The organism is Deltaproteobacteria bacterium (assembly GCA_029210625.1).
GTDB lineage: Bacteria > Myxococcota > Myxococcia > SLRQ01 > SLRQ01 > JARGFU01.
Genome location: JARGFU010000016.1, coordinates 1 through 57671 on the forward strand (window position 1 = coordinate 1; position 57671 = coordinate 57671).

A 57671-nucleotide genomic window follows, 5' to 3' on the forward strand; every position below is an offset into this window, starting at 1 on the left:
AGACCGGCGCGCTCCAGTTGCCCGCCCGATCCGAGAAGGTGACCCAGATCTCCTTGGCGCCGTCCAGGAGGGGGTCGAGGAGCGGGTGATCGAGGGTGCGGTTGTAGGGCAGCGCGGTGGCGGCGTCCCAGTCGGTCTGCGCCGGAGGGCAGGGGGGCGTGCCGCAGGCCGCCGGATCGAGGTCGACGAACTTCACCGAGGCCAGGCCGCTGGTGATGTCCACGCCCGGGGCCGGCGCCTCGCTGGCGGTGAGGGTGACCAGCACCGACCCGTCGAGGTCGTTGGAGAAACCCGAGCCGTCCTCGACGACGATCGTGGGCTGCAGGGGCGCCGTCTGGTCGAGGACCACCGTGCCCTGGATCAGTCCGGAGAAGGCCCCGTTGCCGTAGACCTGCGCGGTCACGTTGCGCGTCCCCTCGCTCGCCGCGAGGGTGAAGGTGCCGGTGACGGAGTAGGCGACCCAGCCGCCGTTGGTCGCCGGATCGGGGTTCGCCGGATCTCCCTGGGTGGAGAAGACGGAGGGGTCCTCCGACATCCGCATGTGGGTGGTGCCGGCCGGGGCGTCGAGCTGGTAGCCCACGTCCAGGGTGTTCACGTAGGGGAAGCCGCTGTTGAGGGTCAGGCCGCCCTGCTGCCGCTCGAGGACCGGATCGTTGCCCGCGGCGTCGGTGACCCGGGTGTCCTGCCCGGCGGTGACGGCGAGGCCGCTGATCGAGGTGGTGACGTAGCCGTCGCGGCTCGCGACGATCTCGTAGCCGGTGCCGGCGCAGACGCCCGGGATGCGGAAGGAGCCGTCGGCGGCGGTGAGGGTCACGAAGTTGGTGCCGTTGACCTGCACCAGGATGCCGCTGTGGTCGGTGGAGCCCGAGAGCAGGATCCGGCCGACGATGGCGCCGCGCGAGGCGGCGAGCTGCACCGTGCCCAGGTCGGTGATCTGGCCGGCGGCCACCTGGTTGCCGGCGAGGCGGACCGGCTCCCAGCCGGCGAGGGAGAGATCGACCCGGTAGATGCCGGCGGTCATGCCCGAGAGGACGAAGGCGCCGGTGGGATCGGCCGCCGCGCTGTAGAGGGGGGTGGCGCCGATGCCGGCGGAGACGTTGACGCCGTCACCCGGCTCGTAGGTGACCGGCGGGGTGGCCGCGCAGACCTCGCGCTCGACGACGCCGGTGATGGCGCCGGGGTTGGAGAGGAGGACGATGGGATCCGCCTCGGGGGTGGCCGGATCGCCGTCCAGGGTGATGGTCTCGCTGATGCCGATGACCACCCCGGCGATGGTCTGGGTCTCGTAGTTCGGGAAGGAGATCTCGAAGTCGAAGGTGCCGTCGGAGATCGGGAGGTTGAAGGTTCCGTCCGGCGCCGTGAGCACGTCGAAGGGCCAGCCGATGGTCCGCACCGAGATGCCGCCGTGGAGGGTGCCGGCCGGGTCGAGGCCCTCGAGGAGCACGGTGCCCATCACCGCCGAGGGAGAGGTCTCGACGGTGGGCATCAGGTCGATGGTCCCCAGGTCCACGTTCGCCGCCAGGGGCACGGCGATGCTCCGCAGCCGGACCGGGAGGAAGCCGGGCTCGGAGAGCTCGAGGCGGTAGGTCCCGGGCACCACGTCGGGGAAGAGGAAGATGCCCTCGGCGTCGGTCCGCGCCGTGCGCTCGCTGGCCGGCGCCTCGCCGCCGTCGGTGCCGGTCGCGGGCGCGTCCTCCTCCAGGAAGATGCGCACCAGGATGTCCTCGTTCGAGGCGCGGCCGGGCAGGGTCGGGCGGCCGATCGCGTTCACGCCGCCGCGGACGGTGGCCGGCGCGGGGGTCGAGCCCTCGGGGTCGAAGGGGTTGTCCCGCACGTTGACCTCGGAGTCACACCCTCCGACGACCAGCAGCAGCAACAGCGAACCAAAGAACCATCCCGCGCGAAGCGTCTTCATCCCGTTCCTCTCCCGAACCAGGGGCACAAGTCCGCACCCGTCCCTCCCCGCCGGGGAGGACGGCGTGCGCAAGGCCCCTATCCTAGCTCACTCGCGGGCTGCCAACCGGTGAGCCAAGTCACTTCGGGGGCGCCGGCGGGAGGAATCCCCCCGCTGGCCCCTATCGGGGAGAGGCGCCAGTTAAATCAGCGGTTTAGGTAATCGCTGATCCGGCCCTCGAGGATGGAGAGGGGCTGGGTGTTGGTGGCGGTGTCGAACCAGGGCATCGGCCGGATCATCCGGCCGTTGTTGTTGATGCCCGTCCAGCTCCCGACCGAGTCCCAGACCGTCGCGCCCGCGTTGGTGGTGAGGAAGTGCACCGGGGGCCGGGTGAAGCCTCCCAGCCACTCGTCGGCCTCGTAGCAGCGGCTCTTGCAGCGCCCCATGCCCCAGGACTCTCCGCCGAAGGTCACCGCGGCCAGGTCGGTGCCGAGGCTGGTGGCCGACATCCGAAGCGGGGTCTGGAGGTTGTAGTAGGGGCTGGCCAGGAAGATGCCCCGCGACCACTCGTCGGTCGCGCCGCAGGAGACCTGCTCGTTGCACCAGGCCAGCTGGTTGCCCCGGGTGACGACGATGCGGTAGCGCAGACCCGAGGTCGTCGGCACCGGGTCGATCCGCATCGCCTTGGGGAAGGCGATGGTGCGGTTGCGGAAGATCGTCCCGAGGGAAGACCACTCCCCGGCGAGGTCGCAGCCGGTGGTCAGGGTGCAGCGGTAGAGGAAGGTGTCCAGGTTGGTCGGGTTCTCCCACTCGGGGGTCCAGTAGAGGTAGGTGCCCGCCATGATGGCGAGGGCGCCACCCTCGAAGCTCCGATCCCAGCGGACCGTGGTGAAGTCGGCGAGGGCATCGCAGCCGGTGGACTGCTGACAGGAGGAGAGGTTCATCTGGCCGGTGAGCGGGGCCGCGCCCGCGTCGGTCAGGTCCCAGCTCAGGTAGACCCCGGTTCCGTCGGTCACCATCGAGATCGAGCGGGGCGCGACGTTCGGGGTCGGGACGGCGTCGGTCCCGGTGTCGTTGACGAGCCGGACCTCCTGGAAGTCGGTGGAGATCGTGCAGGCGGCGTCGATGGTCTTCCACTCGTACTCGAGGTTCTGGGGCTCGGTCGCGTAGGCGTAGGCGACGCTGACCCGGGTGTTGTCCATCGCGATGGCCAGGTCGCCGATCATGTCCGGGCCGGGCGCCGAGCCCAGATCCCGTGCGTTCTCGAAGACCGCGGTCTTCCAGTTCGACTGCTGGCCGCAGTTGGAGCTCAGGGGGCAGGTGGCCACCACGACCTCGCCGGTGACCGGGACGTAGACCACGCCGTGGCAGTTCGAGTTGTTGGCGTACTTGGAGAAGGCGTCGCCGATGTCGGGGATCAGGTCGAAGACCTGCGCGGGCCAGGCGGTGAAGACCGGCTCGGCCGGTCCCTGGTCCAGTCCGCTGAAGCTCGAGACCACCCCGTGGTGGGCGGTGGCGTTGAGCGGCGGCACCGGGGTCCCCTCGCTCGCCAGGGTGGCGACGACCACGCTGGAGTCGAAGGGATCGGTGGCGACGGTGCCGTTGTAGTCGATGCGGTAGCCCTGGATGGAGCTCGTGTTCTGGGCCAGCCAGGAGGCCCGCATGCCGCCCGACTGGAAGTCGGGCAGCAGGGCCCGTCGCATGGGCGCCCGGGTGGGCGGCTCCATCAGGTAGGTCCGCACCTCGTCGGCGCCAGCGATGATCAGCGGGTTGCCGTCGATGTGGGTGACCAGCGCCTGCGGCCGCTGGAGGAGCCCCTCGAGGAGGGTGGAGGCGTTCCAGTTCGCGGCGACGCCGCAGTCGCTGGCGTGCGTGTTGCAGCGGGCGCCCAGCAGGTTGCGGGTGCCCAGGTCGATGGCGGCGGTGCTCAGGATCCCGGCGTGCCAGGTGAGCTGGGCGTCCTGGCCCTCCAGGCGGAACCAGGGTGAGGTGGTCAGGAAGCGGACGTCCGCGGCCAGGTTCAGCTCGTAGAGCACGTCTCCGGCGGTGAAGTTCGCCGCGGAGGAGCAGGAGTAGGCGTTCCAGGTGAGCATCGGTGAGCCGATGTCGCAGGTCCAGAGCATGCCCTCGGCGGTGGTGGCGCCCTCGGCCAGGGAGTGGACGTAGAGCCGCTCGTCACCCTCCTTCACCGTGGTCGAGTAGTGAGCCCCGCTCCGGGTCCCCAGGTGGACCGCCCGCCAGGGCGTGGTGGTGCCGCAGTTCAGGGTGATCGGGCAGCCGCGCAGGACGGTGCTGTAGGTGCCCGCGCCGCTGTCGTAGGCGGTCTGGCTGATCCACATGTGGTTCTCCCCGATGTCGAGCTCCAGCGAGGTGTAGTCGTAGGGCCAGCCGATGCCGTTGACGCCGGCGGGGAGATCGATCGTCGTCGTCCCGGTCGCGATGGCGGCGGGGCCGGACCAGTCGCTGGCGTTCGTGCAGAAGGTGTCCAGGTAGCAGTAGTGGATGTTGGTCACCGGCGTCGCGCCGTTGACGTCGAGGTAGGCCACCGCGATGGCCTTGCCGCCGGCCGCCGCGTCGAAGGAGAGCCCGGAGGGCTCGGTCGAGGTCGCGCCGAGGCTCACGTAGTCCCAGTTGGCGACGTCTCCGATCAGATCCGGATCCTGATCGAAGTAGAGCGCCTCGAGGGTGTAGGCGCCGGGGGTGGTGCCCCGGATGGCGAAGATCCAGACGTGGCTGGCCCAGGAGGTGATCGAGATGGCGCGCAGGTCGGCGCCGCCCGGATCCCAGACCGAGAGGTTGAAGCCGGCCTCGCTGCAGGGCTGGTTGCGGCCGTCGCAGACGCCCAGCGCGATGCCGCTGCCCGAGGGGCTGATCCGGGGGATGAGGACCTGGCCGCGCCAGCTCAAGACCTGGTCGTGCCAGTCGGGCACCGAGGGCATGCCGGTGGTGACCGAGGGGGCGAGGCCCACGAAGGCCTCGATCAGCGCGCTCTCCGCGCTCTCGTTGCCCGCCTGGTCGAAGGCCGAGGCCCGGAACTCGTAGGGGCTGAAGGCCGGCAGCCCGGTCACCCAGTCGGAGGAGGAGGCGAGGTCCGCCGTCGCGATCTTGGGGCCGCCCTTCTGGTAGACGTGGATCCGGTAGTGATCGAAGCCCGAGCGGACGTCCGCGCCGCCGCTGACGTTGACCAGCGCCGAGGTCGTCCGCGGCGAGATGGCGTCGATCCGGGGGACGTCGGGCGGGGTCTGATCCAGCAAGATGTTGTCGGTGGCGTAGTTCGACTCGTTGCCGGCGGCGTCCCGGAGGATGACGCCGACCCACTGGTTGCCGTCCCCGACGGGGAGGGTGAAGGCGTGGTCTTCACCGGGGGAGGCCGCCACGCAGGCGGCGGCGAGGCAGTTGGTCCAGGTGGCGCCGCCGTCGGTGCTGTACTGGGTCGCGTCCGCCGCCCAGAGGCTCAGGGTCACGCCGGTCACGTTGGTGAACTCGGCGCCGCCGTTGATGATCAGGCCCGGCGAGGTGGGCGCCGTCTCGTCGAGGGTGATCGTGTCGGAGAGGCTGGCGGAGACGTTGCCGGCCTGGTCACGGAAGCGGACGTAGACCGTCTTCAGGCCGTCGCCGGCCCGCAGGGTGTAGTCGAGGTTGACCGTCCCGCCGGCCGCGTAGGGCTGCCAGGCCACGCCGGAGAAGGTCGGGTCCTCGGCGATCTGCACCTCGAGGAAGGCCTGGCCGGTCATGTTGTCGAAGGCGCCGGAGATCCGCACGGTGAGGTCGCGGACCATGGTCAGGTTCTGGTTGTTCGACCCCTGGGCCTTGCCCCAGAGGTTGATCGTCGCGGCGCTGACATCGGGATCCACGTCGTCGAAGCGGATGGTGTCGGCGACGACCGTCGTGCGGCCGGCGACGTCCTTCAGGCAGACGTAGACCTTCTTCGTGCCGTTGACCGGGTCGAGGCTCCAGATCTTGGTCGAGGCGAAGGCCTCGAAGGGCGCCTGGGTGCAGGGGGCCGAGGTGTTCGACACCAGCATCTGGGTGACGTCCGCCGCGGCCGTCAGCGCGAGGTTGACGCTCTGGTTGGTGGTGTAGACGTCGTTGTCGTTGATGACCACCGAGCCCGTCGGGTTCAGCGTGTCCAGGACGATCGAGTCGGAGTAGGCGCTGCGGTTGCCAGCCCGATCCAGGAGGCAGACCGTGACCGTCTTCGAGCCGTCCGGCGGGACGAGGCCGATGCTCACCGCCCCCGCGGGGGAGGTGGCCGGCGGGACGACCACGGTGTGGGAGGCCACCGGGATGAGGTTGCAGTCGAGGCTGCCGTTGGCGAGGTAGTAGCCGATGGTGTCGTTGGAGAAGGTGAGATCCACGCTCACCGTCGAGGTCTGGCTGTAGTCCGCGCCGCCGGCCAGCGCGATCGTCCCGGTCGAGGGGACGGTGTCCAGCTCGATGCTGTCGGTGGACGAGGTCGTGTTCCCCGCGGCGTCCCGGAAGCAGGCCGTCACGTTCTTGGTGCCCTCTCCCGAGGGCAGGGTCCAGGTCTGGCTCGCCACGTAGGGCTGGTAGGCGGCCGTGGCGCAGACCAGGGAGGTGCCGTCCACGACGGAGATCTCCACGCTGCCGTCCCGGGGGCCGAACTGCAGGGAGACGTCCCGGCGGGTGGTGTAGCCGGGGAGGCCCGCGGTCGAGACGATGGTCAGAGCCGAGGTGGGGCTCACGCGATCCAGGATGATGGTGGCCGAGGTGCTCGAGGTCCGGCCCGCGGCGTCCTTCACGCAGACCGAGACGGTCTTCGCGCCGTCGTTCCCGGGGATCAGGTCGGCCGGATCGAGATCGAAGCTGGCCACCGAGGGGGCGTAGGAGACGTAGGAGGCCGCGCCGCAGTCGATGGCGCCGTTCACGACCGCCATCTCGTCGACGTCGGAGGCGGCCGTGAGGGAGAGGTCCACCGTGTCCGAGGTCGTGAAGGCGGCCCCGCCCGCGATCGTCAGGCTGACCGTCGGGTCCACGCGATCGAGGATGATGTCGTCGCTCTTGGCGACGGTCCAGCCAGCGGCGTCCTTGAAGCAGGCCACCACCGTCCGCAGGCCATCCTGATTCTGGAGGGGGTGGTTGTTCACCGGGTTGACGAAGGGGCCGTAGGTGGCGCTCGAGCAGTCGAGGCTCTCGTTGCCGATGGCGACGGTGACGGTCTCGGGGGTCGTCAGGGTGAGGGTCACCTGACCGCTGGCGTTCGTCGTGTAGGCGGCGCCGGCGTTGATGGTCAGGGTCGCGGTCGAGGGCGGGTTGGTGTCCAGGGTGATGGCGTCGCTGACCGAGGCGGTGTTGCCCGCGGCGTCCTTCAGGCAGACGCTGACGGTCTTGCTGCCCTCACCGGCCGGGAGGCTCCAGGCCCGAGCGGCCGAGAAGGGCTCGTAGGTCACGCTGCCGCAGAGGATCGTCCCGCCGTCGGCCACCGAGATCGCCACGACGTCGGCGGCGGCGGTGATGTCGAGGGTGACCGACTGGGTCCGGGTATGGGAGGCGCCGCCGTTGATGGCGACGGAGCCCGAGGGCGCCACCGAGTCGACGAGGATGCTGTCCGAGGCGCTGGCGCGCAGGCCGGCGGCGTCCTCGAAGCAGACGCTCACGGAGCGCGTGCCCTGGCCGCCCAGGGTCAGCCCCTTGGTGGTGGCGAAGGCCTCCCAGACCAGGGTGCCGTCGCTGCAGACGATGCTGGCGGCCTCGCGGACCGCCATCAGGACGGTGTCCGCCGGGGCGGAGAGGTTGAGGGTCACGCCGGTCGAGGTGGCGTAGACCGCGCCGGCGTCGATGGCGACGGAGCCCGCGGGCGGCGAGGTGTCGAGGGTGACCGTGTCCACCGCGGAGCCGCGGTTGCCGGCCACGTCCCGGAAGCAGGCGACGACGGTCTTCACGCCATCACCGCTCGAGGGCGGGAAGGTGGTGCTGGCGGCGGTGGCGCCGGGGGTGACGCTGGTGTAGGTGGCGGCCGCGCAGTCGAGGGAGCCCTCGGCGATGGCGTAGCCATCGGTGTCGTCGGGGAAGGTCAGCGCCACCGCGAAGGGGGTCGAGGTCGCGTGGGCCTGTCCGCCGGCGAGGGTGATGGTCCCCGCGGGGGCCGAGGTGTCGAGGGTGATGGTGTCCGAGGCGGAGCCGGTGCGGCCGGCGGCGTCCCGGAAGCAGGCGGTGACGGTCTTGCCGCCGTCGCCGGCCGTGAGCACCCAGGTGCGCGGCGTGGTGAAGGGCCCGTAGCTGGCGGTGTCGCAGTCCAGGCTCGCGGCGTTGGCGATCGCGACCTCGGCGACGTCCGCCGGGGCCGTGAGGTCGAGGCTGACCACCGTGCTGGTGGTGTAGGCGGCGCCCGCCGCGATGCTCAGGGTGCCCGTGGTCGGGCTGGAGGTGTCGAGGATGATCGTGTCCGAGGCGGAGGCGGTGTTGCCGGCGCCGTCGCGGTAGCAGACGCTCACGGTCTTCGTGCCGTCGGCGCCCGGCAGGGGCCAGGTGAGGGAGGAGACGAAGGCCTGATAGGTCGCGCTGCCGCAGTTGATGGTGGCGCCGTCGGCGACCGCGAGCTGGGTGGTGTCCGACGGGGCGCTGAAGGTGAGGGTGACGCTGCTGTCGGTGTCGTAGAGGGCGCCGTTGTCGATGCTGACGCTCCCCACCGGGGCGCTGCGATCGAGGAGGATGGTGTCCTGCGCGGTCACGGCCCGGCCGCCGGCCTCCCGGATGCATGCCACGACGGTCTTCACCCCGTCGCCGCTCGAGATCGTGAAGGAGGTCGACGCGGAGGTGTTGCCCACGGTGACCGCGGTGTAGGTCGCGCTGCCGCAGTCGAGGGCGTTCTCGGCCAGGGCGTAGCCGTTGGTGTCGGCGAGGAAGGAGAGGCCGACCGCGACCGAGAGGTCGGCGCTGTAGGCGCTGCCCGCGTCGAGGCTGAGGGCGCCCGTCGGCGGGGCGGTGTCGAGGGTGATGGCGTCGGTGGTGCTGCTGGTGCGGCCGGCGGCGTCCTTGAAGCAGACGCTGACGCTCTTGCTGCCGTCGGCGCCCGGGAGGGTGTGGGCGACGAGGCTGGCGAAGGGCTGGTAGCTGGCCGTGCCGCAGTTGATGGTCGCGCCGTTGGCGATGGCCAGGCTCGTGGTGTCCGGCGGAGCGGAGAGCGCCAGGCTCACGCTGGCGGAGAAGGTGTAGCCGGCCGGGGAGGCCACGAGGGTGTAGCCGCTGGTGTCACCCTGGATGGAGAGGGTCCCGGCCGGATCGGTGGTGTCGAGGGTGATGGTGTCCTGGGCGCTGGCGGTGAGGCCGGCCGCGTCCTTGAAGCAGACGCTGACGGTCTTGGTGCCGTCGGGGCCCGGCAGGGGCCAGGCCAGGGGGGAGGCGAAGCCCTGGTAGGTCGCCGTGCCGCAGTTGATGCTCGCGCCGTCGGCCACCGCCAGCTCGGCGGTGTCGGCGGGGGCGCTGAAGGCGAGGGAGGCGGCGCCCGTCGTGTTGTAGGTGGCGCCGAGATCGATGGTGATCGTCCCGGAGGGCGGCGTGGTGTCGAGGATGATGGTGTCGGCGCTCCAGGCGGTGTTGGTGGCCGCGTCGATGAAGCAGGCCGAGACGGTCTTGGTGCCGTCCCCGGCGGCGAGGGTGTGGGTCGTGCTCGCGGCCGTGTCTCCCACGGTGACCGGGGTGTAGGTGGCGGAGGCGCAGTCGATGACCCCGTCGCCCAGGGCGTAGCCGGTGGTGTCGTCGGGGAAGGCCAGGGCCACGGCCACGGTGGTCCCGGTGGTGTAGGCGACGCCGGCGGCGAGGGTGATCGTGCCCGTGGGGCTGGAGGCGTCGAGGATGATGATCGCCGAGGTGGTGCCGGTGCGTCCGGCGGCGTCCCGGAAGCAGGCCACCAGGTTCTTCGAGCCGAGGGCCGCGGAGAGCGTGAAGGCCATCGAGGGGGTGTAGGGCTGGTAGGCGGCCGTGGCGCAGTCGAGGGTGGCGGCCTCTCGCACCGCCAGGCCCGTCACGTCGGTGGAGGCGGTGAAGTCGAGGACCACGGACGCGGTCTGGGTGTGGGTCGCGCCGGCGTCGATGGTCATCGAGCCGGTGGGGTTCGCCGTGTCGAGGGTGATCGTGTCGCTGGCGCTGTCCCGGTTGCCGGCGGCGTCCTCGAGGCAGGCGGTGACGGTCTTGAGGCCGTCGCCCGCGGAGAGGGACCAGGTGAAGGGAGAGGAGAAGCCCACGTAGGTGGCCGTGGCGCAGTCGAGGGTCGCGGCGTTGGCGATCGACATCCGGGCGGTGTCGGCCGGGACGGCGAAGCGCAGGGAGACGGTGGTGCCGGTGGCATAGGTGGCGCCGCCGTCGATGGTGACGGTGCCCGAGGGCAGGCCGGTGTCGAGGATGATGGCCGCGGAGGTGGAGATCACCCGGCCGGCGGCCTCCCGCACGCAGGCGACGACCGTCTTGGTGCCGTCTCCGGCGGAGAGGGTGAAGCTGGTCGAGGCCGAGGTGTTGCCGATGGTGACGGCGGTGTAGGTCGCGTTCGCGCAGTCGAGGGACGACTCGGCCAGGGCATAGCCGCTGGTGTCGTCGAGGAAGGAGAGCCCCACGGCGACGCCGAGATCACGGGTGTAGGCGGCGCCGGAGTCGAGGGTCAGCCCCAGGGTGGGCGGCGCGGTGTCGAGGGTGATCGAGGCGCTGGTCGAGGCCGTGTTCCCGGCGGCGTCCTTGAAGCAGACGCTGACGTCCTTGGAGCCGTCGCCCGCCGGCAGGGTGTGGGGGATCACGCCGGCGAAGGCCCGGTAGGTGGCGGTGTTGCAGTCGAGGGTCGGGCCGTCCGCCAGGGCGACCTGGGTGGTGTCGGCGGGCGCGGAGAGCAGAGCCTGCACCGCCGGCGAGAAGGTGTAGCCCGTGCCGCTCCCGGCGAGGGTGTAGCCCGAGGTGTCACCCTGGAGGGCGATCGTCCCGGCGGGGAGGGTGGTGTCCAGGACGATCTCGTCCTGCAGGGGCGCGGTGTTCCCGGCGGTGTCCTCCAGGCAGCCGTACACCGTCCGGGTGCCGTCGCCGGCGGCGAGGGTCCAGGCCCGGCTCGGGGCGAAGGCCTGCCAGCCGGTGGCGGCGTCGCAGTCGGCGATGGCCGTGTTCGAGAAGGTCATCCGGGCGGTGTCGCCCGGCGCCACGATCTCGAGCTGCACGCCCACGGCGTCGGTGTAGAGCGCGCCCCCGTCGATCGCGAGGGTGCCCACCGGGGCGGTCTGGTCGAGGGTGATGGTGGTGGCGTAGGAGGCGGTGTTGCCCGCGCCGTCCTCGAAGCAGACGACCAGGGTCTTCACGCCGTCCCCGGCCGGCAGGCTCCAGGTGGTGGAGGTGCTGGTGCCGGTGGTGCCGGTGTAGGTGGCGACGCCGCAGTCGAGGGCGCCGTTGGCCAGGGCGTAGCCGGCCGTGTCGCTCGAGTGGGTGAGGTCCACCGAGACGGAGACGGTGTCCGTGACGGCCGCGCCGGCGTCGAGGACGATCGAGCCGGCGGGGACGGTCGTGTCCAGGACGATCGTGTCCGCCGCGCTGCCGGTGCGGCCGGCGGCGTCCCGGAAGCAGACCGTGACGGTCTTGGTGGCGTCGCCGCCGGTCAGGACCCAGGAGCGCACGCTGGCGAAGGGCTCGTAGGTGGCGGTGCCGCAGTCGAGGGCGCCGTTGCCCACGGCCATGTGGGTCACGTCGGCGTCGGCGGTGAGGGTGAGGGTCACCGGGGTGTTCGTGGCGTAGGCGGCGCCGCCGTCGATGGCCACGCTGCCGCCGGTGGGGTCGGTGGTGTCGAGGACGATCTCGTCCTGGACGGCGTAGGTGTTGCCGGCGGCGTCGCGCAGGCAGGCGTGGACGGTCTTGGTGGCGTCGCCGGTGGCCAGGGTCCAGGCCCGGGAGGGGCTGTAGCCCGAGTAGCCGGTGGCGGTGTCACAGTCGGCGATGGGGCTGTTGGAGATGAGCGCGTCGGCGGTGTCGGCCGGGGCGGTGAAGCTCAGCACGACCGCGGTGCCGGTGGCGTAGGTCCGGTCGCCGTCGATCCGCAGGGTGCCGACCGGGGCCTCCCGGTCGACGATGATCGTGCCGGCGGCGTTGATCACGTTGCCCACCGCGTCGGTGAAGCGGACGTAGAGGGTCGCCAGGCCGTCCACCGGCTCCAGGGTCCAGCCGGGGATGGCGTGGGAGGCGTCGGGCACGCCGCCGGTCGCCGGCCAGGGATCGGTCTGGCTGGTGGTGAAGCCCGGATCGTTGGAGAGCTGCACCGAGGCCATCCCCGAGCTGGCGTCGGTCGCCGCCAGGACGAGATCGACCGTGAGGTCGCGGGTGTAGCTGCTGCCGCCGTCGAGGGTGACCGCGACGCCGGTCGGGGCCTGCCGATCGAGGGTGACGCTGACCTGGCCGCTGCCGATGTTGCCGGCGATGTCCCGCACCTCGACGTGGACGGTGTGGAGCTGATCGACCGGGGGCAGGGTCCAGTCGAGGGCGGCGGCGAAGGGCTGCCAGATGGCGCCGGCGAAGTCGGCGCGGTTGGCGATCCGCATCTGGGCGGCGTCGGCCGGGTCGGAGACCGTGATGGCCAGGCTCACCTGGGGGATGCCGGTGTGGGTGACGAGGCCCGAGCCACCGTCGATGCGGGCCGCCTGCGAGGTGAGGACGACGCCCGTCAGGGTCGGGGAGGTTCCGTCGAGGACGACGTCCACGCTCGCCGGAGGCGAGAGGTTGCCGGCGGCGTCACGCAGGGTGACGATCACCCGCTGGCGGCCCTCGGTGGTGTCGAGCGTGAGGACCTGCGAGGGGGAGTAGGTGCCCCAGGTCATGGCGGTGCGGCGGATCGTCTCGTTGCCCGAGGCGTCCAGCATGGCCACCTCGATCATCATCTCGTGGCCGTCGAGGGGCCCGGGGATCGCGGTGGTCAGGAGGGTGACGTTGGTGGCCGTCACGTGGGTGAAGCCGGTGACCGGATCGGTCACGCCGTCGGCGAGGCGCGCGCCGGCGACGGTCGGGTTGCTCTGATCGACGATCACGCTGGCCGAGAGGGTGGCCGAGCGGTTGTCGGCGTCGTCCCGGAACTGGGCGTAGATGGTGTGCGAGCCCTCCGCCAGCGGGGGCGGGGTGGGGGCCGGCAGGCTGACGGGCCAGTAGTAGTTGGTGACGTAGCCCACCCAGGGCTCGGGGTTGCCGGCGGCGTCGAGGAAGCTCGGGTTCTTGGAGAAGACCATCTGGGTCGAGTCGGCCGCCGAGACGCGCAGCCGCAGGTTCCCCGAGCTCGAGTACTGGATGGGGACCCCGCCGGTGTCGACGATGTCGAAGGCCAGCGCGATCGGCAGCGCCCGGTCGAGGACGATGTCGTCGAAGAGGGCCTGGGTGATGTTCCCGGCGGCGTCCATGAACTGCACCCAGACCTCCTTGGTGCCGTCGGTCTGGGCGTCGAGGAACCAGGTGATCTGCGGCGAGAAGGGCTGCCACTGGGCGCCGAGGAAGGCCGAGTCGTTGGCCAGGCGCATCTGGATGCCGGGGTAGTCGTCGGTGGCGGTGAGCGAGACCGAGACCCGATCCGAGCGGGCGAAGGCGTCACCGTTGTTGATGCTCACCGAGATGCCGGCGGGGGGCTGCCGGTCGAGGATGAAGCCCGCCGAGACCGGCGCGCTCCAGTTGCCCGCCCGATCCGAGAAGGTGACCCAGATCTCCTTCGCGCCGTCGGCGAGGGGATCGAGGGTCGCGTGGTCGATCGTCCGGTTGTAGGGCTGGGCGATCGCGGCATCCCAGTCGGCCTGGAGCGGCGGGCAGGGCGGGGCGCCGCAGAGGGTGGGATCGAGGTCGACGAACTTCACCGAGGCGAGACCGCTGGTCACGTCCACGCCGGGCGCCGGCGCCTCGCTGGCGGTGAGGGTGGTGAGCACCGACCCGTCGAGGTCGTTGGAGAAGCCCGAGCCGTCCTCGACGACGATCGTGGGCTGCAGGGGCGCCGTCTGGTCGAGGACGACCGTGCCCTGGATGAGGCCGGAGAAGGCCCCGTTGCCGTAGACCTGGGCGGTGACCTCGTGGGTGCCCTCGCTGGAGGTGAGGGTGAAGGTGCCGGTGACGGAGTAGGCCACCCAGCCGCCGTTGGTGCCCGGATCGGGGTTGGAGGGGTCGCCCTGGGTGGAGAAGACCGAGGGGTCCTCCGAGATCCGCATGTGGGTGGTGCCGGCCGGGGCGTCGAGCTGGTAGCCCACGCCGAGGGTGTTCACGTAGGGGAAGCCGCCGTTGAGGGTCAGGCCGCCCTGCTGGCGCTCGAGGACCGGGTCGTTGCCCGCGGCGTCGGTGACCCGGGTGTCCTGCCCGGCGGTGACGGCGAGGCCGCTGATCGAGGTGGTGACGTAGCCGTCGCGGCTCGCGACGATCTCGTAGCCGGTGCCGGCGCAGACGCCCGGGATGCGGAAGGAGCCGTCGGCGGCGGTGAGGGTCACGAAGTTGGTGCCGTTGACCTGCACCAGGATGCCGCTGTGGTCGGCGGCGCCCGAGAGCTCCATCCGGCCCATGATGGCGCCGCGGGAGGCGGCGAGGCGGATCATCCCGAGGTCGGTGAGCTGCCCGGCCGACACCTGGTTGTTGCGGATGGTGACCGTCTCCCAGCCGTCGAGGGCGAGGTCGACGCGATAGGAGCCGGCGGCGAGCCCGCCGAGGGTGAAGGCGCCGGTGGGATCCGCCACGGCGTTGTGGGTGGTCGCCGTCCCCACGCCTCCGGTGATCAGCACGCCGTCGCCGGCCTCGTAGCTCACCGGCGGGGTGGCGGTGCAGAGCTCGCGCTCGACCGTGCCGATGATGGCGCCCGGGTTGGAGAGGAGGATCAGGGGGTCGGCCTGGGGGGTCGAGGTGTCGCCGTCGAGGGCGACGGTCTCGCCGACGCCGACGGTGATCCCGGAGAGGACGAGGGTCTCGTAGTTCGGGAAGGAGATCTCGAAGTCGAAGGTGCCGTCGGAGATCGGGAGGTTGAAGGTGCCGTCCGGCGCCGTGAGCACGTCGAAGGGCCACCCGACGGTCCGCACCGAGATGCCGCCGTGCTCGGGAGCGAGGGGGTCGCGGCCCTCGAGGAGCACGAGGCCGGTCACCGCCGAGGGGGCGGTCTCGACGGTGGACACCAGCTCGATGATCCCGAGGTCGACGTTCGCCGCCAGGGGCACCGCGACGCTGCGCAGGGTCACCGCGGCGAAGCCCGGCTCGGCGACCTCCAGGCGGTAGATGCCCGGCGCCACGTCGGGGAAGAGGAAGATGCCCTCGGCGTCGGTCCGGGCCGTGCGCTCGCTGGCCGGCGCCTCGCCGCCGTCGGTGCCGGTCGCGGGCGCCTCCTCCTCCAGGAAGATGCGCACCAGGATGTCCTCGTTCGAGGCGCGGGCGGGCAGGGCCGGGCGCCCCGGCGCGTTCACGCCGCCACGGACGGTGGCCGGCGCGGGGGTCGAGCCCTCGGGGTCGAAGGGGTTGTCCCGTACGCTGATGTCGGAGTCGCAGCCCCCGACCATCAGCAGCAGCGCCATCGAACCAAAGAACCATCCCGAACGAAGCAGCTTCATCGCGTTCCTCTCCCGAAAGGACGGCGCGGGTGGGCGCTCCACCAGGAGGAGCCCACCCGCGTCACTCGACCAGCCCACTATCCTAAACCAGAAATCACGATCTCTGGTTTAGTTCAGCCGGGGGCCGTCCACAGGTGAGGAAGATCACCTCCGCCCAGAGATTTCGGGCGCTTGGGGTGCGGACCGGGGCCTCGTGCTCAGCGTGCCTGGCGGTCGTGGCGGACCCCCCCGGGCTCGAAGACCAGGGGGATCTCCAGGGTGACCACCGAGGTGGCGGGGGGGAAGCGGACATCGAGGAGGTTGTTCGCCAGGCAGGCCGTGACCTCGGGGGTCTGCAGCTCGTCGACCAGGAAGGTCCCGTCGAAGATCACTCCGTCGGTGCCGTAGCTGACCTCGGCGACCATCCGCCCCTGCAGGGCGGGGTGGTTCTTCAGGCCCCGCTCGTAGCAGCTCTGGAAGATGGGCAGGTGGCGGCCGACGATGGTGGCGAGGAGGGCCGGATCGGGGCCGGGATCCTCGGCAACGGGCTCGGGCAGGGGCTCGGGCTCCGGCGCGGGCTCCTCGGCGGCCCGGCGCGGCCGCCGGAAGTGCTGGCGCGGCGGCGCGGGCTCCTCGGCGGCGGCCACCGCCACCGGCTCGGAGGGGAAGGTCTCGCGCAGGCGGGCGAAGCGCGGGCTGGTGGCCTCCACGGCCTCGACCCGCTCCGCGGTGGAGCGGGCCTGCTCGCCGGCGCCCACCAGGATCGAGTGCCCGGCCCGGTCGACGACCTCGACGGTCCCCTTCTGCACCCCCACCTCGGTGCGGTCCGCCTGGACGTCCACGAAGAAGATCGTCCCCCGGATGATCGCGTCACCGTGGGGGGTGCGCACCCGCAGGGGCCGCTGGCCGGGCCGGCGCTGGTAGCGGGCGAGGACGGCCTGGGCGCCCAGGTGGATCACCGGCCCCTCGTCGCTCTCCTCGAAGCGCACCTGCGCCGCCTCGGTGGCGAAGGCCTCGATCCCCCGCTGGGTCTCGAGCCACCCCTCCTGCACCGGCAGGGGCTCGGGCAGGGAGAGGACGAGGAGGAGGGCGGCGGCCGCGGCGGCGAAGCCCGTGGCGGGCGCCCAGACCACCGGCCGCCGCCAGAAGGGAGCGCGCTGCTGCTCGTGCTCGAGCCGCTCGTGGATCTGGCCCAGAATCTGCCGCTTCCGGGTGTCGGTGAGGGGCTCGGGGCCGGCGCGGGCCGTGCGCTCGAGCTCGCTCTCGAAGGCGAGCTCCGCCTTGCAGGAGGCGCAGCCGGCGAGGTGGACCTCGACCCGCTGGCGCTGGAGGGGCGTCACCTCGCCGGCGCGGTAGGCGATGAGCAGCTCGCGGACTTCCAGGCAGTGAGAACGATCGTTCATGCGCTTGCTCTCCCACGGGCCTGCAGGCGCCGCTCGAGCGCGCGCCGCACTTCCTTGCGGGCGGCGCGTAGCCGCGACGCCACCGTGTTCACCGAGGCCTCGGTCAGCTCGGCGATCTCCTCGAGGGTGTGCCCTTCCACGTGGTAGAGCACGAAGACGATCCTCTTCTTGGGCTTCACCTCGCCGACGATCCCGTGGAGGAGCTCCAGCTTCTCCCGCCGCCCGGCGGCGTCGTCGGGGGCGGCCGGGCCGGCCGGCTCGAGCGCCGGCCGCAGGCTCTCGGGCTCCTGCCCGAAGCGCAGCCAGCGCTGCCGCTTGCGCAGGTGCATCAGGGCGACATTCAGGGCGACCCGGTGCAGCCAGGTGGCGAAGGCGCACTCGCCGCGGAACTCTCCGATCTTCCCGTGGATCTGCAGGAAGGTCTGCTGGATCAGGTCGTCGAGCTCGGGGTCGGGCCCCACCACGGCGTGGAGCTTGCGGTGCACCCGGTCGACGTACGCGTAGTAGAGCTCGTCGAAGGCTCCGGGGCGCCCCTCCTGGACGCGGGTGATGAGGTCCATGTCTCGCATTTTCGGTGGGTTGCGGCCCGCGGACGGGGATCCAGGGGCCTTCTAGAGAGTTTAGATGCTGTGGCCCTCGAAAGTTGTGGAAGAAAAATGTGCTGCGGGGCGCTAACCTCATGACTGACGTGAACCGCCGGCTGGTCATGCGCCCGGGATGGGTCCTCCTGGTGCTCGCCCTCGTGGTGCTGGGGAGCTGGCCCGGGCTGCGCGCCTGGGTCGATGGCGTCGAGCAGGGCCGCCCCGAGGTCCGGGCGGGAGACCTGCTGGTGGCCCGCCCCGGTGGGACCGGGCGGCTCTTCGCCGGCACGGTGGTGCTGATGCTGGCCTTCGGCCCCGAGCGCATCCTCGGGGTGGTCGTGAACCGGCCCCCGGCCGAGGAGGCGGGGGGGGCCGACGCTCCCCGCTGGGGAGGGCCGGTCGACTCCGAGCACCCGATCCTCGTCGCCCAGGCCCGCGAGGCGCCGCCCGGCACCGAGCCCATCGGGGCCGGCCTCTATTGGCGCGAGGGGAGCGGTGACTGGCCGCAGGGGGCCCTGCGCGCCCGCACCTTCCAGGGCTACTCGGGCTGGGCGCCGGGCCAGCTCGAGGACGAGATCCTGCGCGGCTCCTGGATCGTGAGGCGCGCCGAGGCCGGGCTGGTCTTCGGGCAGAACGATCGCGACACCTGGCTCATCGCCCTCGGCGAGTCCATCCGCTAGGTCGCCTCCATCGCGGCCGTCGTGGGCCGGAGGGGGAGTACCGGGCCGGGGGACGCTCCCCTCCCGGAAGCCCGCGAGGCGCCGCGAGGGAAGCACTAGGGCGCGATGGGCTCGCCGACGGGGGTGAGGTGGTAGCGGCCGTCGGGGTGGACGCGGACCCGGGGCGGGCGGTGGGTCCGCTCGAAGTGGAGGTAGCCGGGCTGCAGCTCCTTCCAGAAGGCCTGCAGCTGCGGATCGTCGTGCTCGGCGCGCAGGTCGGCGAGGCCCGCGTCGGTGAGGCGGGCGGGGAAGACGTGGACGGGGATGCGCTCCTGGCCGGCGAGGTGGGTGTCGAGGGTGGCGAGGAAGAGCAGCTCGATGGGGCCGTCCTCGATGGGGACGCAGCCGATGGTGACGCAGGAGCCGTGGACGAAGATGTCGCCGCCCAGGTCCTCCACGCCCAGCGCGCGCCCCCGGATGCGGTCGGAGCGGTTGGGGTAGTCGAGGCCCAGGGAGAGGTGGAAGTTCGACCAGGCGTTGTAGCGGTCGATGCCGTAGAAGCCCTCGGGCACCTGCAGGTCGCCGCGCCGTCGCTTGGGGCCGAGCACGCCGGAGTCGGCGCAGACCTCGAAGGTCTTCACCAGCACCATCGGGGCGCCCACCTTCCCGCCCCAGAGCTCGACCTGCCGCTCCTTCTTGAAGATCCGCAGGTAGAGGCGGGGGGGCACCGCCGGCAGGCCGGCGTCGGTGAAGAGCTTCCGCAGCTCCTCGCCCCTGCGCGCGCGCGCGTCGACGGTGCGGGGGGCGTCCCGGGGAGGGGAACGCGCGAGGGCGGGAGATGCTCCCACGAGGGGGAGGAGACCCGCGAGGAGCACCATCACCGCCGCTCGTCGCATCGATGAGGCCAACCGGGGAGGGGCCGGGGTCATTCCGGGAAAAGCGCAGGGCACGGATCGGTTATCCGTCATCACCGCCCGGCTGTCCGTATCCTTCCGGTAACGTCTCGTCCTCCCGTGGGAGCCCTCGCCGCTGGCTGACGAGCCAGCCGATCCCCACGAGGAGCGGACAGGAGACGAGGAGCGCGAGCGCCAGCAGGGTGAGGCCGTCCATACTCTTCACTTCGCCCCGGGGACCGGTTCGGTTACAGCGGGCCCTGAGTCCCTAGTGGGCCTCGAGCTGGAGCCCGGGGCTCCCCGCGGCCCGGATCCAGAGCACCTCGGCCAGGTCGTCGAAGAAGGCCCCGTCGGCCGGCGCCGCGGCGTCGAAGGCGGCGCGGTCGGCGTGCATCGTCAGGGCGGTGCCACCGGAGCTCACCCCCAGGGGGGCCTGCGCCGAGCGCAGGTGCCAGGCGATCTCCACGACGTGGGTCCGGGCCAGGGGTGCATCGCTCACGGTGAGGGTCAGGCCGTCGGCGCCCTCGGCGGAGGAGAGGCAGGTGCCGTCCTCGAGGCAGAAGGTGCGCTCCGCGCCCGGGAAGATCCGCAGCCAGAGCTCGTCCTCCCGGTCGGCCCGATCGATCACCCCCGGGGCGGTGGCCTCGGCCAGGGTCTCCACCTCGGGGGAGAGCAGCGGGACGAGCGCGCCGGCCCGGGCGTAGAGGGGCAGGATCGAGAGCGGCGCGGGCACGGTGGTGGTCGTCGGCCCCTCGACCACCTCGCCGGTGAACCACTGCACCCAGCGGCCGGCCGGGAAGGTCACCTCCCGGCTGGTGACGCCGGCGTCGATCACCGGGGCGACCAGGAGGTCCTCGCCGAAGAGGTACTGGTAGGGCGCGTCGGTCGCGGCGAGGTCATCCGGGTACTGCATCCCCAGGGGCCGCAGGATGGGCGTGCCCTCGTTGCTGTTCCGGGCGACGTACGAATAGAGGTAGGGGAAGAGCCGCGTGTGGAGCCCGGCGTAGGTGCGGTAGGCGTCGAGCACCTCGGGGCCGTAGGTGGCGCCGTCCCAGGGGTTGTGGTGCTCGCCGCCGCCGCCCAGCTGCATCACCGTGCCCAGGGCGCCGTACTGGATCCAGCGGATGAAGGCCTCGTCGCTCTCGGGCCGGCCGTGGAGGTAGCCGCCGATGTCCGAGCCGAAGTGGGGGTGGAGGCTGGCCGAGAGGGAGAGGCCGGCGAGGATCACCGCGGGCAGGCCGCCCACGTGGGGCTCGTCGTCGCCGGCGATCACCTCGCCGTGCTCCTGGAAGCCGTTGCAGAGGTCGCCCGGCCAGATGGCGGTGGTCCAGGCCGCGTCGAACTGGTTGCCGGTGCGGCCGATCAGGTAGGGCTCGTGGCCGGCCTCGATCAGGGCCTCGTAGTGGGCCCGGTGGAAGAGGGCGCTGTAGCGGCCGTGGAGGGTGGTCAGCCTCGAGCCGTCGAAGGGGACCATCGTGGTCTCCAGGGAGATCGTGTCGAGGCCGGGGTTCACGTACTCGTCGAAGTCGAGCTTGAAGCCGTCGACGCCGAGGTCCACCACCTTGCGGACCTGCGTCTTCCACCACTCGAAGGCGGCGGGGTTGGTGAAGTCGACCAGGGCGCCGAGGGTGCCGCGCCAGGGCAGCTCCGTGACCTGCCCGTCCTCGTTCGTCAGCAGGTAGCCCGCGGCCGCCGCCTCCGCGAAGAGGCCGCCGGCGTTCGGGCCCTCCATGCCGCACATGGTCGCCGAGTCGTCCACGCGGTTCACGAAGGGCGAGGCCCAGACGACGACCCGCAGGCCCTGGGCGTTCATCTCCTGGATCATCGCCGCGGCGTCGGGGAACTGGGTCCCGTTGAACTCGAAGGTGTTGAAGCCGCTCTCCCAGGGAGCGTCGATCCACATCACGCTGGCCGGCAGGTCGAGGCCGCGCAGCTCGGCCACGTCCCGCAGGACGATGTCCTGGCCGGTCTCGCTGGCCAGGCAGCCCTGGTCGCAGGCGATGGTGCAGGTCACCCCCACGGCGTTGCGCCAGAGCTGCGGCCCGAAGGTCCAGGCCGGCCAGAGGGGCGGGGTGCCCACCGCGCGGGCTTCAGCGGCGAGCACCTCCAGGGGATCGTCGCCGGCGAAGAGGGTGCCGGAGAGCGCGTCGTGGACGACCGTGATGCTCGCCTCGGCGGGATCCTCGAAGTCGGCCAGGAAGGGCTCGGTGTTCTCCAGCAGCAGGCCGAAGCCGTCGTGGGTCACCAGGTTGGGGGAGCGGACGTGGCGGCCGGTGTCCCGCGACTCGGTCTCGGTGGAGAGATCGAAGCGCAGGTTGCGCGCCCGGCCGTGGTGCTCGGCGCTGTCGAAGAACTCGCCGAGGCCCCAGACGCGGGTGCGCTCGCTGGTCTCGAAGCTCAGGCGCAGATGGAGGAGATCCCGGCGGTCGCCGGTCGGGACCAGCGAGAAGGTCCAGCCCTCGCCCTCGGGGTTGGTCCGCAGCTCGAGGGCGAAGTCGTGCTCCCCCAGGCGCAGGCCCATCGAGAGGCGCTCTTGCTCGCGGATCACCTCTCCGTTCACCACCGTCGCCTCGGTCGACCAGATCACCCCGTCGTCGTAGGTGGGGTCGTAGTAGTGGTCGGGGTCCGGCCGCTCGAGGCTGCCCACCGCGAAGGCCGGCGAGCCGGTGCGCGTGACGTGCCCGTCGGGGTGGAGGAGCTCGATCGCGAAGGGCTCGGGGACGACCCGCAGCGCCGTGCCGTCGTCCCGAACCAGGACGTTGGGATCGGGCTCGGGGTCACAGCGGCAGGCCGTGAGCAGGAGGAGCGCCAGGAAGGGGGCGAGGCGCCGCATCACTCCTCCCAGATCCGCTCGACGTCCTGCGCCTTCATCTGGGGCTTGCCCTTGTACTGGCTGACCTTGCCCTTCACGTAGATCAGCTTCCCCTTCCACTTCTCGTACTCGATCTTCGCGAGCTCCTCGTCGTCGAAGGCGACGATGATGAAGTCGTTGCGGTTCCGGTGGGAGAGGGGCAGGAGGTAGGGCTTCTTGTCGAGGCGCCCCTCCCCGAAGGAGGAGAAGACCGTCACGGTCTTCCCCAGCTGCTCGCCGGCCCGCTTCAGGCCGTCGTCGGCCATCAGGTCGATGAGGGTGGGGTCCTTCGCGGCCTTCGCCCGGAAGCGGTCGATGGTCTGGGCGCGCTCCTCCCACCAGGCGAGGCGCTCGTCGTAGTCGGGGTAGTGCTTGAGCGCGTCGCTCCAGATGCCCCGGTGGGCGATGCGGGCCTCCTCCTGCGCCGCCTTGAACTCGGCGTCGAAGCGCACGCAGCGCCCGTACTTCGTGAAGTAGGGGGCCATGCCGGCGCGGACGGCCTCCAGGTTGTAGTTCACCCACTTCCCGTCCTTCTTCGCGAAGACGTAGACCAGGTGCCGCTCGTAGAAGCCGCGGGTGCGGCTGGCCTCGTCCCGCTCGAGGCGGACCTCCTTCACGCCCTTGAAGAAGCGCGCCGCCCACTCCTTGGCCAGCTCACCCAGGGGCGTCCCGTACTTCTTCGGCCGCTCGCCCTCGCCGCGCATCGCCTTCGCGTAGGCGGGGAAGTCCCGGTCGGAGGCCGCCTTGTTCTTGGGCTTCTTGAAGGTCTCCTCGGTGTCGATGCAGAGCAGGCGCAGGCTGGCGTCGAGGCCCTTCACCCGGATGGTGTCCCCGTCGATCACGGCGTCCTTGGGCTTCCCCTTCAGGGGGAAGACACCCAGCACCAGGGGGTCGGCTTCCTCGGCCTCGGTCCGGAGCGGAGTGGCGAGGAAGAGCACGCAGAGGGCCAGGAGCATCGGATTTCGCATCGCGAGCGAGCCTATCGCACCGCCTCTGAAAAAAAGATCACAAAACCCGGGACCGCCGGCATCGAACCAGATGAGTGACCGGGAGAGGCCCGGTCGCGACAGCAAAAGCACACCGCTCACCGCGCGCCGCGAGCTTGAGAAGAGCAGCCCGGCGCGACGGTCACGGAGGGAGTCTGTCATGAGAGCCATCGGTCTGTTCGCATCCGCCGCCCTGTTGCTGCTGGTCTCCGGCTGCGACGTCCACGTCGTCGACCGCAACGGCTGCGAGGAGGTGTGCATCGGCAGCGACTGTCACCTCACCTGCAGCGGGGAGCCCATCCCCTGCGAGCAGGCGGACTTCGACTGTGACGGCCTCCTCGACCTCGACGAGTGGCGCTGCAACACCGATCCCGAGGATCCGGACACCGACGGCGACGGCGTGATGGACGGTGACGAGGATCCCGACGGTGACGGCTTCTCCAACCGCGACGAGTGCGACGCCGGCTCGGATCCGGCGGACGCCGGTGACACCCCCGACGGCGGCACCGATCCCGATCCCGATCCCGTGACCGACACCGACGGTGACGGGATCGACGACGAGGACGAGGGCGCCTGCAACACCAACCCGAACTCGGCCGACACCGACGGCGACGGCATCCTCGACGGCGACGAGGATCCGGACGGCGACGGCTACAGCAACCGCGACGAGCTCGACGCCGGCACCGATCCGGCCGACGGCTCGGACGCCCCCGGCCCCGTCGAGCCCCCCACCACCGACCGCGATGGTGACGGCATCGACGACGACGACGAGGCCCTCTGCAACACCAACCCGGACCTGGCCGACACCGACGGCGACGGCATCCTCGACGGTGACGAGGATCCGGACGGCGACGGCGTCTCCAACGCCGACGAGCTCGCCAACGGCACCGACCCCGCCGACGGCGCCGACGGTGGCGCCACCGATCCCGACCCGGTCGACCCCGACCCGGTGGTCGACTCGGATGGCGACGGCCTCTCCGACGAGGACGAGGTCCGCTGCAACACCAACCCGAGCGAGCCCGACACCGACGGCGACGGCATCGGCGACGCCGACGAGGATCCGGACGGCGACGGCTACACCAACTTCGACGAGTGCCAGCAGGGCTCGAACCCCTGCGACAGCAGCAGCATCCCCGAGGGCTGCGACCGCCCCGAGGGCGACTGCTGGGACGCCTGCTGGGACGGCTGGAGCTGCGGCTCCTGCCAGGGCGACCACTGCGGCAACTTCAACGGCGGCGACGTGAGCATCTCCTGCTCCAGCCTGGGCAGCGGCAGCGCGGCCATCCCCGCCTTCCTGGCCTGCGGCCTGATCCTCTTCTTCCCGCTGGTCCGCCGCCGCTTCTAGTCCGGATTCCCGACTTCGGCGGCCGCCTCCCAACCAAACCCGAGCATTCGGCGGCCGCTCGACCAGAGGAGGGAAACGCCCCCTGATCCGAGAGGGTCAGGGGGCGTGTCTTTGGTTCGATCGGGTTCCGGGAGAGGCCGTGAACGTACACGTACCCGTGCACGTGCACGGCTGTTCCACGGTCTCGCGAGGCGAGGTCAGCGCTGAATGTCGTTCATCTCGTGGTAGGGCTCCCCCGCCCGCCAGACGGTGCCATCTCGCCCGATCCGTTCGAAGGAGGCGATGGACTAGCAGTCGTAGGCGGGATCGTTGTCGAGGTCGCCGATGGCGTAGGCGAGGTAGCGCGCCTCGTCTCCCTCTCCGCTCGCGCCGAGGTCGATCGGCCTCCCCTCCGGGTCGAAGCCGGTGGTGATCGGGCAGCCGCTCGCCCCGAGAGAGGGGAGGGCCTCCTTCGTCACGTACTTGAAGGTGTCCACGCTCACGATGGTGTGAGCGCCCCGCGGTGGGCGGTCTCCCTCCAGCCGGTACTGCACCGGACCGATCGCCGATCCGAAGTAGGCGTAGCGGTTCCCCCGCTCCGGCGAGAAGCCGATCCGCTCGAGGTCGTCGTCGAAGCGGCCGAACTCTCTAGGGTGAACCAGCTGCGCCAGCCAGAGGCTCTTCAGGTTCGACTTCGCCTCCGACTGCTTCGAGCGCGCGCAGAAGTGCATGAAGTTCGGCAGCGCGATGACGAGGAGGAAGCCCCCGATCAGGAAGAGCGCGACCCAGAGGGCCGCGTTCTGCCGGACCCAGGGGGGTGGACGCCACCACCGCTCCTCGGGCTCCACCGGCCGCCGCAAGGTCCGGCCGCAGTGACACACGAAGACCCTCCCCGGCTTGCGATGAACGACGTTGTAGGTCTCACCGCAGCCGGGACACTCGATCGTTCCCGCCATGGGGACGGGTCACTGCAGATCGCGTGCCCACCCCGATCCCCCGGGATCCGCCCGCAGAGCGGCGATCCCGGGTGGGTGCGGGGAACACGCCCGTGTTTCGTCACCCACGCGCGGCGTGCGGTGACGAGAATCGACCGTCAGCAGCGGGGCCCGTGGTGCAGGGTGAGCATCAGGCCGGTGCTGGTGTCGACCATCACCGCGGCGTACTCGCTGCACTCGGAGGCCGAGATGTCCAGGCGCCAGGACCAGGTCGCGTCGCCGTTCTCGAGCACGCGATCCCTCAGCCAGCCGTGGAGGCCGACCAGGATGTTCCAGTCGCCCAGGACGTCCGGATCGTCCGGGTAGTCGCTCTGGGCCAGCTTGTCGTTCTTCACCTCGTCGAGGTCGTCGATCGACTTGTCGAGGAAGCTCACGAAGGCGCTGGGGGTGTCCATCGGATCGCGCAGCACCAGCATCTGGGGGAACTGATCCCGGGTGCGGGCCCAGCCCATCGCCTCGACGGCGTGGTCGTTCAGGGCCGCGATGGTGGCCGGATCGGTGAGGTCGAGGCAGGTGGGGACGAACCACTGGGTGAGCCGCCAGTTGGCCTCGGCCGGCCGGTTGTCGAAGGCCCGGATGGCGACGTGGTAGGCGTCCGCGGGCTCACAGGTCCCGGGCGAGAAGCCGACCTCGCAGCTGCTGCTCGCCGGCCAGCTGCCGTAGGCGGCCATCTTCTTGAGCTGCTTCAGCGTCTCCCCGCCCACGCCCCAGGCCGCGGCGACCTCGGCCAGGTTCTGGTAGGGCCGGCCGGCGATCACGTTCCGGGCCGCCGTGGTCCAGAGGCCGCCGAAGAGGGTGAGCTGCTCGAAGGTGGAGCCGTCGGCGATCCGCAGGGCCTCGGCGGCCAGCGCCTCGTCGAAGCTCACGCCGTCGAAGGTGCCGGCCAGGGTGTCCGACTCGGCGCCGGTCTTCAGCAGGCGCCAGCGGGTGCTCCAGAAGCGCAGCTGGGTCAGGGCCCAGGCGCCGACGTAGGCCTGCTCGCCCATCCCGGCGATCGAGGTGTAGGGGGCGTTGGCCGCGAGGTTGCGGGCGGCCCGGGCGTCGAGGCCCACGGTGTCGTCGAGGTACTCGGCGCTGGAGTTGTTCACGCCCCAGATCACCAGGCCCGCCTCGAGGGCGCTGAAGTCGACGCCCTCGACGAGCTCGGCCTGCGGCAGGTCGAGGGTCCGGGCGAGGGCCAGCAGCCGGTCCAGGGCGCTCGGGCCGACGTAGGGGACGGCGTCGAGCTCGGCCAGGGTCTCGAAGAGGTCGTCGTCCTCGCTCGGGAAGAAGCCGTCGGCGCCGGCGCGGTGGGTGAGGATGTTCTCGGCCGCCCGCCGGTCGAGCCCGGCCGCGTCGTCGAGGAGGGCGAGGTCGGTGCCCAGATCGTTGACCAGGGTGAGGATCAGCTCGGAGTCCCCGCCGGTGAGGGCCGCCTGCCCCCGGGAGAGGGTGGCCTCGGAGGTCCCGGTGCCACAGGCGGTGAGGAGCGAGGCGGCGAGGAGGGAGCTGAAGAGCTTCTTCATGGCCGGTCTCGACAGCAAGACCGGTGCCACGATCGTCCTAGTGATTTCAACTACTTGAGATTGCGGCCGTCCAGCTTCTGAGCGTCGCGACCAGTTCCTGATCGGCGGCTCACCAGCGGTCGATGCGCCACTTCCCCTCGACCTTCACGAGGGTCACGTCGCGCAGGTAGGCCGAGCCCTTGTCGTCCCGCTTGCGGAAGCAGACCTTCAGCTCGCCCTTGTCGGCGAGCAGGCGGGCGTTCGCCTCGACGTCGTCGATGGCGAGCACGAAGAAGGGGCAGGCGTCGTGGCGGTAGCCGCTCTGCTCGGCCTTGCCGATCCCCTCGAAGGTGTAGGTCAGCGAGCGCTCCTTGCCGTCCTTGGTCGGGGCGAAGAGGGCCGCGAAGTCCGCCTCGGTCCCGCCGCGCGCGGTCTCCAGGGCCCGCTCCATCAGCTTCGAGCCGAAGGCGTAGACCCGCCGGTACTCCTTCACCTCGGCGCTGTCCTCGGCGACGACCACCTTCGCCGGCTTCACCTCGAAGGAGAGCTTGGTGGGCAGGGTGCCGGTGTTCAGCTTCACCTTCTCGAGGCCCATGGCGTAGTCCGACTCGACGATCTCGAGCTGATCGGCGAAGGCCCGGGCCTCGTGGAAGCGCTTGCGGGCGTCGAGGGCCTCGGCCTCGGTGTCGGCGCCGCGCAGCAACGAGATGATCCGCGGCCCCATGAAGGCCACCGACTGCTTGATGCAGGAGATCTTCTCGTCGTAGCGCGGCTGGTGCGGGGTGAGGATCACGTCGCGCAGCAGCTTCTCGCGGGTCTCGGGGTGCTTCGGATCGTAGCGCTCCTTCTCGAGGGCCACCCGGTACTCGTCGTAGGCCTTGCAGAAGTCCCGCCGGGTCATCGGCTCGTAGTCGGGCCGGGCCTCGTCGCGGTTGCGGAAGGCGGCGATCTCGGAGGCCCGGGCGGCGCGGAAGGTGCGGCCGAGGAGCTTGTCGGTCAGCGGGCCGAGGGCGTCGACGGCGTCCTCCATCTTGGTCAGCTTCAGGGAGGCCCGGCCCGCCAGCTCCGACTTCTGGGTGTCGATCAGCTTGAGGGTCAGCATGTTCACGCTGCCGAGCTTCCCGATCCGGCCGGAGATCAGGTAGCGCGCCTCGAGGGCCCCGCCGATCTCGGCCAGGCAGGAGGCGTCGGTGCAGCCGAGCAGCTGCTTCTGCGCCTCGATCGAGAGCATCTGCTGGATGTCGGAGGGCCCGAGGGCGGTGATCCCGTGCCGGTTGAAGAGCACGTCGAGGAGGACATCGGTGACCAGCTCGGCCGCGGCCTCGTCCACGCCGCTGACCTGGATCCGCGGCACCACCACCCGGGCGGCCTCCTCCTCCTCGGCGAGCGCGGCAAACCCTTGAAATCCCGAGGCCAGCAGCAGGGCTGCCGCCATCACCGATCGCCCGCGTCCGAGGGCCTTCCGCATGCTCCGTCCTCCTTGTCGCTCCCTGCGCACTTCCATAGAATGCCCGCTTCGCTCCGGCGGCCAAAAAAGCATACCCCCCGAACCTCCAAAAGACATCCAAGTCACCGGACGCGCTCCCTTTTCACACACGTTCACTGCCATTCGCAGCGGGGAAGAGACGAACCATGGCTCACGCGAAGTCCTACACGACCGAGAACATCCGCAACCTTGCCGTCATCGGGCACGGCGGCTCCGGTAAGACCGGGCTGATCGATGCCCTGGCCTTCACCTCCGGGTCCTCCAAGCGGCACGGCAAGGTCTCCGAGGGCGTGGCCCTCACCTGGTTCCGCCAGGAGGAGAAGGAGCGGGAGACCTCGCTCTACTGCACCCCGGCCCACGCCGAGTGGGAGGGGAAGAAGATCAACCTCCTCGACACCCCGGGGTACCTCGACTTCTTCGGTGAGACGGTCGCCGGCATCCGCGTGGCCGACTGCGGCCTGATCGCCGTCGGCGCCAGCCACGGCGTCGAGGTGGGCACCGAGCTGGTCTGGAGCCACTGCGCCGCCCGCGGGATCACCAGCGTCTTCGTCGTCACGATGATGGACAAGGAGAACGCCAACTTCGAGTCGGCCCTCTCCTCCATCCAGACCTCCCTCACCGAGAAGGCCGTGGCCGTGCAGCTGCCCATCGGCGCCGGGGAGACCTTCAAGGGCGTCGTCGACCTGCTCTCGGGCAAGGCCCACCTCTACAAGGCCGGCACCGTGAACGGCGAGTACGACGAGTCCGACGTGCCGGGCGACATCGCCGACGCCGTGGAGGAGGCCCGCACCAACCTCCTCGAGACCATCGCCACCGCCGACGAGGCGCTGATGGACCGCTACCTCGAGGGTGAGGAGATCTCCAACGAGGAGCTCTTGGCCGCCTTCCGCAAGATGGTCGTGGGCAAGGAGCTCTACCCGGTCTTCTGCGTGGCCGCCGAGTCCACCTGGGGCTGCCGTGAGCTGCTCACCGGCATCAACGCCCTGGCGCCGAACCCGGCCGAGGTCGAGAGCGAGGTCGCCAAGAAGGGCGACGAGGACGTCGCGCTGAAGATCGACGACGGCGAGCCCCTCGCCGCCCTCGTCTTCAAGACCACCTCCGAGTCCCACGCCGGCGAGCTCTCCCTCTTCAAGATCGTCGCCGGCATGGTGGAGAACGGCACCGAGGTCGTGAACTCCAACGGCGGCAACGAGAAGCTGGCCCACCTCTCCATCCCCCAGGGCAAGGAGCGCTTCGAGGTCGACGAGCTGCACTCCGGCGACATCGGCGTGGTGGCTCGCCTCAAGAGCACCCACACCGGCAACAGCCTCTGTGACAAGAAGCGGGTCGTGAAGGTCGCCCCGCCGGCCTTCCCCAAGCCCATGGCCCGGATGGCCATCCACGCCGAGTCCCGCAACGACGAGGACAAGATCGGCCCCGGGCTGGCGAAGCTCCACGAGGAGGATCCCTGCTTCACCCACGAGTACGACGGTGAGTCCGCCGAGACGGTCATCTCGGGCCTCGGTGAGCTGCACCTCGACGTGACCCTCGGCAAGCTCAAGGAGCGCTTCGGCGTCGCCGTGGTGACCTCCGCGCCGAAGGTCCACTACCGCGAGACCATCCGCAAGGAGGCCAAGGCTCAGGGCCGCCACAAGAAGCAGTCGGGCGGCCGCGGTCAGTTCGGTGACTGCCACATCGTGATGCGGCCCACCCCCCGCAACGCCGGCTACAAGTTCAACGACAAGATCGTCGGCGGCTCCATCCCGGGCAAGTTCATCCCCGCGGTGGACAAGGGCATCCAGGAGGCCTCGGCGCGCGGCGCGCTCGCCGGCTTCCCGATGGTCGACTTCGAGGTCGATCTCGTCGATGGCTCCTACCACGCCGTCGACTCCTCCGAGCAGGCCTTCAAGGTCGCCGGCTCCCTGGGCTTCAAGAAGGCCGCCCAGGCCGCCGCGCCCGTGCTCCTCGAGCCGGTCATCAAGGTGACCGTGACCGTGCCCTCCACCTGCACCGGCGACGTGATGGGCGACATCACGCAGCGGCGCGGCAAGGTGCTCGGCATGGACGCCCAGGGCGACAAGACCGTCATCGAGGCGGTCGTCCCCGAGGCCGAGCTCTACCGCTACTCCACCACGCTCCGCTCGATGAGCCAGGGCCGCGGCCACCACACCCGCGAGCTCCTCGGCCTCGAGGAGGTCCCGGCCAACATCGCCGAGAAGCTCATCGCCGAGCGCGAGAAGGAGAAGGAAGAGGAGTGATCGCCGCCGGCGATCACCATCACACCGGCCGGCCCGGGGGCGAGACTCTCGCCCACCGGGCCCGCTAGGCAGGGGCAGGTGAGCGTGTGAGCGAGGGTCGGGGGGCATTGATCGTCCAGTCGGACGGCTCGCTGCTGCTCGACGTCCACGATCCCGATCACGAGGCCGCCCGCGCGGCCCTGGCGCCCTTCGCTCACCTCGAGAAGGCGCCCGAGCACCTCCACACCTACCGGATCACCCCGGTCTCCCTCTGGAACGCGGCCGCCGCCGGCTTCGGGGTGGAGGAGGTCCGCGCCGCCCTCGAGGACCACGCCCGCTACGGCGTGCCCGAGGTCGTCCTCGCCGAGGTCGAGAGCCAGATCGGCCGCTGGGGCAAGCTGGTCCTCACCCGGCACGAGGACGGGGAGCGCTTCGTCCTCACCCTCGAGGACGATCTTCTGCGCCTCGCGATCGAGAAGTACGCGGTGGTGGCCGAGCTCCTCGAGCCCCAGGACGACGGCACCTACCTCCTCCCGCAGGCGGGGCGCGGGCCCCTGAAGCAGGCCCTGGCGAAGCTCGGCTACCCGGTGGTGGATCGCGCCGGCTACACCGACGGCGAGCCCCTCCCCCTCGCGCTGCGCGAGCTGCACCAGGGCACCGACGCGCCCTTCGCCCTGCGCGACTACCAGCAGGACGCGGCCGAGGCCTTCCTGGAGGGCGCCGGCCGCGGCAGGGGCAGGGAGGGGATCGGCGGCGGCCACGGGGTCGTCGTCCTCCCCTGCGGCGCGGGCAAGACCGTGGTGGGCATCGGCGTGCTCTCCCGCCTGCGGATGCAGACCCTGGTGCTGGCCACCGGCACCACCGCGGTGCGGCAGTGGATCTCCGAGATCCTCGACAAGACCGACCTGACCCCCGAGCAGGTCGGGGAGTACAGCGGCGAGAAGAAGGAGATCCGGCCGGTGACGGTGGCGACCTACCAGATCGCCACCCGCAAGAAGCACCGCGAGCTCTTCGAGCGCTCGTCCTGGGGGCTGGTGATCTACGACGAGGTGCACCTCCTGCCGGCGCCCCTCTTCCGCACCACCGCCGACCTCCAGGCCCGGCGCCGCCTGGGCCTGACCGCCACCCTCGTGCGCGAGGACGGCCGGGAGGCCGAGGTCTTCGGCCTGATCGGGCCGAAGCGCTACGAGCTGCCCTGGCGGAGCCTCGAGGCCGACGGCTGGGTGGCCACCGCCACCTGCACCGAGGTGCGGGTCGATCCCACTAAGGAACTCCTGGCGAGGACCCTGGTGGCCGAGGGGCAGGACCGCTACCGCCTCGCCGCCGAGTACGAGGGCAAGGACCGGGTGGTCGAGGCCCTCCTCGCCGAGAACCCCGGGGAGCGGGTGCTGGTCATCGGCCAGTACCTCGATCAGCTCCAGCGGCTGGCCAGCCGCCTCTCGGTGCCGCTGATCACCGGCGCCACCCCGCAGGACGAGCGCGACGTCCTCTTCGAGAGCTTCCGCGCGGGCGAGACCCCGGTGCTGGTCGTCTCCCGGGTCGCCAACTTCTCCGTCGACCTCCCGGACGCGTCGGTCCTCCTCCAGGTCAGCGGCCTCTTCGGCTCGCGCCAGGAGGAGGCGCAGCGCCTCGGCCGCATCCTGCGGCCCAAGTCCGACGGCCGCCCGGCGCGCTTCTACTCGGTGGTCACCGCCGACACGCCCGATCAGGACTTCGCGCTGCGCCGCCAGCGCTTCCTCACCGAGCAGGGCTACCACTACGAGATCGAGCGCTGGGAGGCGCCCGGCACCACCGCGAGGAGAGTGGCCGGATGATCGCGGGCTGGTCCGACGGCGCCCTCCGCTCGCGGGGAGTCGAGTCTCCCGCCGCACACATCGGCAAGCTCCCGCCCGCCCGCCGCCGCCGCCTGGCCGAGCGGGTGGGCTCGGCCCACACCGACGCGACGAGCCTCTCCGAGGCGCTCTCCCGGCCCGAGTCCGCCCGCGCCCTCCTGCCCCTGCTGGGGCCGGCGGCGCTGCGCGCGGCCTCCCTCTTCGTGGAGGCCCTCGAGCCGATCCCGACGGACGTGGTGCTGGCCGAGGCCGAGCGCCGGGGCCAGGCCGACGACCTCGCCTTGGGGCTCGAGGCGCTGGAGAGCGAGGGGCTGCTCCTGCGCACCTCCTGGTCGGGGGGCGCGGAGGTGATGATGCTCACCCCGCCCCTCTCCCGCACCCTCCATCCCTACCTCTGGATGCTCGAGCACTGCCGCCCGCCGAGCAGCCTCGCGGTGACCTCGCCGGCCCGCCGCGCCTCGGTGCGGCTCCAGAGCCTGCGCGAGCTGACCCTCGCCCTGGCGGCCACCGCGGTGGACGCGCCCCGCATCCCCAAGGAGGGCGGGGTCCACGGCGCCGACGTGGCGCGCATCGCCGAGGAGCGCTTCCCGGCGGGCACCGACGCGAAGCAGCTCGCCGCGCAGGTGGCGCAGCTCCTGGCGATGGGGCTGATCGCCGGGCAGGGCGGACGGGCCCGCGTGCTCTGGCCGCGGGTCGACGCCTTCTTCGAGCTCTCCGCCGGCGCCCGCCTCCCCCTCCTCCTCGCGACCGATCTCGAGCCCGCGGAGGCCGAGACCTTCGAGGCGGTCCCCGGCCTGGCCGAGCGGCGGGAGGTGCGGACCCTGCTGGCGGCCGCCCTGGCGCGCCTGCCCGCCGGCACCTGGGTGCGGGGCGACGCCCTGGAGGCCGCCGTCCGCCTGCGCCTCCCCGCCACCGACGCCGCCACCCCCTACCGGGAGGGCGCCGCGACCCTCGAGCGCACCGCCGCGATCGTGCGGCAGGAGCTCGCCACGATCGCCGACTGCCTGGAGGGCTTCGGCAGGGAGGGGCAGAGCCCCACCCACTGGCGCCTGCCCCGGGGGGAGGAGGGCGAGCCCGACGCCCTCTGGATCGTGCAGCCCACCCACGAGATCTTCGTCCCGCCCGAGGTGCCCCCGGTGGCGCTCGCCTCGCTCTCGGCCCTGGCCACCCTGCAGCGCGCCGACGTGATGGCGACCTTCCGGGTCGAGCCGGGCTCCATCGCCCGGGCCCACGAGGCCGGCCTCGACGCCGACGAGATCCTCGATCGCATCGCCCTGGGCGCCGAGCACGATCCGCCGGACACGCTGGCGGTGCAGATCGAGGACTGGCTCACCCGCGCCGAGCGCGAGGGGGTCGACGAGGAGCGGGAGAGCTCGCGGCAGCGGGAGGTGCCGGCGCACCTGCAGCGCCTGCCGCCGGCGATCCCCGAGGAGCCGGCGCTGGCCTACCCGCCGAAGGTCCAGGCGCTGCGCGATCAGCTCCTCGCGCGGCTGCGGCCCGAAGACGAAGCTTGATCTCCGGCGAGCGCCGCCGGTGCTATCCTCGGTGACGCCATGCTCCGCTCCCTCTGCCTCGGCCTCCTCCTCTCGCTCGTCGCGAGCGGTTGCGGGCGGGACCTCTCGATGCCGGCGCCGCCCGAGGAGAGCGGGCCCACCGAGCTCGGAGCGCTGGCCGGACACTACCGGATGACCGTGCCCGAGACGGTGCGGGTGGGGGGCCGGGTGATCGGCACCGCGATCCCGGTCAGCGGGATCGGGATCATCCAGCACCTCGCCCTGCCCGGGCGGCTGGCCGAGGAGGTCGGCGGCGACCCCCTCGTGATGGGCCTGGTCCCCCCGGGGGGGCTCGACCTCTCGAACGGCCTCGAGCTCTCCGACGGCGGGACGACCTACGGCTTCGGCTTCGTCGACGGGGAGGCGCTCGTCGGGGGGAAGGTGCTGAGCGCCAACCCGACGGTCCTGGGAGACTTCTCCCTCCAGCCCATGCCCGGCGCGGGGCTGGCGACGGTCCTCCTCGAGGGCTGCCCCGGGCTCTCCTCCTTCGGCCCCGATCGGCCCCTCTACCTCGAGCGCAGCTGCCGCTTCGCCCCCTCTCGCTCGGGGGTCTACGCCGGCTGCGCCGCGGGCTGCGAGGAGGGCTGCGATCCCGACGCGGGTCCGCCCACCCACTTCGTCGCCGCCGGCTTCACGCCGATGGCGGGGCAGCCCCTCGACTTCGTGGTGGCCACCTCCTACTGGAAGGACGAGGGCGCCCGGCCCTGGGTGCCGAACCTGGTCGCCGGGGTCTACGATCGCTTCGAGGCCCGGGGGGTCGCCCTGGCCGTCGACGTCTCCCAGCCCCTCCCGGCGCCCGGGCTCTTCTCGCTGCAGCAGAGCGGGGGCTTCCTCGATCTGGCTTTTCGTCAGGGTGCGCACGTCAGCCCGGCCAGCCCCGATCCCTTCGTGATCCCCACCGACATGAGCGACGTCGGCGGCTACCAGATGGCCACGGGCTGCGAGACCAGCGCCAGGATCCGGCGGGCCCAGGGGGGGGCTCGAGGAGTCCTGCGAGCCCGTCGTCGATCCGATCTACGTGGTGGTCCAGGCCCAGATGAGCGGGAACGTCCTGCTGGTCATGGTCTTCGTCCCGGGCATCGGCGTCCTGCCCAACGCGGCGATCCCGGCCAGCCTCCTCTCGCTGCTGCGCCTCGCGGGCCTGCGCCCGGAGGGCGTGCCGACCATGAGTGACGTCCTGCGGGTGAGCGCCCGCGCCGCGCCTTCCGGACGGGAGCTCTCCCGCAACCTGCTCTGCCCCACCGCGACCGCCTGCTTCACCGGGGTGCCGGGCGTGAACGGCGTCGAGGTGACGGCCACCGTCCGCATCACCGGCACCTGGAGCGTCTGCCCGGACTGGCCCGAGGAGCCGACCTGCGACGACACCCTGCGCGTCCCGGTGGCCGTCGATGTGCCCCTCGCCCAGGCCCTGCCCTTCTGCGTCAGCCCTTCCTGACGCTCCCCTCGCTCAATTGTCCCAACGGCCCGGGCGGGGCGGCAGCACCCAGCGATCGATGAAGACCTGCAGGCGCTCTCGCTGGATCTCGGAGAGGTGGAGCAGCAGCGCCGGGAAGCGCGGCGCGATGATCTCGTAGAGGGTCAGCTCCCCGAGGTAGCCCGCCTCGGCGATCGCCCGCACCCGCAGGAGGTCGGGGTCCGGCACGCCCCGGGTCTCGGTCCCCATCACCCCCACCGGGCTGGTGGCGGCGTCGGCCAGGGCGAGGGCGCAGGCGAGCTCTCGCCGCAGGCGCACGCCGTCCGGCTCGTCGTCGAAGGGCAGGAGGGAGCGGTCGGTCTCGTAGCGGGTGGTGGCCTGGCAGAGGGCCCAGGTGAGCCAGGCGCCGCTGCGGCGGGTGTCGGCCTGCACGAGCACCTTGCCCTCCTCGAGGGGCACCACCCGGGCGCGAAAGCGCAGGGGCTCCCAGGAGAGCACCCGGCCGGTGACGAGCTCCACCATCGCCAGGGCGGTGGGGTAGCCGGGGTAGAGGGAGAGGGCCCGCGAGAGGTGCTGCCGCGCCTTGCGGCGATCGCCCGAGCGCAGGGCGAACTCGGCGGCCAGGGTGTGGACGTAGGGATCGAGGCTGCCGGACGCGAGGGCCTGCTCCATCGCGTGGCGGCCGGCCACGAGGTTGCCGGCGCGCACCTCGGCGTCGGCCCGCGCCAGCCAGCCGGGGGAGAAGCCCGGGTCGGCCACGTTGAGCTCGGCGAGGCGCCGCAGGGCGTCCTCTCCGTGGCCGGCGCGGCCGGCCAGCTCCGCCTCGGTGAGGAGCGCGGCGCCGGTGGCGCTCGGCGCCCGGTCGATCACCTCCCGCTCTCCCTCGGCGTCCAGGGCCGTCACGGCCCAGGGGCGCTGCTGGGCCGGCCAGCGCAGCACGGGCCCCAGGATGCTGTCGCTGGCGTCCTCCGGCAGCGCGGGGTCGAGGTCGAGCTGGTAGGCGGTGGGGGAGACCTCGGCGATGCGCAGGAAGATCTGCCCGGTCCCCTCCCAGTCGTCGGGGCCGACCTCCTGGATCGTGATCCGCGCCGGCGCTCCGGGGCGCAGGGTGCGCTCCGAGGAGGCGCGGGGCATCACCGCGTGCGGGATCTCCTCGGGGAGGGGCGGCAGCCCCGGCGGGTAGACCAGCTCCCGCTCGGCGAAGCTGCGAGCGGGCGGCGCCCGCGAGGCCTCGGGCGGGGGCAGCGGCGCCACCGCGGCCGGGACGCTGGCGCAGCCGGAGGCGAGGAGCAGGGCCACCGGCAGCGCGAGCTTCTGGAACACATCCACCACCTCAAGCATGGGCGCTGCGAGGTGCGCTTGGCAAGCGGCCGCCCCCCGTGGGAAGGAGACCGCCATGAGCGCAGCAGAGCAGAGCCTCGAGGGGCGGGTCGCCATCGTCACCGGAGCCAGCCGGGGGGTCGGCCGGGCCTGCGCCCTGGCCCTCGCCCGGGCGGGCTGCAAGGTGGTCCTGGCGGCCAAGACCGTGAAGCCCCGGGCGCGGCTGCCCGGAACCATCCACACGGTGGCCGAGGAGATCGGCGCGGCGGTGCCGGGCGCCGAGACCCTGGCGGTGCGCTGCGACGTCCGGGAGGAGCAGGAGATCGTGGCGATGATCGACGCGGCCCTCGAGCGCTTCGGCCGCCTCGACATCCTGGTGAACAACGCGGGCGCGGCCTGGTGGTTCCCGGTGGAGAGCACCCCCGCCCGGCGCTTCGATCTCGTGATGGACGTGAACTTCCGCGCCGCGCACGTCGCCACGGCCCACGCCCTGCCCCACCTGAGGAAGAACGGCTGGGGCCACGTCGTGAACATGTCCCCTCCCGTGCACAAGGCCGAGGTCGTCGGGGGCAAGTGCGCCTACATGGTCAGCAAGTTCGGGATGACCTACCTCGGCATCGCGCTGAAGGAGGAGCTGGGCGATCAGCCCATCGCGGTGAACGCGCTGTGGCCGGTGACCCTGGTCGAGTCCCTGGCCACCGCCAACCTGGGCCTGGGGGAGCCGAAGGACTGGCGCAAGGCCGACATCCTCGCCGACGCCCTCCTCGCCATCCTGCGGCAGGACCCCACCACCCTGGGCTCGGGCCACGCCTTCCTCGACGAGGAGGTCCTGCGCGAGTACGCGGGCGTCACCGACCTCGAGGGCTACGCCTGCGTCCCGGGCAGCACCCCGATGGTGATCCCCTGGTAGCGCCCGCTACTTGGCGAAGTCGAAGGAGACCTTCTCGTTCTGGCCGGCCCGGACGTCGATCCTGCGGGTGACGTCGATGCCCTCGCCCTCGTTCACGAAGCGCATGGTGTGCTTGCCCGCCGGGAGCTTTCGCTTGAAGAGCGGGGTCGTCCCCCAGGGGGTCCCGTTGACGCTCACCTTGGTCCAGGGCTTGGTGTTCACCGTCACGTAGCCGTCGCCGACCGCGGGCGGGGGAGGTGGAGGCGGCGGGGGGGCGCCGCCGGTGGAGACCGTGGCCGCGCCCGTGTCCCTGGGCCGCCGCTTCCCGCGCCGGCCCTGCTTCGGTGACTTCTTCAGGGCGATGCTCAGGTTCGAGCCCATCCCCGCCTCGAGCACGACCTCCTGGGTGTGATCGTCGTGGCCGGCGAGGGCGAGCACCAGCTCGTGGGCGCCGGGCGCGAGGTCCTCGACGGTCAGCGGGGTCTGACCCCGCTCCACGCCGTCCACCTTCACCGTGGCCCCGCCGGGCTGCGAGCTCACCGCCAGCTTGGGAGCCGCAGGGGCGGCGACCTCGACCGAGTCCTCGACCTGGCGGCCGTCCGGCAGCTCGAAGCGCAGCTGATGGCGGCCGGCCTTCAGCCCGGAGAGCACCGTGGGCACGACCTCGGGCCAGGGCTCCCCGTCGACGTAGAGCTTCGCGCCCTCGGGCTGCTCGACCTTGAGCTCTCCGGGCGTCGCGGCCGGCCGGATGCGCACGCCGGGGGCGGCCTTCACCGCCGTCGCCGGCGCGCCGCCGTCTTTCGCCGAGGGCTCCGATCCCTCCGGGCCGCTCCCCCGGGTCAGGACGTAGCCGCCCCCCGCGAGCCCGGCCAGGACGAGCAGCCCCACGAAGAGGCCGGCGCGTCCCCGCTTCGGCGCGGGCTCGTCCATGGAGAGGTCGAGCTTGCCGATGCCGTCGAGGCCGGGCGGGGGAGTGGCGCTGGTGGCGCCGAGGTCGATGTCGATCGCCTCGATCGCCTCGCTCGGTCCCGGCACCCCGCCCTGCGAGCCCTCGGGCACCGGGTTGAGGGGGATGACGAAGTTCCCCGTGGAGCTCGGGGTGTTCATCAGCTTGGGGTCGTCCTCGGGGACCACCTCGGCGAGGAAGGTGCCGACCGCGCCGACCTTGCCGTCGAAGGAGCAGGTCTCGAGGTAGGTCCCGATCTCCTGCGCGGCGTCGGCGAGGCGATCGAAGCGCCGGGTGCGGTCCCGGGCGAGCATCCGGTGCACGGTGGCCGAGAGGTCGGCGGGGAAGCCGGGGAGCACCGACTCCAGGGTGGGGATCGGCCGCTGCAGGACCTGCTTGAGGGTCTCGATCTCGGTCGCGGCCTTGAAGAGGCGCTGGCGCGCCAGCATCTCCCAGAAGACGACGCCGAGGGAGAACTGGTCGCTGCGCCCGTCGAGCTCCAGGGTCTGCACCTGCTCCGGCGACATGTAGGGGTACTTCCCCTTGAGGATGCCGGTGGCGGTGCGCGCCATCTTGTTGGTCGCCTTGGCGATGCCGAAGTCCACGACCTTCGTCACCCCGTCGCTGCGCACCATGATGTTCTGGGGGCTGATGTCGCGGTGCACGACGCTCAGCGGCCGGCCCTGGCTGTCGAGGGCGTGGTGCGCGTGGTCGAGGGCGACGCAGGCATCGTGGATGATCCGGGCGGCCACGGCGATGGGCCACTCCACCTGCTCCTTGCGCAGGCGCTTGCTGATCTGGCCGAGGTTCGCGCCCCGGATGTACTCCATGGCGATGAAGTAGGTGCCGCTCCACTTCCCGACCTCGTAGATCGCCACGATGTTGGGGTGGTTGAGGGTGGCGGCGACCCGGGCCTCGTCGAGGAACTGATTGACGAAGTCCTCGTTGTCCGCGAGGTCCGGCAGGAGGCTCTTGAGGATCACCCGGCGGTCGAAGCCGCCGATGCCCGTCTGCCTCGCCAGGAAGACCTCGCCCATGCCGCCCACGGCCAGGCGGCGGAGGATCTCGTACTTCCCGAAGACGAGGTTGGACATGAGGGAGAGGCCGGCGCCCTAGGGCGCGTCCTCCGGCGGTCCCCAGCGGGTGAAGGGGATCATGCCCACCGAGATCAGGCCGACCGCGGCGGCCGAGATGAGGCTCGCGTTGGTGGCCCGCTGGAGGCGCTGGCCGTCCTCGGCCATCTGCTGGAGCAGGGCGCCGTCGATGGGCTCGTCGAGGCCGCGGGCGGCGTAGGCGTCGTAGTCCTTCTGGGCGTCGCGGGTCGCGAAGCCGAGCCCGCCGCCGAGGGCCGTCAGCCCACCGGTCAGGACCGCGCCGGTCACGAAGGCCCAGCGGGGCAGGGGCTTGGGGAGGCGCCGCTCGACCTTGCCGGCGTCCATCACCGCCGAGAGGGGCGCGCCCTCCTCGCCGAGCTCGAGGAGGCTGCCCTTCGCGTCGAAGCTCTGCACGTAGTACTCGACCACGTAGTCGGCCTCGCTGGCCGTCCACTCGCCGGGGATGGTGCCGCGCCAGACGCCCTCGTCGTCCCGCTTCAGGGCGAGCATCGAGTAGGCGGGCTCGCCCTTGCGCCGGTAGGGGATCTGCACCATGTCGACCGCGCTGGTCGGATCCTTCAGCCGGAACGCGAAGCTCAGGGGCCGGCCGCCGCGCCCCTCCTTCGGGGGCTCACCGACGAAGGCCAGCCCCTCCCGGATCTGCTTGCGGCGGAGCATCTCGATCTCCTCGTTCATGGCCTTCTCTTCGGCCTGCACCTTCCGGAACACGCCGACGATCTTCGGGGCCGTGCCTTCGGGGAGGGCGAAGTCGGGCTTGGCCCGCAGCAGCAGCCGGAAGGGCGCCTCGGCGTCCACCGGATCGCCGACGACGGCCACGCACTGGGCGAGGAGGAGGTAGGCCTTCAGCTTCAGCTCGATGTCGAGGCCCTCGACCTTCAGGACCTCCTCGGCCACCGGGATCACCTGATCGAACTCCAGGGCCTCGTAGAGCCTGGTGGCCTTCTCGATCAGAGCGCCGGCGTCCACGTCCTCCGCCAGGGCCGGAGGGGTGGCGAGCAGGAGCGCCGCGGCCAGGAGACATCGAGATGCACGGGCCAGGCGAGTTCGCATTGCCCGAGGTTAGGACGGCGGCTACTCCAGGTTCAAGCCCGCCCTTCCCGGGCCGGGCCGTCGGGGCGGGGTCAGATCTCCGCGCCCGGCGGCGGATCGTCGGGATCGGCGTAGCGATCCTCGGTCCAGGGGTCGCCCACCCTCGCGTAGCCGCCCCGCTCCCAGAAGCCGGGCTTCTCCTCGGCGCAGACCTCGATCCGCTCGATCCACTTGGTGCCCTTCCAGGCGTAGAGGCGGGGGGTGACCATCCGCAGGGGGCCGCCGTGCTCGCGCGGCAGGGGCTCGCCGCCCACCCGGTGGGCGAGCAGCACGTCGGGGGCGAGGCCGTCGGCCAGCAAGAGGCTGGTGGTGTAGCCGTCGGCGGCGTGGCAGAGCAGGTGCGCGGCCTCCTCGTGGGGCTCCGCCCGGGCCAGCAGATCGACCAGGCGAACCCCCGTGAAGCGCAGGTCCATCTGCGACCAGCCGGTGACGCAGTGGAAGTCGCTCTCCTCCTCCACCTGCGGGAGCTGCAGCAGCTCCTCCCAGGAGAGCTCGAGGGGGTGCGCCACCGCGCCGTCCACCACCAGCCGCACCTGCTCCGGCTCGATCCGCGGGTGCTCGCCCAGGTCGAGCACCGGCCACTTGGTCGTCGGGCGCTGGCCCGGCGGCAGCTTGGGCTCGCCGTGGCGGTTCGGCTCCCCGCTGCCCCGGGCCGGCCGCTCCCGCCCCGGCCGCGCCAGGAAGCGCTCGCGGAGCCTCAGGCGCGCGGCGACGATGCGATCGGCCTTCTCCTCGCTCATGACGTTCTCCTTCGCAGGAAGAGGAGCACGAGCAGCAGCGCCAGCCCGCCGCGCCCCCCGCTCCCCGAGCAGCCCTCGCAGCCCTCCGGCGGCGCCGCGGGCCCGGGGGAGCTCGCCGCGGCCGGGCCGGGCTTCGGGGCGGGCCGCGCGCGCCGGGCGCCCGGGGGCGGCGGCAGGCGCAGGTCCGCGAGCTTCGCTCCGCCGGCCCGGGAGGGGTCCATCGCCGCGGCGGTGAAGGCCGCGCCCCGCCAGCCGCGGTCGGGCCGCTCGAGCTTTCCCTCCAGCCAGGCCAGCAGGGAGACGGGCACCTCGCCGACGCCGCCGGCCCGGCGCAGGCCGAAGGCGAAGTCCATCCCTCCGGGGTCGAAGCTCGCGCCCGCCCCCAGGAGGCGCAGGGCGAGCGGGTGGGGTGCGCTGGCGGCCTCCGCCAGCGGGATGCGGGGCCAGGCGCTCCCGAGGGCCACGGCGATCGGTCGAAGCCTCATCGCGACCGGGTCCCGGGGGAGCTTCACGACCAGGGCCATCGGCGCGCCCCGCAGCAGCCGCTGCGCGTCCACGCCCGGTCGCGGGGCGCCGCAGCTCTCCAGGGCGGCCTCGAGACGATCGGCGGGGATCAGGAGGATCTCGTCCGCCCGGGCCATCGGGGGTGGGAGCTCACTCCCCGGGGCCCCGCTCTCGAGCAGCCCCCCGAGGCCGGGCGCCTCACGCCGGCCGAGGTCCGCCCGGCTCGCCCTCGGCGCCTGCCGGGGCTCGACCCGGGGGGCCTCTCGATCGGCGGCCGCCTCCCGCGCCGCGGGATCCTCCGCCTGCGGCGCGCCGCTCCGGACGCCGAGCCACTCCGGCGCCTCGGGGCGGGTCTCGAGGAGGCGAGCGCCCTCGGGCAGGGGCAGCACCAGCGCCCCCCCGTCCTTCACGACCGGTGAGAGGATCAGGACCTCCTCGCCGGCCTCGTAGACGATCAGCGCGTCCATGCGCAGCAGCTCGCCCGGGGCGAGCACCGCGTAGGCGTGGGCCGACGCCGGCGCGAGGGCCAGGGTCAGGGCCAGGAGGCCAAGCCGGGAGGGCGCCGATCTCATCGCGGACATGGTAAACCACCGTCCACCACCATGATCACCCTCGACCAGAACGCCGTCCGGCTCCTCATCGAATTCATGGAGGAGCAGATCCCCTTCAACAAGCACCTCGGGCTGAAGTGCACCGCCCTCGAGGAGGGGAAGGCGAGGCTGGAGATCCCCTTCCAGGAGTTCCTCATCGGCGACCCCTTCCGGCCGGCGCTGCACGGCGGCGTGATCTCCACGCTGGCCGACACCTGCGGCGGCGCCGCGGTCTTCTCGCTCTTCGACAACGTGAACGATCGCACCTCCACGGTGGATCTCCGGGTGGACTACCTGCGGCCCGGCCTCCGGGAGACCCTCATCGCCGAGGCCGAGGTGATCCGCGCGGGCAACAAGGTGGCGGTCGTCGACGTCGTGGTCTTCCACCCCGACCGGAAGGGCGAGCCCGTCGCCACCGCCAAGGCGGTCTACAACCTGAAGAGAGCCAGCGAGGGATGAGCCAACCTCCCGGGGGCGCGCCGCGCGAGCGGAGCGGGGGGCCGGCCCACCTCGACGCCGAGGCCCGCGCGCGCCTCGGCGCCTTCTACACCCCGGCCGAGATCGCCCGGCGGATCGTCGAGGAGGCCCTCGACCTGCGGGAGGGGGCGCCCCCGCGGCGGGTCATCGATCCGGCCGCCGGGGACGGCGCCTTCCTCCTCGCCTACGCGCAGCTGGCCCGGGAGCGGCGGCTGGGCAGCGAGCGGGAGATCGCCACCGGGCTCTTCGGACTCGATCGCGATCCGGCCGCGCCGGCGCTGGCCGCCGAGGTCCTGGCCGGGCAGGGCTTCGTCCCGCTGCCGGGCCACCTCCACGAGGGCGACGCCCTGCTCGGCGACTGGCCGCCGGGCGGCAGCCGGGCCGGCCCCTTCGATCTGATCCTGGGCAACCCCCCCTTCCGGAACATCGTCCGCCTGCCCGCGGAGGAGCGTGACGCCCTCAAGGCCCGCTTCGAGACCTTCCACAACAAGTGCGATCTCTACGGGCTCTTCCTCGAGGCCTCCCTCGCCCGGCTCGCCCCCGGCGGGATCCTGGCGATGATCGTGGCCGACACCTTCCTCGGGACCTCCTCCTTCGGTCCCCTGCGGGAGCGGATCTTCGCCGCCGGTGACGTGACGCCCCGGGCGATGTGGGAGCTCGGGGCGGGGGTCTTCGACGCGGCGGTGCGCTGCCAGGTGCTCTTCGTCGAGGGGCGGCCCGCGCGGGAGGAGGATCGCCTCGCCCTGGCCCTGCTGGAGCGGGACGGCAAGCTGCGCCGCCGCGGCAGCCTCCCCCTCTCGCCGCTGCGCGCGCGCGCCCGCCTCTCGGCCGCGCTGCCCTCCGATCTCGCCGCCCTCGAGCGCGCCGAGACGATGCGGGCCCACGGCGTCCCCCTGGGTGAGCTGGCGAGCTTCTCCCTCGGGGTGAAGACGGGCAACGACGCCCGCTTCCTCGCTCCCTCCGCCGCCGAGCTCCCGCCGGGCGAGGGCGGGCGCCGCCGCCTGGTGCGCGCCCTGCGGGGACGGGACGTGCAGCGCTTCCGGATCGTCGGCGAGCAGGTCCTCGACTACCGGCCCGAGCTGCTGCGCACCCTCCACGGCGCCCGGCCCCGGCAACCGGAGGAGCTGCAGCGGCCGGTGAAGGTCCTCGTGCGGGAGACCTCGGGCAAGCGGCTCATCGCCGCCCTCGACGATCGCGGGCGGGTACCCCTGGACACCCTCCACGCCCTCTGGCCGGCGGAGGTGGGCCGGTGCTCCAACCACTTCCTCCTCGGCGTCCTCTCGGCCCGGCCGGTGGAGTGGTTCTACGCCCAGCACCACCCGGGCTCGCACGTGAAGCTCGGCGAGCTGCGCGAGCTGCCCGTGCCCTCCCCTGACGGCCCCTGGGCCGGGCCCATCGAGCAGCTGGCCCGGCGCCTCGGCGGAGAGCTGACGGCGGCCGCCCGCTCGAAGGCCCGGCGCGAGCTGGACGATCTCGTCGCCAGCGGGCTCGGCCTGCCCGGGGGTTGGCGCGAGTGAGGCGGCTGCCCCGGCGCTTCTTCGCCCGGGACACCCGCGAGGTCGCCCGGGCCCTGCTGGGCTGCACCCTGGTCCACCGCCAGCCGGCGGGCTCGCTGCGCGCCCGCATCGTCGAGACCGAGGCCTACCACGGCCCGGACGATCAGGCCTCGCACGCCCGGCGCGGCCCGACGAGGCGGGCGGCGATCATGTTCGGTCCCCCGGGGGTGGCCTACGTCTACCTGATCTACGGGATGCACCACTGCCTCAACGTGGTGACCGGCGAGGAGGGCTTCCCCTCCGCCGTGCTGATCCGCGGAGTCGAGCTCGCAGGGGACCGGATCGATGGACCCGGACGGCTCACGAAGGCGCTCGGCATCACGCGAGAGGCACACAACGGTGCGACGCTCATCGGGGCGTCCGCCGAGATCCTGATCGAGGGACCCGGTCGGATCGAGCCCGGTGAGAAGATCGTCACGGGTCCACGGGTCGGGGTCGACTACGCGGGGGCGTGGGCGAGGAAGCCCTGGCGGTACCGGCTCCTGAAGCGCTAGCCGATGTCCAGGTGCGTCAGCACCCAGGGGAACTTCCCGCTCCCCGTCACCTTCTGCTCGGCGGAGAGCGTCACCTCGCCGAGCATCCCCTTGCTCTCACCCTCGGGGAAGAGGTGCCCGGCCACGTTCCAGCGGCCCGGCGCCAGCATCCCGGTGAGCTCGCCCTTCTCGATGGCGAAGCCGTCGTAGACGGTGGTGGAGAAGGCGGCCCGCGCCCGGTCGGCGCCGTGGATCCCCAGGCAGGCGTAGAGGAAGATCCCCCGCTCCACGCCGGCGATCAGCTCCTCGAGCGGCGTCGCCCCCGGCGCCATCACCAGGCCCGAGAGCTTGTCGCGGATCGGCGCCTCGGAGAGCTCCTCCACCAGCATCGGCGCGCGGTAGCCGTTCCCGGTCGAGGCGAAGCCCTCACCGGCCTCCAGCGCCGAGCGGCGGCTGTAGATCAGGGCGCCAACCTTCCCGGCCTCGACCAGGGGGGTCGCCCGGGTGGCGATGAGCTCGTCGTCGCAGGGGCGCCGGCTCGAGAGGCCCTCCTCGATCCCGCTGTCCAGGAGGGTGATCGCCGGATCCCAGACCGCCTGGCCGGCGCGAAGATCGGTCATCCCCGCGTTGCGCGAGCTGCCGAGGAACTTCTCCGCGGCCGCGTAGCGCAGCATGGTCTCCAGCTGCCGCGGGTGGAGGATCACCGGCAGGGGCTGGCCGCCGCCGGCCCCGAGCTCCGAGGGGGTCAGGCTCCGGGGGAGGATCTCGGAGAGGGTCGTGGCGCCCAGGGCGCCCACCCGCTCCACGGTCGCGGCGTCGGGGGCCCGCTCGAGGTGCTCGACCTTGTAGTGGCTGCTGTCGATCTGGGTGAAGGCGCCGCCGGAGCTGCGCTTGAAGGCCGCGCGGCCCCCGCGGGTGGCCAGGGCGAGCCAGGAGGTGCCGAAGGAGACCCCGCCCTCGAGGGAGGTGAGCGTCGCGCCCTCCCGCGCCGCGTCGGCGGCGAAGGTGCGGTCGCGGATCGTGGCGGCGAGGTCGCGCAGCCGCTCGGGCTCTCGCGCCCAGGGCTCCCAGTCCTCGTCGTGGCCCGAGCCGTCCGGGGCGAACTCGCCCACCCCGAAGCTCTCGAGGGGCGTCGCCTGCGCCGCCCCGAGGGCCGCCTCGATCGCCCGGACGTTCTCCTCGATATCGAGGCTGCTGGTGGCCGCCACGGCCAGGCCCTTCTCGGTGAGCGCGCGCAGGCCGACGCTGACCCGGCCGAGGGCGAGCTCGGGGGCGAGCTCGCGGTTCTTGATCTCGTAGCCGAAGCCGTCGCTCCGGCTGACCCGCACCTCGATGTCGCGGGTCTTGCCTTCGAGCCGGGAGACGATGGCCTCGGCCACCGCGGAGAGCTGCTCCAGGGTCTTCATCTTGTCTTCCCTCGCTCGCTACCAGCCGATGGTGATGGCGTCGGTGCGGCGGATCCGGGTGACGGGTCCGCCGTCGGTGACGGTCTTGGTCTGGCCCTTGCCGCAGAAGCCGGGGTCGTCGCACTTGAGGGGGCCGGCGAAGGCCTCGACCCCCTCGAGGGCCGTGACCGTCCGGACGGTGAGGTTCGCCGGCAGCAGCACCTCGTCGGTGAGCTTTCCGTCGCGGATCAGGCGGCAGTACTGGATGTTGGTGCTCATCCCGTCCTTGCTGACCGCGCCGCCCTTGCTGCCCTCGAGGTAGACCCCCAGGGTGATCCCCTCGAAGAGGGGCTCGAGGTCCTCGTGCCAGGGCGCGCCCTCGGCCGGGTAGAGGTAGGTGTTGGTCATGCGGGGGATGCGCGGATCGCCCAGCTCGGAGAAGCCGCGGCCGTTGGGCACCACCCCGAAGTGGTGGGCGGTCTCCCGGCTGTGGAGCATGTCCACGATGCGGCCGTCCTTCACCAGGCGGACCGGCTGCACCTCGACCCCCTCGTCGTCGATGTAGTGGGTGCCGAAGCCGCCGTCGAGCTCGAAGCTGCCGTCGGGGCGGCGCACCTGGCCGTCGTAGAGGTCGACCACCGGCGTGCCCAGGGGATCGCGGGCCGGCTTGCCGTCCTTCTCCACCAGCCCCGAGCCGCCCTCCTTGATGATGTCGGCCTCGAAGTTGTGGCCCTGCGCCTCGTGCACGAAGACCATCGCCGTGCTGTCGAGCACCAGGTGGGTCAGGGAGGAGAGCTCCTCGGTGGAGAGCTTGCGGCCGCCCTGCAGCTCCACGGCCTTGCGCAGGTAGCGGCCGAGGCGCTCGCGGTGCTCACCGCGCAGCCCCTCGCCCTCGGCGTCGAAGAGGAAGTCGAGGGGGAGGATCTCGCCGATCCGCGCCCGCTGCTCGGTGATCTTCCCGCTCTCGCGGTCCTTCACCTTCACGGACATCGAGAGGTAGGTGCTCGGCAGGATCTGGGTCTTGAGGACGCCCTCGCTGTCGGCGATGAACTTCTCCTCGATCTGGCTGTAGCACCACAGCTCGGTGCCGATCTCGAGCCGCTCCCGCAGGGCCTCGGGGGCCGCGAGGCGCTGCTCCTCGGCCAGCCGGTCGATCTCGCTGGCGAGCTTGCCGAGCATCTGCGCCAGGTCGACGTCCCGCAGGTCGAGGGGCACCGGCTTGCCGTAGCGCTCCCGGCCGGGGTTGGGGATCGGCGCCAGCCCGAAACCGGGGTTGGGCTCCTGCAGCTGGAGCGCGTGGACCGCGAAGGCCAGGTTCTCCTCGAGGTCGGCGAAGGGCAGGAGGCCCACCGAGAGCTCGAGCTTCCGCCCCTCCTCTCCGACCAGGCGCAGCTGCAGCGCCCCCTTGGAGGTGAAGGGCTTGACGATCTCCTCCCCGCTGATCAGCCGGTTGTACTCGGCCTTCGCGATCTCCTCGATGAGCAGGTCGGCGTAGACCACCTTGCCCTCGAGCCAGGCGAAGATCTCCCGGGCCAGCTGCCGGTGGCGCTCCTCGTGGGAGAGGGTGAGCTCCTGCGTTCCGTTCGTCGTCATGGGCCGGCAGTCTAGTCCCTACCCCCGGGATTTTCCGACCCGGTTGCGAGATTGCAGTCAGGTGGTCGGCGCCGGGCAAAAAAAAGGACCCCGAGGGACCCGGTGACGCGCGGGGGGGCGTCGCGCCTACCGGACCTTCTCGAGGTCCAAGAGTCGTACGAGGTATTCCCCGACGATTTCAGTGGACTATACCACCGGGATTCGTCCAGCAAAACTGGATTTTTTCAACCGGTGAAGATGCCCGGAATCACGGGGCAAAAGAAAGGGGCCCGGGCGCGAACCGGCCCCCCCGGACCACAACGGATCGCACCCGGACCCGCATAACACTGATTCGTGGGCCAGGATAGGTGAGCCCGGGGCAGGCGTCTGTGACCTGCCTCACGCCGCCGGAAAAAATCCCGCCGGCAGGCTCAGCCGGTCCGGGGCACGGCCTTCAGGACGGCCTTGCCGCCCTTGATCACCACCTTGAAGTCCACGGCCTTGGCGCCGTGCTTCGCCTTGATGGCGGGGATCTGCTTGTTGAGGCTCTTGCGCATGGCCTCCATGCTGATCCCGGAGGTGTCCTCCTTGCACCGCTTCTTGGCGGTGACGAAGGCGCTGTAGAGCGCCTCGAGCTTGGCGTCGGAGATGCTTCCGCCGCCCTCGGAGGTGGGCCGGGAGGGCCGCTTCCTCGCGCCGCCCCGCGCCTCGTCCCGCAGGGCCTCGGCCGCGGCGACGCCCTTCTGCTGGGTCTCGGCCAGCTCCTCGAGCTCCCGCTGCTGCTCGCGGCTGGCGCGCATCTTCGCCTTGAAGACGTCGCGGTGGTAGCGCCCCTCCTCGATCTCCACGATGGTGCGCAGCCACATCCGCTCGTAGGCGAGGAACTTGTTCCAGAGGGAGTTGAGCCGGAACTTCAGCGCGGTGTTGCGGACGTTCTCGCGCTTGAGGGCCTGGATCTGCTGCTTGATCAGATCGCGGTCCTCGCGGGGCTCCTTCCGGTCGATGCCCAGGAAGTAGAGCTCGTGTCGCCGCTGCAGCGCCGCGACGGCCGCGTCCAGCTCCTTGAGGAGCCCCTCGATACGCGCGTTGGCTTCCAGCTTTCTGTTCACGGTTCCGATATTCTATCGAATCAGGTCGCCGCTGCGCCAGTTGGACCTTGCCCCTCGCCCGCGCGGCCGCGCCGGCGCCGCAGGAACACCAGCAGCCCGACCCCGAGGGCCGCCACCCCGAAGGAGATGATCTGGGAGGTGGAGAGCATCACCGGATCCTCGGCCGGCCAGCGGAAGAGCAGCCCGCGCTCCCAGTCTCCCCGGAAGGTCTCGTTGAGGGTCCGGAAGAGGGGATAGAGGATGAAGTAGAAGATCAGCACCTGCCCGTTGAAGCGCTTGCGCCGCTGCAGCCAGATCAGGGCGAAGAAGATCAGCAGCACCCCGAGGCTCTCGAAGAGCTGGGTGGGGTAGAGGGCCTGGGTCGTCCACTCGCCGGCGTGCTGGACGTGCTCGTCGATCGGGGTCTGGAGGTAGGCCAGGGAGCGGTTGGGGAAGTAGGTGGCGAAGGGGCTCGCGGGATCGCAGGCCTTCCCCCAGCAGCAGCCGGCGGCGAAGCAGCCGAGGCGGCCGAAGAAGTGCCCGATGGGCGCGGCCAGCACGATCACGTCGATGTAGCGGAAGTAGGGGAGCTTGTTCCGCCAGAGGTAATAGGTCGCCGTGGCGAAGGCCCCCAGGAGGCCGCCGAAGAAGACCAGCCCTCCGCGCCAGACGATCAGGAGGTTGGGGACCCGAAGGCCCTCGGGGCCGCCCAGGCGCAGGTCGGCCGAGTAGAAGTTCTCGCCGAAGTACTGGTCGAGGTTCACCAGGATGAAGAGGAGGCGGGCGCCCACCAGGCCCGAGACGAGCAGCCAGAAGGCCAGGTCCAGGAGGCGGTCGGCGTCCAGGCCGCTGCGGCGCCCCTCGCGGGTGGCGACCGTGATGCCCGAGACGAAGGCGATCGCCATCATCACCCCGTAGGTGTGCAGGGGGAGGGTCACCTCACCGGCCCAGGTCCAGGGCCGCAGGACCGCGCCGACCAGCAGGAGGAGCCCCGCCAGCCAGATACCCCCCTCCTTGAGGGGCTTTCGCGGATCCTCCTCGAAGCCGTCCCGCACGTCCTGCCAGGCGCGGAAGGCGTAGAAGGCCGGGATCGCCAGGGCCAGCCCGAAGAGCAGCCAGGTCGCGACCGGAGGGGTCAGCCTCAACTCGAAGAGAACGGGCAGCACGGATCGTCTACCTAGCTTTCGAGGGGTTCCGGCCCGGAGCCACCCGGCTCGACGTCCGCCTCAGCCTCAGCCTCAGCCTCCGCCTCAGCGGCTCCTCCCGCGTCTCGCTCCACCACCGGCTGCGACAGGAACACCAGCGTCAAGACGCCGACCACGATCCCCACGTCCGCGATGTTGAACGCTGGCCAGTGATAGGGGCCCCAGTGCCAGTCGATGAAGTCGATGACGTAGCCGTGGGCGATCCGATCCGTCAGGTTGCCGATGGCGCCGCCGAAGACCATGGAGAGGGCCAGGAGGTGGAGGCGGGGGAAGCGCAGGGGCTGGAGGACCGAGCGCGAGGCCATCCAGAGGAGGCCGATGGCCGCGAGGATCGCCACGGCCACGAAGACGAAGCGGCGCAGCCCCAGGGGGGTGCCGTTGAGCAGGCCGAAGGCCCCGGCGGGGTTCTGCACGTAGACGTGGTTCCAGAGCCCCTCGATCACCACGTGGGGCACCCGGGCATAGGCGTAGAGCTCGTCGGTGCCGAAGTAGAGGCCGATCCGCTCGCCAAAGGACGCCGTGGAGGGCATCAGGCGGGTCAGCCGGGCGACGGCCAGGTACTTGGTCACCTGGTCGAAGAGGCCCCAGGCCAGGCCGCCGGCGAGCACGATGAGTGCTGCTCTGGTTCTCGATGAAGTCATGTCTGGAAGGCTTCCCGCCCGATGGATACCAGGAGCACCGCTGCGCCGCAGGAAATTCCCGCGTCGGCGATGTTGAAGGTGGCGATGTTCAGCCACCAGGGCATCCGGTAGAGCAGGTCGATGAAGTCGATGACGTAGAGGTGGGCCGCCCGGTCGATGAAGTTGCCGACGGCTCCCCCGAGGATGGCCCCCAGGGCGACCATCCGCCAGGGCGCCTCTCGGGGCAGCCGCCAGGCGAAGACCCCGACGAAGGCCGCCGCGAGGATCATCGAGAGGACGAAGAAGACCTTGCGGAAGCGGGCCGGGGCCGAGTCGAAGAGGGAGAAGGCCGCGCCCGTGTTCTCGGTGTAGCGGTGGCTCCAGACGCCCGGGATCACGATGGCGGCCGGGCGGGCGAGGTGCTCCAGCTGGCTCTCGCCGTAGAACTGGGCCACCCGCTCACCGAGGGCCTCGGTGCCGCTGCGCTCGAAGACCGCCGTGAGGTCGCGCACCGCGAGGTACTTCGTGGCCTGATCGGCGAGCAGCACCGCGACCGCCACGCCGAGGACCAGGAGTGCCTTGGGGGGTGCCCTTCGGCTCAAGCTTCCACCGCGCGGGTACAGCGGGGGCAGAGCTCCGGATGCGCGTCGTTGGAGCCCAGCTCGGTGGTGCGCACCCAGCAGCGGGCGCACTTCTCGCCGGCCACGACCTCGACCTTCGCCCGAAGTTCGTCCTCGCCCGCGCCCTCGGTGATCGAGACCTCGCTGACGATCAGCCAGGCGGGGAGGAAGTCCTCGTGGCGCTTCAGCAGGGCGAGATCGTCGCCGCTCGCGGCGAGGGTGACCTTCGCCTCGAGGGAGGCGCCGATGGTCTTCTCGCGCCGGGCCTCCTCGAGGACCCGCAGGACGACCGGCCGCAGCTCCATCAGCCGATCGAGATCGGCCGGGGAGGTGGCGCCGGTGGCCTCGGGCAGGGCGGCGAGGAAGACCGAGGGGGCGAGCCCGGCGTCCGGATGCTCGGCGCGCAGGGTCTGCCAGGCCTCCTCGGTGGTGAAGGAGAGGATCGGCGCCAGCAGGCGCAGCAGGCCCTCGGTGATCTTCCAGAGCACCGTCTGGGCGGCCCGACGCTCGGGCCAGTCGTCGCCGGAGCAGTAGAGGCGGTCCTTCCAGATGTCGAAGGCCATGGCCGAGAGGTCGACGGCGCAGAGCTCCATCGTCGCGTGGTAGACCGCGTGGAACTCGTAGCGCTCGTAGGCCGCCCGGACCTTCGCGACGTAGGCGTCGAAGCGGGCCCAGGCCCAGCGCTCCAGATCGCTCCACTCACCTTCCGGCAGGGCGTCCTTCGACGGATCGAAGCCGGCGAGGTTGCCCAGGGCGAAGCGCAGGGTGTTGCGGATCTTCCGGTAGCCCTCCGAGAGGCGATCGAGGATCTCGTCGGAGTAGCGGATGTCACCGCGGTAGTCCTCGGAGGCGACCCAGAGGCGCAGGATCTCGGCGCCCCGGGTCTTCAGCACCTGCTCGGGCGGGGTGTAGTTGCTCTTCTTCTTGGAGAGCTTCTTGCCCTCGCCGTCGACCACGAAGCCGTGGGTGAGCACCGAGCGGTAGGGGGCCTCGCCCCGGGTGCCGACGGCGGCCAGGAGGGTGGAGTGGAACCAGCCGCGGTGCTGATCCGAGCCCTCGAGGTAGAGATCGATCGGCAGGCCCAGGCTCTCGTCGCTCTCGCAGACGGCGGCGTAGGAGACGCCCGAGTCGAACCAGACGTCCAGGATGTCCTGCTCCTTCTTGAACTTCTCGCAGCCGCACTTGCCGCACTTCAGCCCGGGGACCAGCTCCTGGGGCTCGCGGGCGTACCAGGCGTCGGCGCCCTCCTTCTCGAAGGCGTCGGCGACCTGGTTCATCGCCGCCTCGGTGGCCACCGGCTCGTCGCAGTCCTCACAGTAGAAGACCGGGATCGGCACTCCCCAGGCCCGCTGCCGGGAGATGCACCAGTCCGGCCGGGTGGTGAGCATCCCGTGGATGCGATCCCGGCCCCAGTGGGGGATCCACTGGACCCGGTCCACCTCGCCCAGCGCCTTCTCCCGCAAGCGGTTCTCCTCCATGGAGATGAACCACTGGTGGGTGGCCCGGAAGATCACCGGCTGGTTGCAGCGCCAGCAGTGCGGGTAGCTGTGGGAGAGGGCCAGGTCCTTCGGGGAGAGGAGGTGTCCGCTCTTCTCCAGGCGCGCGACGATCTGCGGGTTGGCCGCGAAGACCTTCTCCTTGCGAAGGTCGGCCATGCCCTCCGGCACGTCGTCGATGTAGCGGCCGTAGTCGTCCACCGGGTTGTAGATCTCGAGCCCGGCGGCCAGGCCGAGCTGGTAGTCCTCGACGCCGTGCCCCGGCGCGGTGTGGACCAGGCCGGTGCCGGCCTCGAGGGTGACGTGATCCGCCGGCAGCACCGGCCGCTCGCGCTGGTCCTCGAAGAGGGGGTGGGCGTAGGTGAGCTTCGAGAGCGTCTCGGCGTCGAGGTGCGCCAGCACCTTCGCCGGATCCTTCAGGGCGGCCACCGGGTCCTCGAGCAGGCCCTCGGTCGCCTTCGAGACGTCCTGGAGCTTGAGCTCGTCGGGCGCCACCTCGGAGAGGAAGGCGTGGAGGAGGGGCTTGGCCACGATGCAGGCCCGCCCCTTCAGCTCGTAGGCCACGTACTCGAACTCGGGGTGGATCGCGATGGCGAGGTTCGCCGGCAGGGTCCAGGGGGTGGTGGTCCAGATCACCAGCGAGGACTTGCGCCCCTGGATCCCCTCGGGGAGGTGCTCGGTCCCCTTGGCGACGTCGAAGGCGACGTAGATCGAGGGCGAGGTGTGTTCTTCGTACTCGACCTCGGCCTCGGCCAGGGCGGTCACGCAGCGGATGCACCAGTAGACCGGCTTCTTGCCCTTGTAGAGGCCGCCGGCGCCGGCGAAGCGGGCCAGCTCCCGGACGATCCGGGCCTCGTAGCCGTGGTCCATCGTCAGGTAGGGGCGCTCCCAGGCGCCCAGCACGCCCAGGCGCTGGAACTCGGTGGACTGGATGCCCACCCACTTCTCGGCGTAGGCGCGGCACGCCTGGCGGAACTCGACGGCGTTCATCTCGCGCTTCTTGCCGCCGAGCTGCTTGTCCACCTGCAGCTCGATGGGCAGGCCGTGGCAGTCCCAGCCCGGGACGTAGGGGGCCCGGAAGCCCGCCATCGCCCGCGACTTCACCACGATGTCCTTCAGGACCTTGTTGAGGACGTGGCCCTGGTGGATGTGGTTGTTGGCGTAGGGAGGGCCGTCGTGGAGGAGGAAGGTGGGGTCCTCCCGGTGGACCTCCTGGAGCTGGGCGTAGATCCCCTGCTCCTCCCAGAAGGCGACCCGGTCGGGCTCGCGCTCGGGCAGGTTCGCCCGCATGGGGAAGTCGGTCTTGGGGAGATGGATCGTGGTCTTGTAGTCCTGCTCGGCCATGGGAGGGGTGGCATATCACGCCCGGACCGGACCGGAGAACCTCCCGACCGTCAGCCCCCCTCCCGCAGCAGCTCCTCGCGCAGCCTGCGCCCCTCCTTGTTGTTCGGATCCAGGGTCAGGGCGCGCTGCAGGTGCTCGAGGGCCTCGTCGCGCTGGCCCTCGTCGTGGTCGATCTGGGCCAGGAAGAGGTAGCCCTCGACCAGGACCGGCATCATCTCCAGGGCCTTCACGATGCGCTGGCGCCCCTGGCGGATCATGGCGGCGTCCGAGCGCTCCTGGCCGGAGAGGTAGCCCGCCCAGCCGGCGTAGAGGAGGTAGATCGGCTCGTCGGTGTTGCGGCGGCCGGCCTCGACGAACTGCTTGAGGGCGGGATCGGGCTTGCCCTCCTCGAGGAGCTCCCGGCCCCAGCGGTAGCGCAGATCGGCGTGGAGGACCCCCGAGCGGCGGGCGAGCTTCTCCAGCTCCTGCTTGCGCGCCTCCCGGGCCCGGGCCATCCCCTCCTCGGAGCGGACGGCCTCGTAGGCGGTGGTGATCCGGCGGTAGAGCTCGCCGGCCATCCGTCGCACCTCCTCGCTCGGGAAGTCGGCGAAGCGCTCGGGGGCGAAGCGCGAGAGGCCGGCCTCGTAGGCGCGGGCCAGCTCGGCGGCGTCGGCGGAGGGCTCGACCTGCAGGATGTAGAAGGGGTCCACCGCCGGCAGGCTGGTGTAGAGTTCGAGGACCTCGTCCCGCAGCCGGGCCTGCTCCTCGCCGATGACCGGGGCGATCCCGCCCTCGACCAGCGTGCCCCAGTCGGCGAAGACCGCGGCCTCCATCTCGCCGATGACCGCGTCGCTGGCCCGGGGAGAGGGGGCCACCTCGGCGGCCGGCGTGCTCGAGAAGGTCAGGAGCTCCCCGCGGGTCAGGGCGAGGAGGAGCTGGGCGATCATCAGCTCGTCCAGCCCCGAGGCGAGGCGCAGCTCGGCCACGGTCCGCTGCCCGGTGATGGCCGCGAGGAGGGCCCGCCCGCCCGGGATCGTCGCCAGGGCGCCGGTGTGGCGATCGAAGTGGGGGCCGGGGAGGGCGTAGTCCTCCTGGTGGGCGTCCAGGAAGTGGAGGAACTCCTGGGGGGCGGTGAAGAGCCTCACCGCGTCGGCGATCAGCCAGAGGGGCTGCATCTCGACGGTGAGCACCGAGCGCAGGGCTGAGGTCAGCGCCCGGAACTCGAAGCGCCCCTCGTTCCAGGCAAAGGCGTTCACCACCTTGCGCCGCACGTGGGCCGAGAGGGCCACCGCCAGCTGATCCCGGGTCACGGCCCCCTGGGCGACCAGGGCCTCCCCCTGCTGGATGCCGTCGGAGATCATCTGCTCCACCGACCGGGCCAGCGCGCCGGAGGTGATCACCCGCTGGCGGAAGAGGTACTCGCCGAGGGTCTCCGAGAGGAGGTTGGAGGTGCAGAAGACCGGCCGGCCGTGGCGGAGGTGGATGGTCTTCTCGAGCCGCCCGGCCTCGAGGCGCAGGCTGCCGGTGAAGCCGGCGGCGGCGGCGGTCATCAGCAGTCCGCCGAGGCCGTGCTCGGCCAGGGAGCCCTGCCGGTAGCCCTCGGGCAGGCGGGAGAGGAGGACCTCGGTGGGGGAGCGGATCGCGTCCGGGTCGGCGGCGCGCGCCGGCGTCGGCGCCGGAGGGATCGGCGCGCCCGGGAGGGGCACCGGCGCCTCGGGGGGCTCGTCGGGCGCGTCGAGATCGAAGTCGGAGGGGCCGTCGAGGTCGAAGTCGACCGGCGCCGGACCGGCCGGCGGGGGCGGCTCCTCTCGCTCGGAGAGGTGGTCGAGGTCGTACTTCCAGGCCACCTCGGGCGCGGCGACGGAGACCTCCTGCACCGGCGGCGCCTGCCGCTCGCGCGCCTCGACCAGGGCCGCCACCCGCTCGAGGAGCTCGGTGGCGGCGAAGGGCAGGTGGAGCACCAGGTCCCAGGCCGTCAGCTCGAAGCTCCGCTCGTCGGTGGCCTGCACCAGGTAGAGGCAGGGCACCGGCTCCCCGTGGCGGGCGCCCCGGGCGTGGGCGGCCACCTCCGGTCCCCGGACGTGGGCCAGATCGAGCACCGTGACCACGATCTCCGGAGGATCCTGATCGACCAGCTCCACGGCCTTGCTGCCGTCCACCGCGCTGGTGACCCGGTAGCCCTCCTCGATCAGGACCTTCTTGGCGGCGACCTGCACCCGGGGCGAGGCGGCGGCGAGAAGGATTCGGATGTCCCCTGGGTCGGTGCTCATGGTATGGCCGCGGACGACCTACAACCTAGCACGGAGGGTAACAATGGCACTTCTTCAGGATCGTGTGGCCGTGGTGACCGGGGCGGGCAGGGGCATCGGGCGGAGCATCGCCGAGCTCTTCGTGAAGGAGGGGGCGAAGGTCGTCATCAACGACGTCGACGAGGAGCCGGCCCAGGCGGCGAAGGCCGCCTGCGAGGCCATCGCTCCGGGCTCGGCGGCCATCAGCCTCGGCAGCGTCGCCGACGCCGCCTACACCGATCAGCTGATGAAGAGCGCGGTGGACACCTTCGGGGCCCTCGACATCCTGGTGAACAACGCCGGCATCACCCGGGACCGGATGAGCCACAAGATGGACGACGAGCAGTGGGACTTCGTCATCGCCGTGAACCTCACCGGCACCTTCAACTGCATCCGCTCGGCGGCGCCCTACATGCGCGACGTCGCCAAGGCCGAGATGGACGAGCACGGCGAGGTGCTCAAGGTCCGCAAGATCGTGAACTTCTACTCGACGGCCGCGATCCGCGGGAACCCGGGCCAGGCCAACTACACCGCCGCCAAGATGGGGAACATCGGCCTGACCCGCACCATCGCCCAGGAGTGGGGTCAGTTCCGGGTCTGCGTGAACGCGGTGGCCCCGGGCTTCACCGAGACCCGCCTGACCAAGTCCAAGGAGGCGGGCGACGTCCTCGGCGTCCCCGAGGCCCAGCGCCAGGCGATGCTCCAGCGCATCCCCTTCCGGCGCTTCGGCCAGCCCGAGGACGTGGCGGGCGCGGTGCTCTACTTCGCCTCGCCGCTCTCGGACTACGTCACCGGGCAGCAGATCAACGTCTCCGGCGGCATGCAGATACCTTGATTACGGGGGACGCTGCCGCAGGGTTGGCGGGGGCGTAAACGATAGGGCGCGACCCGCGCTCCGTCCGCCCGAATTTCGGCCTTTGTGGGGTCGATAGAAGGCTTTTGCGTTTTCCGGTCTGGTGCTAACTAGCGGCCTCCCCTTGGATTCCCCTTCAGGAGGCGCACCGATGGCAAATCAGCCGGGTTCTCTCACCTCCGTAGGCAAGAAGATCCTCATCGCCCTCACCGGGATGGGTCTGATGCTGTTCCTCGCAGGACACGTGTCGGGCAACCTCCTGATCTTCGTCGGCGACGAGACCTTCAACAACTACGGTCACACCCTCGTCTCGAACCCCTTCATCTACGTGATCGAGTTCGGGATGCTGGCGATCTTCCTCTTCCACCTGTTCACGGCGCTCGCGAACTGGATGAACAACCGGGACGCCCGGGGGAAGACTCGCTACTACTCTCCGGCCTGGG

35 protein-coding genes and 1 pseudogene (1 of these 36 running past the window's edge) are annotated in these 57671 nt (G+C 71.6%); 13 read left to right on the forward strand and 23 right to left on the reverse strand.

The genetic code is table 11. The annotated features are described in order from the left end of the window. The 4 genes from P1V51_15635 to P1V51_15650 form a co-directional block, all read right to left on the reverse strand. A partial coding sequence (locus P1V51_15635) for a carboxypeptidase-like regulatory domain-containing protein (GenBank protein MDF1564476.1) occupies positions 1-1915 on the reverse strand: 1915 nt, incomplete at its 3' end. Between the two features lie 185 nt (positions 1916-2100). Beyond that, positions 2101-15423: a hypothetical protein gene (locus tag P1V51_15640; GenBank protein ID MDF1564477.1), complete on the reverse strand. Its 13323-nt coding sequence runs from the start codon at positions 15421-15423 to the stop codon at positions 2101-2103. 197 nt (positions 15424-15620) lie between these two features. Continuing rightward, complete coding sequence (locus P1V51_15645) at positions 15621-16805, reverse strand: AgmX/PglI C-terminal domain-containing protein (protein ID MDF1564478.1); 1185 nt, start codon at positions 16803-16805, stop codon at positions 15621-15623. Then, positions 16802-17365: an RNA polymerase sigma factor gene (locus P1V51_15650; protein MDF1564479.1), complete on the reverse strand. Its 564-nt coding sequence runs from the start codon at positions 17363-17365 to the stop codon at positions 16802-16804. The genes P1V51_15645 and P1V51_15650 overlap by 4 nt, the downstream gene beginning before the upstream one ends. A gap of 119 nt (positions 17366-17484) precedes the next feature. Here P1V51_15650 and P1V51_15655 point away from each other — a divergent pair, with 119 nt between their 5' ends. After that, positions 17485-18066, forward strand: a complete 582-nt coding sequence (locus tag P1V51_15655; GenBank protein MDF1564480.1) for a YqgE/AlgH family protein — start codon at positions 17485-17487, stop codon at positions 18064-18066. Positions 18067-18161: 95 nt separating this feature from the next. Here the strand turns inward: P1V51_15655 and P1V51_15660 are convergent, their stop codons facing one another. From P1V51_15660 to P1V51_15670, 3 genes are all read right to left on the reverse strand, one after another. Further along, positions 18162-18941, reverse strand: coding sequence for a hypothetical protein (locus tag P1V51_15660; GenBank protein MDF1564481.1), 780 nt, complete (start codon positions 18939-18941; stop codon positions 18162-18164). A 265-nt stretch (positions 18942-19206) separates the two neighbouring features. Next, a complete protein-coding gene (locus tag P1V51_15665) occupies positions 19207-21771 on the reverse strand; it encodes a glycoside hydrolase family 31 protein (protein ID MDF1564482.1) in 2565 nt (854 codons plus the stop codon). After that, positions 21771-22757 carry a thermonuclease family protein gene (locus P1V51_15670; protein ID MDF1564483.1) on the reverse strand — a complete coding sequence of 329 codons (987 nt, stop codon included), beginning with the start codon at positions 22755-22757 and terminating at the stop codon, positions 21771-21773. Before P1V51_15670 ends, P1V51_15665 begins: the two co-directional genes overlap by 1 nt. Positions 22758-22935: 178 nt before the next feature. Here P1V51_15670 and P1V51_15675 point away from each other — a divergent pair, with 178 nt between their 5' ends. Continuing rightward, positions 22936-24120 carry a hypothetical protein gene (locus P1V51_15675; protein ID MDF1564484.1) on the forward strand — a complete coding sequence of 395 codons (1185 nt, stop codon included), beginning with the start codon at positions 22936-22938 and terminating at the stop codon, positions 24118-24120. Between the two features lie 287 nt (positions 24121-24407). Here P1V51_15675 and P1V51_15680 read toward each other — a convergent pair whose 3' ends face one another. The 3 genes from P1V51_15680 to P1V51_15690 all read right to left on the reverse strand — a co-directional run bounded on the left by P1V51_15680 (position 24408) and on the right by P1V51_15690 (position 28046). Then, positions 24408-25055: a hypothetical protein gene (locus P1V51_15680; GenBank protein ID MDF1564485.1), complete on the reverse strand. Its 648-nt coding sequence runs from the start codon at positions 25053-25055 to the stop codon at positions 24408-24410. Between the two features lie 137 nt (positions 25056-25192). Further along, complete coding sequence (locus P1V51_15685; GenBank protein ID MDF1564486.1) at positions 25193-26599, reverse strand: hypothetical protein; 1407 nt, start codon at positions 26597-26599, stop codon at positions 25193-25195. 109 nt (positions 26600-26708) lie between these two features. Further along, positions 26709-28046, reverse strand: a complete 1338-nt coding sequence (locus P1V51_15690; protein MDF1564487.1) for a hypothetical protein — start codon at positions 28044-28046, stop codon at positions 26709-26711. A gap of 164 nt (positions 28047-28210) precedes the next feature. Here P1V51_15690 and P1V51_15695 point away from each other — a divergent pair, with 164 nt between their 5' ends. From P1V51_15695 to P1V51_15715, 5 genes are all read left to right on the forward strand, one after another. After that, positions 28211-30301 carry an elongation factor G gene (locus P1V51_15695; GenBank protein ID MDF1564488.1) on the forward strand — a complete coding sequence of 697 codons (2091 nt, stop codon included), beginning with the start codon at positions 28211-28213 and terminating at the stop codon, positions 30299-30301. Positions 30302-30408: 107 nt separating this feature from the next. Further along, on the forward strand, positions 30409-32094 hold the full coding sequence (locus tag P1V51_15700; protein ID MDF1564489.1) for a helicase-associated domain-containing protein: 1686 nt from the start codon (positions 30409-30411) through the stop codon (positions 32092-32094). Further along, the gene (locus P1V51_15705) at positions 32091-33626 is read left to right on the forward strand and encodes a helicase-associated domain-containing protein (protein MDF1564490.1); all 1536 of its coding nucleotides are present in this window, start codon (positions 32091-32093) and stop codon (positions 33624-33626) included. The genes P1V51_15700 and P1V51_15705 overlap by 4 nt, the downstream gene beginning before the upstream one ends. Before the next feature lie 39 nt (positions 33627-33665). Further along, positions 33666-34838 (forward strand): hypothetical protein, encoded by a 1173-nt coding sequence (locus P1V51_15710; GenBank protein MDF1564491.1) that lies wholly within the window; start codon positions 33666-33668, stop codon positions 34836-34838. Next, positions 34831-35100, forward strand: coding sequence for a hypothetical protein (locus P1V51_15715; protein ID MDF1564492.1), 270 nt, complete (start codon positions 34831-34833; stop codon positions 35098-35100). Before P1V51_15710 ends, P1V51_15715 begins: the two co-directional genes overlap by 8 nt. A gap of 12 nt (positions 35101-35112) precedes the next feature. Here the strand turns inward: P1V51_15715 and P1V51_15720 are convergent, their stop codons facing one another. Then, entirely contained in the window at positions 35113-36402 is a 1290-nt protein-coding gene (locus tag P1V51_15720) for a hypothetical protein (GenBank protein MDF1564493.1), read from the reverse strand. 73 nt (positions 36403-36475) lie between these two features. Here P1V51_15720 and P1V51_15725 point away from each other — a divergent pair, with 73 nt between their 5' ends. Next, positions 36476-37309 carry an SDR family oxidoreductase gene (locus P1V51_15725; GenBank protein ID MDF1564494.1) on the forward strand — a complete coding sequence of 278 codons (834 nt, stop codon included), beginning with the start codon at positions 36476-36478 and terminating at the stop codon, positions 37307-37309. A gap of 6 nt (positions 37310-37315) precedes the next feature. On the opposite strand, the gene P1V51_15730 is transcribed toward P1V51_15725, so the two are convergent. From P1V51_15730 to P1V51_15745, 4 genes are all read right to left on the reverse strand, one after another. Further along, positions 37316-39328, reverse strand: a complete 2013-nt coding sequence (locus P1V51_15730) for a protein kinase (GenBank protein ID MDF1564495.1) — start codon at positions 39326-39328, stop codon at positions 37316-37318. Between the two features lie 18 nt (positions 39329-39346). Then, positions 39347-40399, reverse strand: a complete 1053-nt coding sequence (locus P1V51_15735; protein MDF1564496.1) for a hypothetical protein — start codon at positions 40397-40399, stop codon at positions 39347-39349. A gap of 71 nt (positions 40400-40470) precedes the next feature. Then, positions 40471-41178 (reverse strand): molybdopterin-dependent oxidoreductase, encoded by a 708-nt coding sequence (locus P1V51_15740; GenBank protein ID MDF1564497.1) that lies wholly within the window; start codon positions 41176-41178, stop codon positions 40471-40473. Further along, positions 41175-42263, reverse strand: a complete 1089-nt coding sequence (locus P1V51_15745) for a hypothetical protein (GenBank protein ID MDF1564498.1) — start codon at positions 42261-42263, stop codon at positions 41175-41177. Before P1V51_15745 ends, P1V51_15740 begins: the two co-directional genes overlap by 4 nt. A 21-nt stretch (positions 42264-42284) precedes the next feature. Here P1V51_15745 and P1V51_15750 point away from each other — a divergent pair, with 21 nt between their 5' ends. The 3 genes and pseudogenes from P1V51_15750 to P1V51_15760 all read left to right on the forward strand — a co-directional run bounded on the left by P1V51_15750 (position 42285) and on the right by P1V51_15760 (position 44791). After that, a complete protein-coding gene (locus P1V51_15750) occupies positions 42285-42731 on the forward strand; it encodes a thioesterase family protein (GenBank protein MDF1564499.1) in 447 nt (148 codons plus the stop codon). Continuing rightward, the gene (locus tag P1V51_15755; GenBank protein ID MDF1564500.1) at positions 42728-44266 is read left to right on the forward strand and encodes an N-6 DNA methylase; all 1539 of its coding nucleotides are present in this window, start codon (positions 42728-42730) and stop codon (positions 44264-44266) included. The genes P1V51_15750 and P1V51_15755 overlap by 4 nt, the downstream gene beginning before the upstream one ends. Then, positions 44263-44791, forward strand: a pseudogene (locus tag P1V51_15760) (DNA-3-methyladenine glycosylase). The gene P1V51_15755 and the pseudogene P1V51_15760 overlap by 4 nt, the downstream one beginning before the upstream one ends. A gap of 4 nt (positions 44792-44795) precedes the next feature. Here the strand turns inward: P1V51_15760 and P1V51_15765 are convergent. The 8 genes from P1V51_15765 to P1V51_15800 all read right to left on the reverse strand — a co-directional run bounded on the left by P1V51_15765 (position 44796) and on the right by P1V51_15800 (position 56357). After that, positions 44796-46184, reverse strand: coding sequence for a metallopeptidase TldD-related protein (locus P1V51_15765; protein MDF1564501.1), 1389 nt, complete (start codon positions 46182-46184; stop codon positions 44796-44798). Positions 46185-46202: 18 nt separating this feature from the next. Then, positions 46203-47756, reverse strand: coding sequence for a TldD/PmbA family protein (locus P1V51_15770; protein ID MDF1564502.1), 1554 nt, complete (start codon positions 47754-47756; stop codon positions 46203-46205). A gap of 410 nt (positions 47757-48166) precedes the next feature. Further along, complete coding sequence (locus P1V51_15775; protein MDF1564503.1) at positions 48167-48844, reverse strand: hypothetical protein; 678 nt, start codon at positions 48842-48844, stop codon at positions 48167-48169. 20 nt (positions 48845-48864) lie between these two features. Then, entirely contained in the window at positions 48865-49989 is a 1125-nt protein-coding gene (locus P1V51_15780) for a prolipoprotein diacylglyceryl transferase (GenBank protein ID MDF1564504.1), read from the reverse strand. A gap of 11 nt (positions 49990-50000) precedes the next feature. Next, positions 50001-50669: a signal peptidase II gene (lspA, locus tag P1V51_15785; GenBank protein MDF1564505.1), complete on the reverse strand. Its 669-nt coding sequence runs from the start codon at positions 50667-50669 to the stop codon at positions 50001-50003. Continuing rightward, on the reverse strand, positions 50666-51250 hold the full coding sequence (lspA, locus tag P1V51_15790) for a signal peptidase II (GenBank protein ID MDF1564506.1): 585 nt from the start codon (positions 51248-51250) through the stop codon (positions 50666-50668). The genes lspA (P1V51_15785) and lspA (P1V51_15790) overlap by 4 nt, the downstream gene beginning before the upstream one ends. Then, on the reverse strand, positions 51247-54108 hold the full coding sequence (ileS, locus tag P1V51_15795; GenBank protein MDF1564507.1) for an isoleucine--tRNA ligase: 2862 nt from the start codon (positions 54106-54108) through the stop codon (positions 51247-51249). The genes lspA (P1V51_15790) and ileS overlap by 4 nt, the downstream gene beginning before the upstream one ends. A 50-nt stretch (positions 54109-54158) precedes the next feature. Next, positions 54159-56357: a DUF4388 domain-containing protein gene (locus tag P1V51_15800; GenBank protein MDF1564508.1), complete on the reverse strand. Its 2199-nt coding sequence runs from the start codon at positions 56355-56357 to the stop codon at positions 54159-54161. A 43-nt stretch (positions 56358-56400) separates the two neighbouring features. Between P1V51_15800 and P1V51_15805 the strand changes: the two genes are divergently transcribed. Further along, positions 56401-57210 carry a 3-oxoacyl-ACP reductase FabG gene (locus P1V51_15805; GenBank protein ID MDF1564509.1) on the forward strand — a complete coding sequence of 270 codons (810 nt, stop codon included), beginning with the start codon at positions 56401-56403 and terminating at the stop codon, positions 57208-57210. A gap of 169 nt (positions 57211-57379) precedes the next feature. After that, positions 57380-57671 carry the start of a succinate dehydrogenase cytochrome b subunit gene (locus P1V51_15810; GenBank protein ID MDF1564510.1) on the forward strand. Its footprint extends 386 nt past the window's final position, so only the first 292 of its 678 coding nucleotides appear in the window; it begins with the start codon at positions 57380-57382; its stop codon lies beyond the right edge, outside the window.

Coding starts and splice junctions, on each gene's coding strand:
- P1V51_15640 (MDF1564477.1), bottom strand. CDS start 15,423: ATGAAGCTGCTTCGTTCGGGATGGTTCTTTGGTTCGATGGCGCTGCTG.
- P1V51_15645 (MDF1564478.1), bottom strand. CDS start 16,805: ATGAACGATCGTTCTCACTGCCTGGAAGTCCGCGAGCTGCTCATCGCC.
- P1V51_15650 (MDF1564479.1), bottom strand. CDS start 17,365: ATGGACCTCATCACCCGCGTCCAGGAGGGGCGCCCCGGAGCCTTCGAC.
- P1V51_15655 (MDF1564480.1), top strand. CDS start 17,485: ATGACTGACGTGAACCGCCGGCTGGTCATGCGCCCGGGATGGGTCCTC.
- P1V51_15660 (MDF1564481.1), bottom strand. CDS start 18,941: ATGCGACGAGCGGCGGTGATGGTGCTCCTCGCGGGTCTCCTCCCCCTC.
- P1V51_15665 (MDF1564482.1), bottom strand. CDS start 21,771: ATGCGGCGCCTCGCCCCCTTCCTGGCGCTCCTCCTGCTCACGGCCTGC.
- P1V51_15670 (MDF1564483.1), bottom strand. CDS start 22,757: ATGCGAAATCCGATGCTCCTGGCCCTCTGCGTGCTCTTCCTCGCCACT.
- P1V51_15675 (MDF1564484.1), top strand. CDS start 22,936: ATGAGAGCCATCGGTCTGTTCGCATCCGCCGCCCTGTTGCTGCTGGTC.
- P1V51_15680 (MDF1564485.1), bottom strand. CDS start 25,055: ATGGCGGGAACGATCGAGTGTCCCGGCTGCGGTGAGACCTACAACGTC.
- P1V51_15685 (MDF1564486.1), bottom strand. CDS start 26,599: ATGAAGAAGCTCTTCAGCTCCCTCCTCGCCGCCTCGCTCCTCACCGCC.
- P1V51_15690 (MDF1564487.1), bottom strand. CDS start 28,046: ATGCGGAAGGCCCTCGGACGCGGGCGATCGGTGATGGCGGCAGCCCTG.
- P1V51_15695 (MDF1564488.1), top strand. CDS start 28,211: ATGGCTCACGCGAAGTCCTACACGACCGAGAACATCCGCAACCTTGCC.
- P1V51_15705 (MDF1564490.1), top strand. CDS start 32,091: ATGATCGCGGGCTGGTCCGACGGCGCCCTCCGCTCGCGGGGAGTCGAG.
- P1V51_15710 (MDF1564491.1), top strand. CDS start 33,666: ATGCTCCGCTCCCTCTGCCTCGGCCTCCTCCTCTCGCTCGTCGCGAGC.
- P1V51_15715 (MDF1564492.1), top strand. CDS start 34,831: ATGAGTGACGTCCTGCGGGTGAGCGCCCGCGCCGCGCCTTCCGGACGG.
- P1V51_15725 (MDF1564494.1), top strand. CDS start 36,476: ATGAGCGCAGCAGAGCAGAGCCTCGAGGGGCGGGTCGCCATCGTCACC.
- P1V51_15730 (MDF1564495.1), bottom strand. CDS start 39,328: ATGTCCAACCTCGTCTTCGGGAAGTACGAGATCCTCCGCCGCCTGGCC.
- P1V51_15735 (MDF1564496.1), bottom strand. CDS start 40,399: ATGCGAACTCGCCTGGCCCGTGCATCTCGATGTCTCCTGGCCGCGGCG.
- P1V51_15740 (MDF1564497.1), bottom strand. CDS start 41,178: ATGAGCGAGGAGAAGGCCGATCGCATCGTCGCCGCGCGCCTGAGGCTC.
- P1V51_15745 (MDF1564498.1), bottom strand. CDS start 42,263: ATGTCCGCGATGAGATCGGCGCCCTCCCGGCTTGGCCTCCTGGCCCTG.
- P1V51_15750 (MDF1564499.1), top strand. CDS start 42,285: ATGATCACCCTCGACCAGAACGCCGTCCGGCTCCTCATCGAATTCATG.
- P1V51_15755 (MDF1564500.1), top strand. CDS start 42,728: ATGAGCCAACCTCCCGGGGGCGCGCCGCGCGAGCGGAGCGGGGGGCCG.
- P1V51_15765 (MDF1564501.1), bottom strand. CDS start 46,184: ATGAAGACCCTGGAGCAGCTCTCCGCGGTGGCCGAGGCCATCGTCTCC.
- P1V51_15770 (MDF1564502.1), bottom strand. CDS start 47,756: ATGACGACGAACGGAACGCAGGAGCTCACCCTCTCCCACGAGGAGCGC.
- lspA (MDF1564505.1), bottom strand. CDS start 50,669: ATGACTTCATCGAGAACCAGAGCAGCACTCATCGTGCTCGCCGGCGGC.
- ileS (MDF1564507.1), bottom strand. CDS start 54,108: ATGGCCGAGCAGGACTACAAGACCACGATCCATCTCCCCAAGACCGAC.
- P1V51_15800 (MDF1564508.1), bottom strand. CDS start 56,357: ATGAGCACCGACCCAGGGGACATCCGAATCCTTCTCGCCGCCGCCTCG.
- P1V51_15805 (MDF1564509.1), top strand. CDS start 56,401: ATGGCACTTCTTCAGGATCGTGTGGCCGTGGTGACCGGGGCGGGCAGG.